Genomic DNA, 45755 nt, shown 5'->3' on the forward strand with positions numbered 1-45755 from the left:
GCGTACGGAGGTCGGGGTCGCGGTCGCGCTCAAGACGGTGGTCCAGCCCTTGGTCGCCTTCCTCGTCGCCGGTCCGCTCCTGGGCCTGCCGGACCACCAGGTGCTGGCCGTGGTGCTCTGCTCCGCGCTGCCGACAGCCCAGAACGCCTACCTCTACGCCCGTGAGTACGGCCTGGACACCGGGCTCGCCCGCCATTGCGTGGTGGCCTCCACCGTGGTGTCGATGGGAACGCTGTCCTTCGGCACATGGGTGCTGGGCCCGTCCCGCTGACCCGTTGGAGTGGCGGGGCGCGCCGGGCGGGCGGATGCTGGGTGGGCGACGATCCACATGCCGAAGGGGTGCCGGGCGGCTTTGCCGTCCGGCACCCCTTCGGCCACGCCCCGTCGTCAGGCGCTCTCGGTGACCCGCCCTCGCCCGACGGGTTTCGACAACGTCGTCGTCCTGGTCCCGCCCCCCGGTTCCTGGGCGGCCCCGGACTCCGGCTCCTCGTCCCCCGGTTCCCGCAGCCTGCGCGGCCCGGAGAGCGCGTACGTGAGGCCGAAGCCGAGGGCCACCACCGCCGCCCCGCCGACCGCGTCGAGCACCCAGTGGTTGCCGGTCGCGACGATCGTCGAGACCGTGAACAGCGGGTGCAGCACACCCAGCGCCTTCATCCAGATCTTCGGGGCGAGCATCACGATCACCACACCGCACCACAGCGACCAGCCGAAGTGCAGCGAGGGCATCGCCGCGTACTGGTTGGTCACCCCGGTCAGCGTGCCGTAGTCGGGCTTCGCGAAGTCCTGGACGCCGTGGACGGTGTCGATGAAGCCGAGCCCCGGCATCAGCCGCGGCGGGGCCAGCGGGTAGAGCCAGAAGCCGACCAGGGCGAGCAGCGTGGCGAAGCCGATGGAGCTGCGGACCCAGCGGTAGTCCGCGGGCCGGCGCACGTAGAGCACGCCCAGGATGGCCAGCGGCACGATGAAGTGGAACGTCGAGTAGTAGTAGTCGAAGAAGTCCCGCAGCCAGCCGACCTTGACGACCGAGTGGTTGACCCAGTGCTCGATGTCGATGTGCAGCCACTGTTCGATCGAGTGGATCTGGCGGCCGTGGTGCTCCGCGGTGGCGCGGCCGGCCGTCGCGGCCAGCCTGACCTGCTGGTAAGCGGAGTAAACGACCCTGATCAGCAGGAGTTCGAGCAGCAGGTTCGGCCGGCTGAGCACCCGTCGCCAGAACGGCGCCAGCGGCACCCTGCTCCAGCGGGAGGCGACCGGGGCCGCGTAGGCGGTGGGGACCGGGTGCTGCCAGTACGGCGAGGTGCGCGGCAGGAACGGGGCGACGCACGCGGCGGCGAGCGCGGCGATCAGCAGCACGTTGTCGCGGACCGGGAAGACCGCCTCGATGTTCGGCAGCAGCATCTTGCCCGGCAGCGTGACGACGAGGATCACGACGGCCGGCCACACCAGCCGGTCGGAGGCCCGCTTGCCGACCCGGCCGACCACGGCGAGCAGCACCCACAGCAGCTGGTGCTGCCAGGCGGTGGGCGCCACGGCGACGCAGACGCAGCCGGTCACGGCCACGGCGAGCAGCAGCTGGCCGTCGCGCGCGTACTGGGCGGCGCGGCGCAGGCCGATGAAGCAGACGGCCGCGGCCAGCACGACGAAGAGGGCGATCTCCAGCGGCCCCTCCAGGCCCAGCCGGAGCAGCGCACCGTGCAGCGACTGGTTGGCCAGGCTGTCGGCCTGGTCGCCGAGCCCGGCGCCCGCGACGTGGTGCACCCAGTACGTCCACGAGTCGTGCGGCATCGCGGCCCAGGCCAGCGCCGTGCAGGCGGCGAAGGCGGCGCCACCGGTCAGTGCGGCTCTGCGTCTGCCGGTCAGCCAGAGCAGGGCGGCGAAGAGCAGCACGGTCGGCTGGAGCGCTGCCGCGATCCCGATCAGTACGCCGGAGGTCCGTTCGCCGCGGACCGTGAAGAGGCCGACGAGCACGAGGAGGACCGGCAGGATGCTGGTCTGGCCCAGATGGAGGGCGTTGCGCACCGGCAGCGAGACCATCAGCAGGCTGATGGCGACGGGAGCGGCCAGCAGGGCCGTGCGGCGGCTGACGGGTGCGGGCAGGGCGCGCGCCGCGATGATGCCGAGGGCTGCGACGAGCAGCAGCGAACCGAAGGTCCAGGCGACGCCGAGGCTCTGTTCGGCCGTGCGGGTCAGCGGCTTGAGTACCAGGCCGGCGAAGGGGGTGCCGGTGAACCGGTCGGTGTCGTACAGCGAACCCGTCACATGAAGCACACCGTTCTCACCGATCCAGGTCTCCAGATCGGTGAGGCGTTCGCCGGGTGGCTGGCGCACCACCACCGCCATCTGCCGCACGGCCAATGCGGCGACCACCAGCCAGAGCACGGCGCGGGCAGCCCCGGTCCTCGCTCCCGTAGCCGCGTCTGTGCGCACACTGTGCTCCGCGTTCGCCACGTTGCGCCGACCCTCCCAACGTTTGGTGCCGGTTCTCCGACCGGCATGCTGTGAAACCTTCGCATTGCCCTATCAGGTAGACACAATCACCCCCTCTTCACCTGACTGTCATCCCGCTTTTGTCCGAAAGAATGCCCGGGCGAGCGGTGTGGACCGGCCGGAACGGCCGGAACCGGCGGGGCCACCCGCACGTCTGAGCCCCTGATCGGTGACCACGGGGAGGACCACGGAACATGCGGTGTGCGGGGAGAGATCAAGAGGTGCGGGATCGGCCGCGCGGGTGGGCGCTGCGTGCGCTGTCCCTGGTCCTGATGGTGTTCGCGGCTCAACTGGGGTCGCTGATCGCGCCCGCGTACGCGTGCGGCTGCGGGGCGATGGTCGTGGACCGCACGGCCCGTGTGTCGGTGGACCGGGAGACCTCGGTCGTCGACTGGGACGGCAGCACCGAGCAGATCGTGATGCGGCTGACCGTGCGCGGGAACGCCCCCGAGGCCGCCTGGATCATGCCCGTGCCGCACCGTGCCACGGTCGAGCTCGGTGACGCCTCGCTCTTCTCCGAGCTCCACACCCTCACGGCCCCGGTGAGCGCCACCAGGCACTACTTCTGGCCACGTGCGAAGGACTGGCCGTTCGGCGGTACGGGCGGCAGGTCCGGTGACAGCGCCGCCGCCCCCTCGGCCGCCAAACCGGTCGAGGTCGTCGGCCGGGAGCGGCTCGGGCCGTTCGACGTGGCCCGGCTGGCCGCGACCGACCCCGCCGCGCTGGAGGGCTGGCTGAAGGAGAACGGCTTCGAGCTGCCGGAGCGGCTCGCGACGGCACTGCGCCCCTACGTCGAGCAGAAGTGGGAGTACGTGGCCGTGCGCCTGGCTCCCCGGGAGTCCGGAAGCCCGCTGAGCGGCACGCTCGACCCGCTGCGGCTGCGTTTCGCCAGCGACCGGCCGGTCTACCCGATGCGCCTGTCCCGGCTCGCCGCGACACCGCAGTCGCTCGGCCTGTACGTGCTCGCGGCGCACCGCATGGAGCCGCGCGGCACGATCGGCGGGCGCCGGCCCGAGGTGACGTACGCGGGGCGGGTCGACGCCGGGCAGGTGCGGGAGGAGTACCCGGCGCTCGGGGCGCTGACGGGTGGCAGGCCGGTGTTCGTCACGGCGATCGACCAGTCGTTCCCACGGCCGGAGCTGATCGACGGCGACCATGAACTGCGGGCGGCCGGCGCGGACACCGCGTACCGGACCACCTACTACCGGGACGAGCTGCTGACCGTGGGTGGCGCTCCGGCCTGGGTGCTGTCGCTGCTCGGCGGAGCGGCGGTGGTGGTCATGGCCCTGCTGCTGGCACTGCGGGCCCGGCGGCGGCGTCCGGTGACCCCGCCGCCGCCGGTCACCGTGCCACCGCCGCTGGCGTGAGAACCGGGCCGGGCCCGGGCCGGTGAAGTGGGGACATCTGTACGCGGGGTGAATCGCGGGACAGCGGTCCTCACCTCGCCTCCGCGCACCAAAATCGTTTCCCTCTACAACCGGGTGCGCGACAGACTGGTCCGATGACGTGGACCATGACGCCCGAACGCTTCGACTCCCCCGATGCCGCCCTGCTGCGCCGGGACTACTACGACGAGGTGGCGAGCCGCTACTGGGGTCGCCCCGCGACGGCGGAGGAGATCGACGAGGGGCTCACGGACGACGGCGCCGAGAAGCTCGTGCCGCCGACCGGCGCGTTCGTCGTCGGCCGCGTCGGGGGCGGTGCGGCGGCCTGTGCCGGGCTGATCGTGACGGACCTGGGCATCGCGGATCTGACCCGGGTCTACGTACGCCCCGAGGCGCGCGGCACGGGCGGCGGCGGGCTGCTGCTCGCGTCCATCGAGGGCCTGGCACGGGACCTGGGCGTACGGCAGATCCGGCTCGACACCCGTAACGACCTCGTCGAGGCGCGCGGACTGTACGCCAAGCACGGCTACCGCGAGGTTCCGGCCTTCCACCGCAGGCAGTACGCCGAGCACTGGTTCGCCAAGGAGCTGTAGGAGCCGCTCCCGCCGTAGGAACTGCGGGAGCCATGGGAGCTGCGGGAGCTCCGGGAGGCGTAGGAGCTCCGGGAGGCGCAGGAGCCCCCGGGCGCTAGGGAGCGGGGCGCTCGTGCGGGTGGCCGGCCGCGTGGTCCCGCTTGGGCGCCGGACTGTGCGGGCGCTCCTTGCTCGACCCGCTCGTCTCCTCCGTCAGTTCCGACACCAGGGCGACCAGGTCGGTGGGCCGGTCCGGCCCCCACCAGTCGCCCAGCAGCTCGGCGAGGGACTCCTCCCGGGCCTGCGCGAGCTTCACCACGGCCTCGGCGCCCGTGTCGGTGAGCACCATCTCCACCCCGATCCGGCGGGCCAGGCCGCGTTCCTCCAGCTGCCGGGCCGCGTCGCTGATCACGCGCAGCGGTACGGGGGCGATATCCGCGAGCAGGGCGGGTTCGACGGTGCCGTGCCGTTTGATGCGCAGCAGCATCCAGCTGGCGGCCGGCAGCAGGTCGTAGCCGGCCTTCTCGGTGATCTTCACGTAGACCTCGCGGCGGCCCTCCCTGGTGGCGAGGACCGAGAGGGCGCGTGCGCATTCGTCGTACGAGGACCGCTCGACCGGGTTCGACGCCAGGGTCTCGGTGGTGTCGGGGGCGGTCACCGAACCGCGCAGCTTGTCCTCCTTGAGCAGCCAGGCGAAGAGGAAGGCGATCAGGACGACGGGGGCCGCGTACAGGAACACATCGGTGATCGATGTCGAGTACGCGTTGAGCACGGGCTGCTGGAGCGCCGGCGGCAGCTGGCCGATGGCGCGCGGGTCGGCGGCCAGTCCCTCGGCGCTGACCCCGGGCGGCAGCGGACGGTCGGCAAGCGCGGAGCCGAGCTTGTCGGTGAGCCGGTTGGTGAAGATGGTGCCGAAGATCGCGACACCGAACGAGGCACCGATGGAGCGGAAGAACGTCGCGCCCGAGGTGGCCACGCCGAGGTCCTGGTACGAGACGGCGTTCTGCACGACGAGGACCAGCACCTGCATCACCAGGCCGAGTCCCGCACCGAAGACGAAGAAGTAGATGCTCATCTCCCAGGTGCTGCTGGACTCCGTCAGCCGGTGCAGGAGCAGCAGGCCGATCGCGGTGATGCCGGTGCCGAGGACCGGGAAGACCTTCCAGCGGCCCGTACGGCTGACGATCTGACCGGACACGGTCGACGTGATGAGCAGGCCGAACACCATGGGGAGCATGTGGACGCCGGACATCGTCGGCGTGATGCCGTGCACCACCTGGAGGAACGTCGGCAGATAGGTCATCGCGCCGAACATCGCGAAGCCGATGACGAAGCTGATCACCGCGACGAGGCTGAAGGTCCTGATCCGGAACAGTTTCAGCGGCAGGACCGGTTCGGCCGCGCGCCGCTCCACGAACACGAAGGCGACCAGGAGCACCACGCTGAGGACGGCGAGGCCGATGATCTTCGAGGAACCCCAGGCCCAGGTGGTACCGCCGAGGGAGGCGACGAGGACCAGGCAGGTGGCGACCGAGGCGATGAGGAAGGTGCCCAGGTAGTCGATGGTGTGCTTCGTCCGGCGGACCGGGATGTGCAGCACGGCGGCGATCACCACGAGGGCGACGACGCCGATGGGCAGGTTGATGTAGAAGACCCAGCGCCAGCTGAGGTGCTCGGTGAAGAAGCCGCCGAGGAGCGGTCCGAGGACACTCGTCGCACCGAAGACCGCACCGAAGAGGCCCTGGTACTTGCCGCGTTCGCGCGGGGGGACGAGGTCGCCGACGATCGCCATCGACAGCACCATCAGACCGCCGCCGCCGAGCCCCTGGAGGGCACGGAAACCGATCAGCTGCGGCATGTTCTGGGCGATGCCGCACAGCGCCGAGCCGATCAGGAAGATGATGATGGCGATCTGGAAGAGCCTTTTGCGTCCGTACTGGTCGCCGAGCTTGCCCCAGAGCGGGGTCGCGGCGGTCGAGGCCAGCAGATAGGCCGTGACCACCCACGACAGGTGTTCCAGTCCGCCGAGATCGCTGACGATCGTCGGCAGTGCGGTGGAGACGATCGTCTGGTCGAGTGCGGCGAGGAGCATGCCGAGAAGCAGTGCGCCGATCGCCACCAGAACCGACCGTGTGGAGCGTTCGGCGCCGGGGCCCGGGGCCGGGGTGCTCAACTGCTGGGCCATAGAACATCTCCTCGGGTCCGCTACACCCCCATCCTGTCCGTTCTGCACCGTTATGGCCTGCCGAGGAGCTCCATGATTGGGCTTCCCGGCGGCGGGCTGCATAATCGCAGGCAGTTCAAGGGGAGGGGACCCACAATGACCGGACATATATGCCCGGAGTGCGGTACGGACAACAGACCCGGCACGGGCCCGGGCTGCGCCTGCGCGGCGCGCCCGGCCCACGGCGGCGCCGCCTTCACGCAGCAGGCGGCCGGAGCGCACCACCTCAGCGACGAGGAGCGGGCCGCCGAACAGCAGCGCATCACGGAACAGCACCACGCCGAGCGGTCGGCCGACATGGCGGCGGCGGAGGATTTCGACCCGCTGCGCATCCGGCCGTACGTGACGCTGGGCGGCGAGGACACGGCGACGGCCGGCCCGTCACAGGGGCAGGGGCAGGGACACGTACCCGGCGGGCAGCAGGGGGACGCCGCCACGACGATGCCGCTGTTCCTGGATCCGGCGGGGCCGGGACCGCTGCCGGACCCGGCCGCCCCGGGCGGCACGGCGGGCTTCGCCGATGACACCGCACTCCTCATGACCGGCCCGGACCCCGTACAGCCGCGCCGCCGCCGGCCCTTCGCGGCGCTGGTCGCGGGGGCGGCCGTCGTCACGGTGGTCGGCACGGCGGCCTTCGTCGGCGGACTGTTCAACGGGGACAGGGACCATGAGGCGGACCTGGACCAGGCGCTGCCCTCCACGGTGACCAGCCTCCCCGACGAGAGCGTCGAGCCGTCGGCCTCCGAGTCGGCGTCCACCTCCCCGTCGCCCTCGCGCACGACGTCCGGCTCGCCGTCCGCATCGGCCTCGGCGACCCTTTCCGCGTCGCCGTCCACGTCCGCATCAGGGTCCGCCTCCGCCTCCGCGTCCGCGTCGGCCTCGGCGACCGGGTCACCCGCCGCCTCGTCCCCGGCTGCCACGACGGGGAGCAGCGCCCCCGCGGCGGTGGCGCCACCCGCACAGCCACAGGGCGGCCAGACGCTGCAGATCGGGGACCGCGGTCCTGAGGTGATCGAGTTGCAGCGCAGGCTCCAGGAGGTCTGGGCGCTGACGGACGACTCCCTCAGCAACGACTACACGAAGCGGGTCGAGAAGGCCGTACACGACTTCCAGATCTGGTGGAACGTCGAGGGCGACCCGGCCGGGGTCTACGGTCCGCACACCCGGCAACGACTGGAAGCCGCCACGACGGGCAAGGGGCGCCACTGAGGACGCAGGGACGCCGGCGGGCGCACGGAAGACCACCGGCCCACAGATCACGGACCGCGCGGGGGCACCGCCGACCTCACCGAGGTGCCCCGGGCCGGGATTCGCTTTCCCGGCCCCGTTTTTGTATCGTGGTGGAACAAAGTGGCCTCCGCGCGCACACCCTGACCGGCGAGCGGGGGCCACTTGTCTCTCTTTCCCGCGCCGCACATCTCCCCGCGGCGTTCGCTTCCCCCCGCTCTGGAGCCCGCCCATGCCGGCCACCGCCCTCACCGCCCACGCACTCCTTCTCGACATGGACGGCACGCTGGTGAACTCCGACGCCGTCGTGGAGCGCTGCTGGCGGCGGTGGGCACTGCGCCAGGGCCTGGACCCCGAGGCGGCCCTCAAGGTGGTGCACGGCCGGCAGGGGTACGCCACCATGGCGGTACTCCTCCCGGACCGCCCGATGGAGGAGAACTACGCGGACAACCGGCTGATGCTCGCCGAGGAGACCGCCGACACCGACGGCGTCGTCCCGGTCGGCGGCGCCCCCGCCTTCATGGGCGCGATCGCCCAGCTCCCGCACGCCCTGGTCACCTCGGCCGACCTCGCGCTGGCCCGGGCCCGGATGACCGCGGCCGGACTGCGGATGCCGGAACTCCGCGTCACCGCCGAGAGCGTCGGCGCCAGCAAGCCGGACCCGGAGGGCTTCCTCAAGGGCGCGGCCGGACTCGGCTTCGCACCGGCGGACTGCATCGTCTTCGAGGACTCCGAGGCGGGCATCGCGGCCGGCCGGGCGGCGGGCATGCGCGTCGTGGGCGTCGGCCCGCGCGCGGCAGCACTCTCGCCCGACGCCCATGTCGACGACCTGACGCGGATCCGGGTGGAAGCGGCGACGGACGGCACGATCGTGCTCCACATCAGCTAGGGCAGCCAGGGCCTCCGGTTCGGATCAGGCCGGGCCCGCGAGGTCCGGCCTGATCCGAACGAAAGGCCGCAGGACCTCAGCGCGCCGCGGCGGGCTCCTCCGCCGGGGCGCGGTGCAGCCGCCCCCGCGCCACCAGTTCCAGCACGGTCGCGACGGCCGCGGCCTGTACGGCCATCAGGGCCACCAGCACGAACAGCTGTACGGCGCCCGCCTGTACCGGTGAGGCGCCGCCCAGCAGCATGCCCACGAAGGCCCCGGGCAGCGTGACCAGCCCCACCGTGCGCGTCTGGTCGAGCCCCGGCAGCAGCGCGTCCGACGCCGCGGGCCGGGCGATCTCCAGCCGCGCGTCGCGGTCCGGGAACCCGAGGGCCATCGCCGCCTCCACCTCTCCCCGCCGCGTGGACAGTTCGTCGAGCGCCCGCCGGCCGCCGAGCACCGTCGCGGTCAGCGCTCCCCCGATGAGGATGCCCGTCACCGGGATCAGCGCGATGCCCCGGACCGGCACGAGACCGGTGAGCAGCAGCACGAGGACCACCGGCGCGACCCCCGCCCCGATCGGCACGGCCACCCACCACCACGTGCGGTTTCCCGTGACCCGGCGGCCCGCCGTCCACACGGCCACCGCGTACATCAGCGCGATGAACGCGAACATCGGCGCCAGGGCGTGGACCACCCACCCGATGAGCGAGGAGACCGCGGCGAGCTGGACCGCGGCCCGCAGCCCGGCCACGACGATCTCGCGCGAGCGGCCGAGGGACGCAACCGCGGCGACGGCCGCGGCCGCCGCGAGCAGCAGGGCCAGGACGACGCCGAGCGTGATGGTGACCGGAAGCAGCACGCCGCCACCATATGACCGGCCGGCGCCCGGGTAACGGACCCCCGCCACACGCCCCGCCCCGCCCGACGGACCTGCCGCACCCTCACTTCCGTACGCCCGCACCCGTGGTCACGTACGCCCGCGCACTCACTCCGGTACGCCCCCTCGACCCGAAGCTCTTCGTCAGACCCCTTGATGTGACGTGCCCATGTCGCCACTCTGTTACCTGGCGCCCACCCCACGGAAACCCTGCGCCGCCACGATGGCCGGGCCGGTCCGAACGGTCACGTCCAATCACCCCCCACATCAAGGGAGTTCGCATGTCAGGTGTCTACGCGCGTCGCATAGCCGTCCTCGCCGCATCAGCCGCCCTCGCCGCAACCACCGGACTGCTCACGGCCCCAAGTGCCCAGGCAGCCATGCCCACTCCGGTCTCGGCATCCACCGCCCGTACGTATCTGAGCGAGCTGACCGTGAAGGCGGAGGGCTCGTCCACCGGATACAGCAGGGACAAGTTCCCGCACTGGATCACCCAGTCGGGCGCCTGCAACACCCGTGAGGTCGTCCTGAAGCGCGACGGCACGAACGTCTCGCAGGACTCCAGCTGCGCCGCTGTCAGCGGCAGTTGGTACTCGGAGTACGACGGCGCCACCTGGACCGCCGCGTCCGACCTGGACATCGATCACATGGTCCCGCTCGCCGAGGCCTGGCGCTCGGGGGCGTCCAGCTGGACCACCGCCCAACGACAGGCGCTGGCCAACGACCTGACGCGCCCCCAGCTCATCGCCGTCACGGACAACGTCAACCAGTCCAAGAGCGACCAGGACCCCGCGACCTGGCTCCCCTCGCGCACCGCGTACAAGTGCACGTACGTGCGGGCCTGGGTGCATGTGAAGCACTACTACGACCTGAGCGTCGACTCGGCAGAGAAGAGCGCCCTGCAGTCCGCGCTCAGCGGCTGCTGAGACCAGGCCGCCCCCCGACCGGGAAAGCATCCGCCCCGGAACCGCCCCGCACTCCTCCGTCGTTCCGTACGGTACGAACCCGCCGTACGCATCCGCCGTACGGCACCGTCCACCGGGAACGTCAGGACCGTCCCGTACGGAACGACGCGAGGAGCTTCATATGGCCGGGCTGCGCCTGGGACCACTGCTGCGGTACGTCGACTGGGAGGCCGCCTCCACCGCGACCGTCTGGGTCGAGGCGGACCGGCCCTGCACGGCCGAAGTCCGGTGCGCGGACGGGGCGTCGGGCTCGTCCCGCACCTTCGCGGTCGCCGGGCACCACTACGCTCTGGTGGTGGTGAGCGGACTGACGCCCGGCTCCACGACCGCGTACGAGGTACTGCTCGACGACCGCGTGGTGTGGCCGCCCGAGCAGTACGGGTTTCCGCCGAGCACGATCACCACGCCGTCCATATCCGGCGCGGCGAAGGCCGCACCCCAGACGGTCCGGGTCGCCTTCGGCTCCTGCCGCTGGGCGGCACCGCCCGGTGGCGGCCACCTGCCGGGCCGGCGCGACCCCGTCGGCCCGGACGCCCTGGACACCCTCGCCGCCCGTCTCGCCGCCGACCCCGACGCCGAACGCCCCGACGTGCTGCTGCTCCTGGGCGACCAGGTGTACGCGGACGAGACCTCGAAGGAGACCCGGCGCAGGCTGGCGGGCCGGCGCGATCTGGACGAGCCGCCGGGGGCGGAGGTGGCCGACTACGACGAGTACACCTGCCTGTACGACGAGTCGTGGCGCGACCCCGAGGTGCGGTGGCTGCTCTCGACGGTCCCCAGCTGCATGATCTTCGACGATCACGACGTCATCGACGACTGGAACACCAGCGCCGCCTGGCTGGCCGGCATCCGCGCCACCTCCTGGTGGCACGAGCGGATCGTCAGCGGGCTCATGTCGTACTGGGTGTACCAGCACCTGGGCAACCTCTCCCCCGCCGAACTCGCCGCGGACCCGCTCCACGCGGCCGTCCACGCCACCCCGGACGGCACGGAGGCGGTGCGTCAATTCGCCGCCGAGGCCGCCGCCGACCCCACCCGCACCCGCTGGAGCTACCGACGCATTTTCGGCCGAGTACGGCTGCTCATGGTGGACAGCCGAGCGGCCCGGGTGCTCGACGAGCAGCAGCGGGCGATGCTCCACCCGCAGGAGGCGCGGTGGCTGCGGGAGGAGGCCCTGGCCGCCCCCGGTTCCTGCGACCACCTCCTGATCGGCACCTCGCTGCCGTGGCTGCTGCCGCCCCTGGTCCATGACGCCGAGCAGTGGAGCGCCGCCCTGTGCCGCGGCGAGCGGGGCGGGCCGGACGGCCGCTGGGCACGGATCGGCGAGTCCCTGCGACAGCGCTCCGACCTGGAACATTGGGCGGCCTTCCCCGAATCGTTCGGGCAGCTGACGGAGCTGATCCGGGAGGTGGCCGAGGGACCGGAGGCTCCGGCGACGGTATGCGTGCTGTCGGGCGATGTGCACCACGCGTACATCGCGGAGCCCTCCCAGTCCGCTCCTTCCCCCGGCGGCACACCGACCGCGCGCGTCCTACAGCTGACCTGCTCTCCCGTGCACAACTCCATTCCCGCGCCGCTCAGGGCCGGATTCCGTTTCGCCTGGAGCGGGGCGGGACGGCTGCTCGGCCGGCTGCTGGCGCGGCACGGGCGCACCGGACCGCCGTCGATCCGGTGGCACAGGACGGACGGACCGTGGTTCGGCAACCAGCTGATGACGCTCACCTTGAGTGGCCGGAAAGCCGCGCTGTCATTGGTTCAGGCCAAATCAAGGAGGACAGGGACCGTACTGGAGCTGGCCTTCGACCGCCTGCTGACCGATGACGCCCCGCCGAGTTTCAGCCAGTCGACAAAACGTTGAACTTGCAAGTATTGGTGAGGCCTACCTAATCTGTGGCGCCCAGTCGGTTCACGTCCCCACCAGACCGAAGGAGCCTCCCCACATGTACACACGCCTGAACCAGGCACAGCCCTACGCTCTCGCCCTCTTCCGCATCGTCGTAGGCCTGCTCTTCGCCTGCCACGGTGCCGCGTCGCTCTTCGGCGTACTCGGCGGCGCCATGGGCGGCGGTTCCATACCCGCCGGCACCTGGCCCGGCTGGTACGCCGCGGTCATCCAGCTCGTCGGCGGCAGCCTCGTGGTGCTGGGCCTCGGCACCCGTATCGCCGCGCTCGTCGCGTCCGGCTCCATGGCGTACGCGTACTTCAAGGTCCACCAGCCCGAGGCGCTCTTCCCGCTGGAGAACGGCGGCGAGCCCTCGGCCGTCTACTGCTGGGCCTTCCTGCTGCTCGTCTTCACCGGCCCCGGCGCCCTGGCCCTGGACCGGCTGTTCACCTCCCGCACCACCGCCAGGGGCGAGCAGGACCGCGCACCGGAGCCGAGCACCCCGGTCGCCGCCTGACCGATCCCCAGGCCCACCCCACCGGCCCGCGCCGACCGGGCCGATCACCGCACTTCGGGCCCGCCGGGAACCGCTCCCCGGCGGGCCCGAAGCACGCCGCCACGGCCAACTGGTGCGCACGGGGCGCCTGTGACGCACGTGAGATGCCCAACATCACGCATATATAGGGATCTCCAGGTGAACGGCAGGCGTACGCTGTACAGCTGGCCCTGCCGCTCCTGCCGCTCCCCTGCGACGTCGCGGCGTTGTTACTGATCCGGGGAGTAGAAGGTGCTCGAGAGTGTGGGTGCGCTGACCGGCAGCCCATGGATCTACGCCGTGGTCGCCCTCTCCGTGCTGCTGGACGTTTTCCTCCCCGTACTGCCGAGCGGGGTCCTCGTGATCACGGCCGCCACGGCAGCCGCCGCCGGCACCACCACCGTGGCCGCCGACGCCGCGGGCGCCGCCCGTCACGTGACGGAGGTCCCCTCGGTCCTCGCCCTGATCCTCTGCGCGGCCACCGCATCGGTCCTGGGCGACCTCGTCGCGTACCGGCTGGCCCGGCGCGGCGGCGAGCGTCTGGAACGTGCCATCGCCCGCTCACGCCGTCTCACCTCGGCGCAGGAACGTCTTGGCGCCGCCCTCAGCCGCGGCGGCGGGGTCCTCGTCGTCATCGCACGCTTCGCACCGGCCGGCCGCTCGGTCGTCTCACTGGGCGCGGGCGCCTCGCACCGCGACGTGAAGGAATTCCTGCCGTGGTCCGCCGTGGCGGGCGTGGCCTGGGCGGGCTACAGCGTGGGCCTCGGCTACTTCGGCGCCCACTGGCTCGGCGCGAGCTGGCTGGGCACGGCACTCTCGGTCCTGGCCCTGTTCGTCGCGGGCGCCTTCGCCGCACTCCTGATGAAGCGCCCCGCGGCGGCCGCTGCCGCCGCTGCCTCGGCCCCGGTCCCGGTTCCTACGGCATCCTGACACCACCCCGTTCCTACGGCGTCCTGACACCACCCCGCACTTCCAGGCCGTCCAGCAGCCGGGCCGTCGCTTCGGCGATCTCGTCGACGGCCCGGTCGAAGACGTCCCTATTGTGCGCGGCGGGGGCACGGAAGCCGGACACCTTGCGGACGAACTGCAGGGCGGCGGCGCGGATGTCCTCCTCGGTGGCCTCTTCGGGGAGGGCCGGAGGGCGAAGGGTCTTGATGCTTCGGCACATGTCTCCAGTGTGGACCGCCCCACTGACAACGTCCCGACGCCGCCTCCCTGACCACGTCCCGACGCCGCCTCCCGGACCACGTCACGCCCGGCCGGCGCCCCCGGTCCGTCGGACGACGGGGATCTCGTACTCTCCCTCCAGCACGGCCCGTCCCGGCATGTAGAGCCTGAGCATGGGCCGGAACTCCCCCTCCGGCGCCGGCAGCCAGTTCGCCGCGGCGGCAGGATCGCCGGGCCGCTCCCTGCTGATGTGGATGGTCAGCGATCCGTCGTCGGCGTACACGACCCCCGGGGTCCGGTCGCCGATCGAGTACCGCCCCGCAGGGTTGGCGACTAGGTAGTAGTCCGGGGTGTCGTACATGGTCACGGACCAGAACGCCTCGACCGGCGGCGGCTCCTCGAATCGGAGCTCGTAACGGTGGGCCCCGTCGAGCCGCGCGCCGTCCGCGTCGTGGAAGGTATGCGCGTACACCGCCTCGTACCCGTGGTTCCCCCACAGCCCGACCCGCGCCGCCAGGGCCCTGGTCAGGTAGGAGGCCCCCCGGTCCGCGATCTTCCATTCCGGCGAGTCGATGGTTCCGACTCCGAACCGGTCGAGGTTGTAGTCGAAGAGGTGGGGATCCATCGACCACCCCTGGACGCCCCCGGCCCTCGATCCGCCGGCCGCTTCCACGCGCTCCTTGCCCAGCGCCAGCCCCTGGGTCAGGGCGCGCACGAGGTCGGGCCCGGCGGCGGCGAAGGGCGAAGGCCCCTCCTCCAGGAGTCCCAGCGGCTGGAAGCGGTCCTGGTAGGCCCGGTCGCCCGCGGACGGCGGGAAGTCGGCCATCCATACCCTGAGCTGCTCGAAGAAGCGGAGCTCCGCGGGCACACCGGCGTCGGGCGCGGGCAGGCCGGTGGGGTGCTCACCCGGTTCGAGGTGGGTGAGGGTGAACTGCTCCTGGAGCGGACCGACCCGCCGCTTCAGATCCTCGGGGCCGTCGCAGGCGTTGCGGCCGACGATGGTGACGACGGCCGTCGGGGCGTCGATCACCCCGCGCACGTCATCGGGCACGGTGCCCGCCCATCCGGGCGGCACGACGAGCCAGTCGCCCGCTTCCGTTCCCGTGGCCCGGCGGCCCACGTAGGCGAAGTTGTTGGTCCAGACGTCGACGAACTGGAGGACGTAGTACGCCCCGTCGGTGTCGGGGACGTGCAACCGGACCGGCCCGCCGGAGAGGTCGAGCTGGGCGATGGAGTAGACGGTGTCGTTGTTGACGGACACGAAGTGCGCATCGGCGTCGGCCAGCCGGTCGGAGTGGGCGAACTCGTTGAAAGGCGCGGCCGCCAGCGCGCCGAAGCCCTTGTGCAGACATGTCTCGACCATCGACAGGTCGAAGACGAGCGGATACCCGTAGACGTACGCCTCGGCTGCCAGCTCCACGAGCTCGTTCGTTCCTTCGTCGGACATGGAGAATCTCCCCTTCAGCGGTCTGAGCAGTGAGCGTCGGCATGGGCCGGTTCTTCCGTACGCGGTGGGGAAACGGTCCGGCCCGACGGCGGCAGGGGCTGCCACCGCCGGGCCGGACCCGGCCGGTACCCGTCAGATGACCGCCTTGGAGCGGTCCGTGCACAGGGCCCAGATCACGAAGGTGTCGATGGCGAGCGAGACGACGGCCCAGATCGGCTGGTAGGGGAGCCACATGAAGTTGGCGATCATGTTGAGCGCCGCAAGCCCCACACCGACCCCGCGCGCCCAGCCCGCACCCTTGAGGATGTACCAGCCGACGACGGCGATGATGACGCCGAGGACGAGGTGGATCCATCCCCAGGTCGTCACGTTGAACTCGAAGACGTAGTTGTTGATCCGTGCGTAGACGTCGTCGGACGCGATCCCGGCGATGCCCTTGATCGCCCCCAGCACCCCGTCGACCATGAGCAGAACACCGGCGAACATGATCCCGCCGGCTGCCCAGGGGTTGATGCCCCCGGGATGGGACGGAGGCGGGGACGAGGGGCCCGGCGTGGGCGCGGTCTGTGCCATGAGTACTCCTTGGCCGGTGGGAATGCACGTCAGACCGACCCTGCTCGGCCCGTTCGGGCGCGGCTACTCGACGCGGCCGAACGGGTGACGCGGACGGGCGCGGCGAGGCACTCCCCGGGCCGTCCGTAAGCTGTGTGCGGCGCGGAAAAATCGCTGCCCCTCATGGATGCCGGCGGCTAACCTTCGAACCACATGTGATCCCTGAGGGCAGGAGTGGGAAATGCCCGGTCGTCCGGGCACGCGCTGACGTCGTAGGTCGTGATCGACCCGTCATCGCGTGCCGCCCCTGTTTCCGCGGCGCAGCGAGCCCTTCTCGCCCGAACCGCCGGCGCACTTCTTGGTGCCCCGGCCGGCGAGCCCTGTCCTCCGCAGCCCAAGGGGTCCCCGTGCAACCGGTGCCGCACACCCGAACCTTTCCCACGCCCACTCCCTCCCGGGCCGGCCATCAGGACCTGCCCGTACGGGGCACGCGATGAAGGCGGCCGGCGACAACCGGGCCGGGGCTCCGCCGGGTCTGTGGCGGGACGCGGACTTCCGCAGGCTGTGGGTGGGCCAGACCGCGTCCCAGTTCGGGGCGCAGGCCACGCAGGTGGTCCTGCCGCTCATCGCCGTGGTGTCGCTCGACGCGGGCGCCGGTCAGCTGGGCACCCTGCGGGCGGTGGAGCAGGCGCCGATCCTGCTGCTGTCGCTCTTCGCGGGCGCGTGGGTGGACCGCCGCCGGGCCCGCACGGTGATGGTGCTGGCGGACTGCGGCCGGGCACTCGCGCTGGGGGCGGTCCTCGCCGCGTATCTGCTCGGCGTTCTCGGTCTGCCCGTGCTGCTGGTCGTCGCGTTGCTCGTCGGCGTGCTGAGCGTGTTCTTCGACGTGGCGTACCAGGCCTCGCTCGTGAGGCTGGTGGAGCGGGAGCGGTTGCTGCAGGGCAACAGTGCGCTGGAGGGCAGCAGATCAGCGGCGCAGATCGGTGGCCCGGCGCTCGGAGGCACGCTGGTGTCGTTGTTCTCCGGCCCGGTCGCGGTCGTCACCGGCGCGTTCTTCTTCGCGCTGTCGTCCGTCTCGATCGGGCGGATCCGCAGGCGCGAGCGGCTCCCCGCACGGGGTGACGGCCCGGTCCGCGTCCGGCGGCAGATCCAGGAGGGCCTGCGGTTCGTGGCCGGCAACGCGTCCCTGCGGGCGGTGGGTGTGGCGTCGGCGCTCTTCCAGTTCTGGTTCGCGGCGCTGATGACCGTCTATCTGCTGCACCTCCCGCGCGGACTGCACCTGTCGGGCACGGCCATCGGCCTGGCGCTCGCCGCGATGGGCCCGGGCGCGGTCGTGGGATCACTGCTGGCGGCGAAGCTGCCGGGACGATTCGGGTACGGAAAGGTCCTGGTGTGCTCGGCGGTCGTCGCGGACGGCGTGATGCTCTGCGTACCGGCACTGCACGGCTCGTCGGCCGTCACCCTGCCCGTACTCATCGGCGTCAACTTCCTCTTCGGCGCCTTCGGCCAGCTGGTCAACGTCACGATGATGGCCGTGCGGCAGGCCATCACGCCCGTATGGATACAGGGCCGGGTCGTGGCGACGATCAACTTCGCCGGCATGGGCCTGACCCCGGTCGGTTCCCTGCTGGGCGGCTACCTGGCGGGCCACTGGGGACTGCGGACGAGCCTGCTGGTGACCGCCGTCGCCCTTTCCCTGTCCCCGCTGTTCATGGCGTTCTCCCCGCTGGCGCGCCTGGGCCGACAACTGCCGTACGAGCAGCATGCCGAACCACTGGATGCGTGCCGGAACGGCTGAAGGGCGCTGCGCCTCAGGGCAATTGAGGCGCTACTGACGGCCGCCGTCCCGGGGCGTGAGCAGGCCGCGCGGAAGACCGGCGGCTCCTCCCCGCACCGCCCGTTCCTTCGGCGCATCGGGCGAGGACGGAAGCCCGGCGGGGCGGGGCTCGGCGGCGGCCGCTGCTCCATCGACATGGACAGCACACGGCGTCGCGACTACAGCCCCCGAAGCGCCTCGTAGAGATCGGAGTCACCCGGGGACCATGACCCACCGCGCCCACCGCGTCCGCCGCATGGCGGCGCCGGCGAGCGACGCAGCTCCTCACACGGCGACCCGCGACCGGCCCGGGTCGAGGTAGTGCACGGCTGTCCGCTCCGCGTGCGGGGCCAGCAGTTCCCGCAGTTCGAGGGCCGCGGTCTTCAGGAGGTCGCCGTCGCGGACGGCGTGGAGGGTTTCGAGGAGGAAGGCGACGTGGGCGGAGTCCTCGGTGACGCGGGTGCGGTGGGCGTCGCGGTGGTTCCAGTGCCGGGTCAGGACGCCGCTGGTGTCCGCGTAGATGATCTCGCCGGGCTTGGGGTTCTCGACGGTGCCGGGCTCGCCGAGCGGGGTGAACTCCTCGGTCCCGTCCGCGTATCGGATGTCGATGTCGCCGGTGACCCGGTCGAGGTCGAAGGCACCGGCCGGCAGACCGTGACGGACCGAGACGGAGTTGTAGGAGTCGACGGCCGGGTTGATGCGCGGCAGGGCCCCCTTCTTGGCGAAGCGCCTGCCCAGCGCGTCGACGCTGGGGCGGATGCGCCGGGGATTGGTGCCGAAGGAGCGGTAGGCGGTGTGCCACGCCTCGATGCGGGGGTCGGTCTCGTCGGCGGGCTGCCAGGTGCCGTCGGCGAGTTGCCGCTCCAGCCCCGCCAGAGCGCCGGCCGTGGCAGGCCAGTCCTCGTGGCCGCGCAGACCGGTGGCGGTGACGACGGCGATGAGGGTGTCAGGGAAGGCGTCGGCGACGGCGGGGGCAAGGCGGATATCGGTCATGAGCGAGGGCTCCGTTTCTTCGTACGTACAACGGTGGCGCCGGGATCGGGCACGATCAGGCCTTCCACGGCCCGATGCGGTCCAGGCGGCGGCGCTGCTGGTCCGCGGTGGGGGCGTCGAGCCCGTTCCCCCGCCGGGTGAGGCGGTCGGCCACGGCCGTGCGGTGCTCGACGGGCTTGTGGTCGTCGTACTTGAACTTGGCCACCACCTCCGTGACTTCCAGGCGCAGCCCGCGGATGCCGGGCAGCATCCGTCCGTACGGGGGCCGGTCGACGGCGACGGGGGCGTGGTCGCCGTCGGGCTGGAAGTGGGCGAGCTGGCGACGCAGCAGCTCGGCCTTGGCCTCGGGGTCGTCGACGACGGTGGCGCGGCAGGCGAACTGCACGGCCGCGTAATAGCTGGTCGGTACGCCGTCTGCGGGCGGGGTGTCGGGCTTGGCGCGCCAGGGGCCGGGGATGAAGGCGTAGTCGCCGATGACGGTGAAGGTCACGTGCGGGGCGTGCTCGATCGACGCCCAGACCGGGTTGGGCCGGGCGAGGTGGATCAGCAGGTCGCTGCCGTCGGTGGTGAAGTGGGTGGGGACGACGGCGGGTGGGCGGCCGGGCAGGCCGTTGACGCTGAGCGTTCCGAAGTCGTGGCCGCCGGCGATCCAGGTCTGCCATTCGGTCGCGTCCAGGGCGGCGTCCCAGGGCTGGATGAACATGCTGCTCCTTGTACGTGCACGTGCTTACGTGACAGAGGCTGCGGGCGGGAGGATCAGGTGAGGGCGAGCAGGCCGACGGCAGCGGCGGCGGTGCCGAGCCCGACGAGCTGACCGCGGTGGATGCGCTCGGCCAGCACACCGCGGGCGAGCAGCACGGTGCCGGCGGGGTAGAGCGCGGTGATGACGGCGACGACGGCGAGGTCTCCGCTGCGGGCGGCGAGCAGGAAGAGCAGGTTCGCCACCGAGTCCAGGACGCCGGCCGCGGCGGACATCGCGTAGGCGGGCCGCTCGGACCCCAGCCTGCGGAACATCAGCGCGGCGGCGCCCAGGGTGACGGCCGAGGACACCGCCCTGCCGATGATCAGCGGGGCGACACCGCTGTCGGACGGCGCCTGGTGCAGGAAGACCAGCTGGAGGGCGATGGCGGCGCCCGCGCCGAGTGCCGACAGCATTGCGGTACGAGAGGGCCGCACGGCCCCCGGCCCGTGTCCGGCACTGACGAGCACCACCGCGGCCAGGGCGAGCGGCAGCCCCACCAGTCCGGCGGCGCCCAGGCGCTCGCCCTGCAGCAGTCCGACACCCACGGGCAGCATGGCGGACACGAGGGCGGTCACGGGCGACAGCACGTTCATCGGGCCGATGGCCAGGGTCCGGTAGAGCAGGGCGAACGCGGCGGCCGACGCGACACCGGAGGCGGCACCCCAGCCCAGGGCCCCGGCACCGAAGGAGGCGCCGAGGAACGGCCACAGCAGCAGCTCGACCACGAGGGAGGCCGGGGCCGCGATCATCACGGTGCGCAGCACATGGGCCTTGCGGGCACCGAGACCGCCGAGGAAGTCGGCGCACCCGTAGGCGAGCGAGCTGCCCAGGGCCAGCAGCAGAGCAATCACGGGCACATCCCTTACCATTCAGTGGAACGACCCAACGGTACAACAAACCGACCGTCGAATGTCAACCGAACGACCGCACGGTGCATTCCAGTGGTCCTCGCAAGGATGGTGATCGGATGCCCGAGACGGACACGGCACTGCGCACGCTCGCCCACAACGTCAGAGCGGCCCGCACCCGCGCCGGCCTGTCCCTGGACGAGCTCGGCCGGCGCGCACAGGTCAGCAAGGGCGCGCTGGTGGGCCTGGAGAAGGCCCAGGGCAACCCCAACTTCGCCACCCTGGTCCGGCTGGCCGACACGCTGGGCGTCTCGGTTTCCGCCTTGATGGAAGGGCCGGCCGAAGGCCGCGTCCGCGTGGTGACGGCCGACGCCGTGACCCCCCTGTGGACCGGCGCGCGGGGCAGCGAGGCCCGGCTGATGCTGACGACGTCGGGCGCGGCCCCGGTCGAGGTCTGGCGCTGGCGGCTGGAACCGGACGAGGAGTACCCCAGCCACCCGCACCGGGCCGGGGTCGTGGAGACGGTCAGCGTCACCTCCGGCCGCATGACGCTGACCGTCGACGGCGCCGAGCACCATGTCGAGGCCGGCCAAACGGCCACCTTCGACGCCGACGCCCCTCACACCTACCGCGGCACCGGGCCCGAAGCGTGCCACCTGATCATGACGGTCCACCTGCCGGCCGGTCCGGCTTCCACCGCCTGACCACGGCGCACGTCGGCGCCCGGGTGAATGCGGGCAGGGGTGTCCGGGGTGCGACCCGGCACACTCAGCCCTGCGCCTCCACCGGTCCCGGCGCGTCCACGGCATAGCCGGGCACCGACGGCCATCGAACGGTCAGCACCACCGATTCGTCCTCCGCGACCCACGAGTGGTCGACCCCGCGCCCCCACACAACGTAATCACCCTGCTCCTCCAGCAGCACGCTGCGGCCGGGGAGTTCCACGCGGAAGCGACCGCTGATCAGGACCAGGAGAGCGGTGCGATGCTCGCCCTTCACCCACTCCAGGCGCTCGTCGCCCGGCGGGTGAACACCCCATTTGATCTCTACGTCCTCGCTGTGGCGCGGGTCGCCCGCGTCCTTGAAATGCCCGAGGAGCCACCCCCGGTCCAGTGCCGCGTCCTTGCCCGCCTTGCCCACATACACGCTGTCGTTCACGAAGCCGGAGATTAACAGCCGGCCCGAACGCCCCAGGGCAACAGGCCCCTTCATCACGACGCACAACAGAACGACCGCCGACCGGGCGACGGACACACCCGCGGCCGCCAACCCCCGGGCCTCGACCCACAAGTCACACCGCCTGGCGTCGCCCTCAACGAGCACCAAGAGCAATAGCGGCACCACGATCAGCAGATTCCAGCGCGGATGGCCCCAACGGCCGGCCTTGTTCATCATCTCGCCGCCTTGGGCGGCACCCTGGCGCAATACCGACGCCCGACGCCGTCCGCCCGCCAGGGTCTGCACTGGTCTGCATCGCGGATCCGCGTTGTCGCTCACGACGTCAGCCGGAGGACGTGACCGGGGACCACTGACCGAGCCACTGCTCGGCGTCCCAGGCTCGGAACCGCTCCACCTCCGTGAATCCCAGTTTTGCCGCAAGGCGCATCGAGCCGACGTTGGCGGTCTGGGTGGTGAGCACCACCGGTTCGCCGGGAAGGACACCCTCGAACCAGTCGAGCGCTGCCGCGCACGCCTCGGAGGCATACCCGAATCCCCACGCTCGCGGCAGAAACAGATAGCCGAGATCCACCTTCCCCTCGGCAGCCGAACGACGGTGCTCCGGCGCTCTCCTGAGCAGAATCTGCCCGATCAGCGCCCCGCCGAGATCAACGACGAAGCTCCCGGGCCACCGCTCGGGGACCTCGGGCATCTCGCGCTCGAGCTCTTCACGAGGGCGGGGACCGCCAAGGTAGGTGTGCACCTCCGGCGACGCCAACAACTCGATGAACGCCGCACGGTCCCGAGCCTGCGACTCACGGAGCACAAGCCTCTCGGTCCTGATCGGGGCAGGCGGCCAGGCGACGGGTCCGAACTCAGTCATGCCGGCCACCTAATCAGCAGGCTCGAAAGCGATCAAGACCTGCCCGATCCGGCTGGCCGCTGCGCCGGTTGCCGCTCCTGAGTGAGCGCGTTCGTACTGGCCATGCCACACAGTGATGGTGAAGAGCAGTGCGATGGCTGCCAGGATCAGCTGGACCGCACCTGCGAACGGATGCGCCGAGTACAGAAAGAGCACGGCGATCACCAGCACGCCCATCGTGAACCCGCCGAACCAGAAGATAGGAACCCAGTCCATCGCTGGTGTCGCAGTTTGCTCGTCCGCACCAACCCACCCACGGATGACCGACGTCAGCCCCAGCAGAAGGGCGACCGGGACTTCGGTGAGCAGCACGATCAGGCTTACGCAGCCACCCGCGAACCCGTCGCCTCGCACATTCGAGGGCGTCCCGGGGCCGATATCGTTCTCCGGCAAGTGCGGGAGACGCGAACTGGGTTCGAAGGGCATGGTCACACACTGGAGCGTGACATCGTGCACCGCATCACGGTTCACCAGGCCGAGACCGACTCGTGGCCAAGCCGAGCACCGCGTAGGGCCCTGCCTTCGAACTGCGAAGTGAACGCACTCGCTCGTCCGAGGAGTCCGAGGACATGAACACGGCCTCCGTCTGATCCTGTACTCCGACCAAAGAGCAGACACAGTCGCCTCCCAAGCGTGTGCGAGCGCGACGGAGCGCAATGCTGTCCTCGGGCTCAACGCCTATGGGCCGTTCGCATGTCAGAAGTCGGGGCAGAGGTGCTTGTGCACGACATCGAGGATCTTGCCGCCGGTGGCCTCGTTGCTGATGTCGGGCAGGCGAGTGTCGATGGTGAACCGCTCCAGGGTCAGCTTGATGAGCCTGCCCCGGTCCGTCGTGGTCTTGATGGACCCGCACTGAGTCAGGCCTCGGGACACTGTCTGGTCGTCCTTGCCAGGCTTCGAAATGCGCGGGTCGATCGCGTAGCGGGCAGTGGCGCTGGGCTCGGGCGGAAGGCCGGCGGCTTTGCGCGCTGCGTCGCGGGCTTCCTCGCGGTCGGCCTGGCTGACGGCGTCACTGGTCGAAGTGGCGGGCTTGTCGTCACTGCCGCTGCCACACGCGGCGAGCGTGACGGCAAGCAGGCCGGCCGCGAGGGCAGAGATGGTGAGTCTGGCGTTCATGGTCCCCCCTGGAACGTGGTGTGGGGGGAGCGTTTCATGGCGTGAATGCTGACCGGGCATCGCGCAGACCTGCTGTGGGGGCGATCGGCAGCCGTCGCCGCCGATGGAGAACAACGCCGGGAAGATCGTGGCAGCCCCAGCAGGCAACCGCAGCTGTTTCCGCCCGCGCCGTCAGCGCATCGAACGCAACTGGTCCAGCTCGCTGCCGATCGTTTCTCGCAGCACGTCATGCTGCGGGCCGAGCCTGAACTGCTCGTCACTCCACCGATCACGCGGATAGAGCCACACCGGAGCGCTCACCGCATCGGCCGGCTCCCACTCGAACCGCGGCCACACATGCGCATGCAGGAAGGGGTCCGTGTTCCCCAGGATCTCCAGGTTGACCCGTCGGAAAGCCGGGTCCAGCCGTCGACAGGCTCGCTCGACCGCCTCACCGAGTTGGTCCATGTCAGACAGGAACGACAGGCGCTTTGCCTTCGGCAGATCCGACAGCCGCTGCACCTCCTGTTCATCCACGAGAAGCACCGAGTATCCCGGCAGGAACTGGACATCCCCGATCACCGCGAATCCCGACGTCAACCGCCGCAACACGGTCGGGTTCTCACCGCTCAGAGCAGTCCCGATCCGATCCATCCGCCAGTCACCAGCCATGGCCAAAACCTACATGCAGGTCATCAAGGAACGCTCTTCGCTTCCCATCCTCCTCACACAGTTCAAAGACGAAGCAAGTGAGGCAAGTGAGGCAAGTAGCATCGCCCACTTTCAAAGCGGCCAAATGGCCCGCGCCCTACCAAGCACCGGCTTGAACTGGGTACAGCCCGCCCGTCGCAGAGAGGCAGAGACACATCATCCGCAGGCAGGTTCTAGGAATCCATGTCCACCACGACATACAGGCCCGCCACGACCGCGACGACAACGAACGAGACCAGGACGATCAGTGCGCAGCCCAGCGCTCCTGCCGTCCCGGCGGTCACTGCCCAGCCGAACTTCTTTGCACGTGCGGCCCGTTGCACCGCCTCGTGATACTCACTGTCGTCGTGCCAGTCGCCATCGGTCATCGTCACCCCGGTCGAACCCTATAAGTCCGGCCGCCCGCCCATACTTTCGAGATCTCGGATTCCGTGGGACAGGGGTGGCGTGATCGACCGGGCAGTTCCTCACCGATCGTCGCGCTGTCACCCTCCGCACTGCCCCCGACTGCCGCCCTTGTCGGTCGGGCTGCCGCCTCTCCCGACCGCCGAGCCTCGCTCTGGCTCCGCATGCCGGACTGCAGCCATGGAGGAGAACTACCATCTCCGGTTGGCGGCCATACCGAACCCCATACCTGAGAAGGAGGCTCGGATCTATTGGAACTGCAAGGACGATCCGACCCCGGCTCTGGACGAAGGCTTGCGTCGAGCCTCCTACCTCAACATCGGTTCGTACGGTGACGAGCACGAACCGGAGAACCTGCATGCAGGCCGAGGGCATTGCCCTGCCAACCGGCTGCACAGCTGGCTTTTCTACATCGGGACGACAGACCGTTATCAGGCGCCGTACCTCGACGATGAGTTGATGGCCCAGCTGGTCGAGCTCCACCGTCCCCGTTCCAGTGATCTACCGGCCCGTGCGATCGAGCTTCCTCAGCTGGAGAGCTTCCTCCGCGAGCACTTGGGGCTTTGCCTCCTCACCGAAGAACCTGGCTCCGAGACGTTCGCGTAGCTGCTGCGGTTGAAGTGGAAGGACTCCCACCGGCATCTCGAATCCAGCTTCGACTCAGCCCAAGCGGTCTCCGTCAGGCGGGGTCGGCGATCTCGAAGATGTAGACGGCCGACTGCCGCCGATGCCGGTTCGTCACCACTCCACCCCCGAAGCCGACACCTCAAACCGGGTGTCCGGCGTCTTCCGCATTCCCGAAGGTCGAAGGCTTCCGTCCTGGAGCAACTCGCGCAGGGTCAGCGCTGCCGGCAGCGGTGTGGCGGGCAGGGCGATGTGCAGGGTCCGGCGTAGGGCCGGGTCGGTGAGGCGAGCCAGCACGAGTCCCTCCGGGACCGCCCATGCGGCCAGCGACGGGACCAGCGCGACGCCGAGACCCGCGGCCACGTAGCCGAACTTTCCCGTCCACTCCGCGATCCGGACGATCTTCCTGGGGGCGAAGCCCGCCCGGGCGCAGGCGTCGGCGAGCATAGTGGGGCGGTCCCCGTACGCATCCTGCAGCCAGGCCTCGTCGCGCAGTTCGAGCAGATCAATCACGTCGGCTCCGGCCAAGCGGTGCTCTCGGGGCAGGGCGACGAGCAGTTCGTCCTCGCACAGCGGCGTCGTGGCGACTCCGTCGGCAGAGCACAGCCCGGAGGGGTAGTCGCTGACCACGGCCAGGTCCAGCGCCCCGTCCGCGATCCGAGCCGTCAGCGTGCCGCTGCGGCCTTCGACGGCGACGACCTCGACATCAGGTCGGGCCTGCCGGAACGCCCGCAGGGCAGCGGGCATCAACGCGATGTTGGCGGTGGGGAACGCCCCTACGTGCAGCAACCCGCCGTGCCCCCTGTGCAGTACGGCCAGCTCCTGCTCCGCACGGGCCAGGCGGTCAAGGACGTCCACGGCGTGCCGGTGCAGGGCGCGGCCCGCCGGGTTCAGCCGTACGCCCCTCGGAAGCCTCTCGAAGAGCGGGCCGCCCGCCTCCTGCTCCAGCGACGCGATGCGCCGGGAGACCGCCGACTGCGTGTAGTTGAGGCTGACCGCTGCCTTGGTGAAAGATCCCGCCCCGGCCACGTTCACCAGCAGCCGCAGCGCGTCAATGTCGAACACGAGCCACCCTCCGTCCCTCGTCAGCCATTCCTATGCCGCATGACTCCCATGCGATCCAGTCGCTGGTGGAATGTATCGCCTCGCCCTAGCGTCGAGAGGGGCGATCGCACACCGGCCGCTCCGATGACCGCGGGGGCCTGATTCCCCATGCCGGACGAGGGGAAGTGCCGTGCCACGAAGAACCCAGCAGCTCAGGCGGACGACGAGTGCGTGGGGGCTCGAGACCGACTCCCCAAGTCCGGCTGATCACCGCCCTGCCGCGGTGGACCGACCGGGGCGCACCCGCGCACTGCTGCTGCCGCTGCTGACGGTCGTCACGGCGGCTGTGCTGCTCAGCGCCTGCGCGGGAGCCGACTCCGACTCGGCCAACGGCGGCGCCACGCCTGCCACACAACCGACCACCCCGACGGCGACCTCGTCTCCGTCTCCGACCCCACCCCCGTCTCCGACTGCGACGCCCACACCGACTACCGCCGCCGAGATCGCCGAGGCCGTCAGCAGTTGGTACACGTACGGAGGCGAGACGGCGATGGTCAGCCTGATCAAGGAAGCGGTGAAGGCTCAATCAGGCCGCCCCGGTGCCGACATGGAGCTGGTGACACTGGACTTCGGCGGTCTCATGGATGCGCTCAGCACGGCCCGGCTGTTCAATTCCCTCCCCGACCCCAAGACCCGAACGGCCTGGTCGGCCGCCATCGACCAGCTCGATGCGGGCGCGCTCGAGGTCCTCGATTCGGCGCCGGAGACCGGACTGATCCAGTCGCCCCAAGAGGCCGGACAGGCGTTGCGTGGGTGGCACACGTTCGACGAAGGAATCAAGAGCCTCAAGGCTGCCCAGGCACGACTCCACCGCGCCTTCGGCCTGAAGCCGTCTCCGGACCCGTGGGAAGCGAGGCAGTTCTGAGCCCTGCCCGGCGGATCACAGCCGGGCCGCTGCGGTCATCTGCTCGCTGAGTCGCCGGCTGTGGCAGCACTGCGAGCCTACGGAACGTCCGCACTGGCGGTGGGTTCCAGGCCCTCGTGCACTTGTTGCACACGCTGGGTCTGGAGCTCGGCGGCCATCTCGGCCCGCTCGCTCGTGACGGCCTTCTCCGACCCCATGGCGTAGGTCCACAGAACGGGGCTTCCTACTCGCACCTTGTCGTGGATGTAGGCGACGGGGTACTTGCCTGCCAGGAGATCACTGGATACTGCGCTCTCGTCGCCGAGTTGCGGACCCTCTGCCCCATCGGAGCGTGGGTCATCGGCGGTCAGTGCTTTGTACAGGCGTTGCGCGGCGCCTTCGGTACGGCAGGAGTAGACCGTGAAACTGAACCTCAGCCACTTGTCCGTCTTCTGCGCGCCGCGGGTGAAGTTCACCGAGCCTGTAGCGATCACGCTCTCGCAGGCCTCGCCGGCTACGACCTCGCACATATCCCCCGTCGTATCCACGCTGCGTGGGCCTGCCTGCCGCCACCCGGAGAGCGAAGCCTTGTCCGGCAGAGCGGCCTTCACGTGACGGGCCTTCAGCACGCTCACCGGTTTCCCTGCCGGCTTGCTGTCGGCAAGGGCGCGACTACCTCAGAGGCAAGCACGCGACGGGCACGCTCTTTCCCCCTGCCGCCAGTAGCGCAACCTGGCTTCGCCCTCGATGCTGAGGATGTGATCGGTTGGGGGCCACCGCTGGGCGGGCTCGGAGAGACGCCGCGCGGGGGCAGTATGTGACTGCTGTGCCGCAAGGCCCAGAAGAAGAGGGGTGGCTATGGAACGGCACGTGCTGGAATCGCTGTTGGCCGGGGATGACGAGCCGTCCGTGATAGCTCTGGCCACCCTCCGCAGCGGCGCCACCTACTGGGTGGCAGAGCGGGCACAACCCGCAGGCCGGCATGCCGGGGTCTACAAGCACCGACTTCAGCGCATGCGGATGCACGGGCTCGAACCTCTTGGGCTGGAACGAGCAGTGCAGCTCATCCGCGAACAGGGCCGGCCCGTGCGCACAGGGCTGATCGACGCTGCCGATCGGACATGGACCACCCTGCTCTTCCTCAACGAGGACGGCAGCGCACTAGTGGCCTGCGCAGGCTGGCCGCTGCCGCTGCTTGCCAGGAATCCACCGCCCTAGCAGTTCGGCCGAACGCCCCGGCCCGCCTGCACACCTCAGGTCCAGGGGAGCGTGCGCCACGGGCTGGCAGGGTCCCCGGTCAGGGCACGGTGGGTCGCGAGGGCAGTCTCGTACCACTCGCCGAACTCCTCCTCGTCGAAGTGGAGGCAGCGGCCAAGAATGTACGCGGCCGAGAAGTTCTCCCACGAACGGTAGTTGACCTGGACGAGACGGCCGGCGCTGACCACGGCCGCCTCCGTCTCCTGGAGGGAGCACAAGCGGGCGGCGAGGCCCCAGCGGGCCATGCCGGAAGCCCGGCCGTAGTCCCAGGCCTCGACGCTCTGGACGAAGCCCCCTTCGGGTAGCAGGCCATCGGCACGGAACCGTGCCTCGTAGCGGGCGATGCGGCCGATCAGCCGCTGTACGCCGGTCACCTGCCCCTCCAGCTCTGCGGCGGTGACGGTACGTCCCTGGGTGACGCCGTCCGCGGACAGGCTGGGTTCGGCTGCGGCCTCGGTACGCCGGCGCACCACATTGGCCGCGGCCTGGCGCCAGTGGTCGACGTCGACGGGGCCCGCGAAGTCCAGGGCCATGGAGCGGCGCAGTCGCAGGACGAACTCCCAGACGCTGCTGACCATCCCGGCGCTCAGCAGCAGCGCCTGCATGTCCTGCCAGTCCTCACGGGTGCTGACGCCCCACCAGCGTTCCAGCGTGCGCTTCTCGCTGCGGTAGCCGCTGCCGTGGTAGGCCAACGCGTTCCAGTAGTGGCCGTTGCGCACGTTGATGTGTGCGCCGGCCGCGAGGCCGAAGGCGACGGGACCGCTGCGCGGACCGCCCATCTCCAGGGTGTGGACGGCGTCCCGGACCAGCCCCGGCCGTTCGACCGGTGCGGAATGGCGCTGCCACAGGGCGCGGCCCTCCGGCCCTGCCGGCAGGATGCCCTCGCAGGGGCTGCCGGGGTTGACGACGAGGTAGGGCGGGTCGTTCTGGTGCCAGGCATCCGCGAACCAGCCCAAGTCGTAGCAGTTGTAGACCGGGTCGGCGACGGGCGGTGGCAGCATGCCGCCGGTGTAAACGGCCAGGCACATGGTCTGGGTCTGCGGGCTCCAGTAGGGGTGGAAGCGGCTGTTGCCCGGGTTCGCGTCGACGTACGCCCTCGACTGCATCATGTACAGGTCGGCCCGGGCGACGAGGTCGTAGTACGCGGGCCAGTCGCCACGCACCTTCGCCTCGTACAGCCCCCGCTCCACCGCGCTCGGCGCCTGCCACCCCTGCGCCGGGGCTGTCGGACCGGGCAGGGCCCCTCCGTCGTGACCTGCTGTCAAACCCATGGGCAAACCCTAAGGGGTGGTCCGGCACGGTCGGCGTGGCGGACAGGTCTGCGAATCCGCGCCCCGGTGCCCGGATGCCTCGGCGCTGGGGCACGCAGATCGACGTCCAGCCCATCGGGGCGTTGGTGCGAGCCGACGTGCGCCGCCTGCTCGCACCCGTGAGGACACAGGCGTCGACTGCGACAGCCAAGGAGTCGCACCGTGTCCTACGCAGCGCCCTCACAGCCGCATACCGCGAGGAGCGATCAGCAGGAACGTGCTCAAGCTCGTTCCTGCCCCTCGGGTTCAGTCGCGGGAGCTGAAGCCGTGGGACCTGGAGGAGACGACGGCCTTCCTGGGGGCTGCGAGAAAAGATTCCCTGTACCCGGCCATCGTGCTCGCCGTGGCCTTGGGGCGGCGGCGAGGGGAGGTCCTTGCCCTCCGCTGGTCAGGCATCGACCTGGAGCGCCGCACGCTTACCGTGCGGAATCAGATCCAGCGGGCACAGAAGGAGCTGTACGCGGACTCCACAAAGAACCGCCGCACGCGCGCCATCCCCGTACCGCTCATGTACGTGGCGCCGCTGCGCTGGCAGCGTCTCCGTCAAGCCGCGCCGCGCAACGACGCGGGGCACGCCTGGCATGACAGCGACTACGTGTTCACGACCAGGACCGGGCGAACCATCGAGCCGAGGAATCTCAGCCAGGCGTTCGAGCGCATCACGGAGGACTCTGGGCTGCGGCCCATCCGCCTGCACGACGCCCGCCACGGATGCGCCACGCTCCTGTTCGCTGTCGACGTGCCGGCGCGCGTGGTGATGGAGATCCTGGGTCACGGTCACTCGCAGATCGCCGTCACGATGAACATCTACACCCACGTGTCCGACGACAACCGGCGGGAGGCGATGGGTCACATGGACCGGCTACTGCGACGGCGCCGACCGGAGTGAGGGACCGCCGTCAAGTACTACCGTCAACGCCCCCGCAGCGGACCGCTGCGGGGGCGTTTTGACTGGTGGGCGCGGACGGTTTCGAACCGCCGACATCTGCTTTGTAAGCCTGGCGCCGGCCTCCAGGTAATCACCACAGCTCAGTTGGTCTGTGCGCTGCGATGGCTGCCACCAGCTGCGGACGCCGTGACGTTCCCCAAATGACCGTGACTGACCGCTCGATCTGGCACGCATCTGGCACGCATACCTAGAGCTCACCACAATCACTCACAACGTCGTCACCGGGCTCGCCATAGCGCAGCTCGCGTGTGCCGGACCATCGGGAACCCGCCTTGTCGACGGTCACGGAATTAGGCTCTGTCGGGGATCTTGTGATGCTCTTCAAAAGGCAGGGGCGGCGGGTCACTTCGCAGCCCGTTCTGCGGACGCTGACTCAAGGCGGAGAAGTTCTTCGGCGGAACAGCCGGAATCAGGGTCTTCTACCAGGCAGAGATTGAGTCCGTGCTCGTCCCGCCGGATCAGAGCCGACAAGAGACAGGAGTCTTTCGGAGAGTCGATACTCAGGGAGACGGTGTCGCCGCTGGTGAGCGCGTCGTCAGCGAAGGAGGAACCCGCCTCGTCGGGCGCGCTGAAGAAGCTCCAGTGTCCGGGCACGATGTGCTTCCCAGCATCGCGTTGTTCAGGCTTCCCCCCGTCATACCGTGGTCCGCCCGCAAGCGAAGAAGAGCGCCACCCGGGCTACTCCACTCGCCCGCAAGCGCCGACTGATCAACGCGAGCTGCGTCTCCACCTGCATCAGCGCAGCCAACGCAAGCCGACGCCAACGCGGGGACCAGAGGCGACCACCGTCTCACTGAAGTGCACATCCGCATCCCCCCACCACCGACTGAACGCGTTCAGAATAGACGGCAGGCTCGGGCGTGCTCACAGCGGTAGGTCCCTGGCGCAGGGTTATGGTCCCAGGAGTACGCGTTGGCGTAGGAGGTCGAGGTTGGCTCGACCGTAGGCCATGCGTTTGAGGAGTTTGACGCGGGTGACGTGGCCTTCGACCTGCCCGGAGCTCCATGGGGTGGAGAGGCCGGCGGTAACTGCGTCGAAGCCTCGTCGCAGGCCTCTGACCAGGGAGTGCAGGGCTGGAAGGTCGTCGGCAAGGACGTGTTCCATCCAGTCCGGGAGCTGGTCTCCTCGGAGGTTGTGGAGCATTTCGGCGAAGTCGTGGACGTGCCGTGTTACGGCGTCAAGGTGAGGGCAGGCCGTACGGACCTCCTTCAGTTCCGCGGCATCGGCGGTGGCGAGGTGTTGGGAGTTCGTCATGATCCAGCGGACGATGCGGCGGGGCTTCGGGGCCGGCCTGGGCTGCGGCCGGGACACCGGCTGCTACTTCCGTCCTGGTTGGCGGGGAGGTCTGAAGGCGCGGAAGTAGCGGCGGAGGCACTGGACGCTCCCGGTGAATCCGCGCTCGCGCAGTTCGCGGTGGAGCTGGGGTATGTCGTGACAGCCCTCCAACCAGCGGGCATGAAGATAGGACTTGTGCTCGTCCAGTACGGACAGCCGGCTGGTGGCTTTGACCAGGAGTTCGTCGAGGCTGCTGGCTCGAACGAAGCGGCGGACGGTGGAGTGGTCCAGCCGCAGCGTCCGGCCGATCGTCGCCAGCGACTTCCCCTCGGCCAGCAGTGCCTGGACTGCCTCGTATCTCTGGGTCGTGCGGGCCACCAGACGCCGGGGCTGGCCGCTGACGTCGAGGGTGCCGTCCGGCGGGACGAACGGTACAGCCACGACCTCAGACGGCTCCGGCGTGACCAGGTCCCTTGCGGTCGCCTCCGTCATGACCGGGGTCGCCGCGAACGCGGCCCGGATGCACCCGTGGTGGGAACCGACCGTCTTCTCCACCGCCTCGGCGACGTTCCGCCACAGATGCCATGCGTCGGCGACCTGTATCGCCTGCGGGGCACCGTTTCGGGCTCCCTCCGCGTAGGCGTCCGCGCGGTCCCGGCAGATCACTTCCACCTCCGGGTGCTGGCGCAGCCATGCGGCCAGCGGTTCGGCGTCCCGGCCGGGCAGGACATCGACCGGGCGGCGTGCTTCCAGGTCAACCAGGATCGTTGCGTAGGAGTCGCCCTTGCGTAGAGAGAAGTCGTCCACTCCCAGAAATCTGACGGCGCCGACCGGTGGCTGCGGAATCGCGCGGAGCAGGTCCAGCATGGCGTCCTTGGCGATGCGGATCCCGACGGCGGCGGCCAGGCGGGCGCCGGGACGGCCCGCCAGGCACAGAGCGATCGAGGCGAGCATCGACCGCAGCACCTGCGTCTGCCGGGCATGCGGCCTGGTCAGCCCCTCGATCTGCTCGGCGAACGTCACCGCCGGACACCGGCTACTCAGACACTTGAACCGTCGCACGGTCAGCTCGATAACTACCGGGCTGCCAGCCACAGGCGCGTCGCCGAGCCGGCGGACGTACCGGCCATGCACCCGCCACGACGGCATACCGCATGCCGGGCATCTCACCGGAGACATTTGGCACACCGCACGCAGCGTGATCACCCCGGCCGTCCGCTTGATCGACTCGATGACAACATCGGACAGATGCGGCAACAACCGCCTCAACACCCCTGAAGCGCACACCTGGAGACTGCCCACCTCAGCCCTGCGGCATCACAAGATCCCCCACAGAGCCGAATTGAGTGACCGTCGACACTCCTTCTTGCCCTGGGTCTTGCGGGGAATCTCGCCGACCAGGGTTTCGCTGGTGGGGGCGTTGATCGGTTGCGGTTGAGCAGGTGTCATTGGTCGTCATCGGGTGCCGTTGAGCAACCTCGGACGGCCCAGAGACGGCCCAACCTGAGGCGCCCAAGCACTGCTTCAGGGGCTCGCTTACGCTCGCCGCGGTTCCACGTGTAGACACCTTTCCTGCCGGGCATAGCCCCCGGGGACGTCGACGCCAACGGAGTCCCAGAACGGTTCGGCCTCGCGGAAGTGCCCACCGCCTGTGTGCCACTCGAAGCCCGGGTAGGCCCGACGTAGAGACCGGAGAGCAGCTGAGGCGAGGCCGCAGCGCTTGTAGCCCTCATAGGAGAGAGGTGACTCAACCCAGCCGATCTCGCACAAATCGCAGACCACGTACTCGACCTCGAAAGCCAGCTTGGATCGCACGTATGCCGCTCGGATGCGCCAACCCGTCCGCTCGTAGGCCCCGGCTGGACGATCAACCCACGGTCTTGGTGGGGTGGCGGACCGATCGAATCGGTAGAACTCGGGGTAGGCCCACCGGTGGAGCCGGTCGCGCCAGGTCGGCATCTCGGGCCACGCTCGCACCCAATGCACGTGGTCAGCGAACTGCGCCACGGTACGAATGGCCGCTTCCTTCTCTGCCACGGGCTCTTCATCCGTTTCTATGGGAGTGACGCCAGCCGCAAGGGCTCTTGCGGAGCAGGGTGCGCGACTGTGTTACGGAGCCCCAACATGCTTTCCAGCTCCGCCCATCTCGAACATCCTGGGTCACGGTCGTTCGCTGCCGTCCGGGCTTGCACCGGGTGGGCATGGAAAAGGGCAGGGCGCGGTTCCATCAGTTGAGTCCCGAGCCAACTGCCGGGGCCCCAGCTGCCACCTCTCATGACCGCGGAGTCCTGTACGGACTACCTGACTGGTCCAACCGCTCAGACCGCAGCGGACGCCACCGACGAGGAGATCCGAACGGGCACGGCTGCCTTTTGATCCGTAGCTCTAGCCGGATCGGTCAGCGACGGCCATACCGGCTGCTGCGAGGCGCCGAAGAGGCGGTAGCGGACGGAGGCGGTTGCTGTGGTTGCGGTACTTCGCTGCTGTGCACCAGCCCCAGCCACAGGCGGCTCCTCAAATACCCGGCTGCACTCCGCCCACTGCGGATAGGCCCCGAGGTCATGAGTCGCGTCGACGAACGGGGCCCAGCAGTCAAGGACATGCCTCCGGCGGGGCATCGGCCGGCACCGGAATGGAGGGGGCGCCGTCCCCGGCTGCGGGCCCATCGTAGTGAGTGTGGTGGGCTCACATCGCGTCCACCATCGGCCCCGGCAGAGCCGAGCAGACGCGGCCCATTTCGTCCGGTCCACAGACGTGTGGGTCGACGACCGACGGGATGGGAGCTGGGGCGAGTCGTGAGCGGACGCCCAACCTACGCATTTCTTGGATTCTCGCCCTGCAAGTCCCAAACGAACCGTAACCTGGCTAGGCATCAAGGGAGGAAGGCGACCAACACGCAACTGCCAGGAGGACAAAGAAGTGGCTGACCCTACCGAGCTAATGCTGTCCGACCTTTCGAATTCATATGCGGACACGAAAGTTTCAAATACCTTCCTTCGGCTATACGTGGGCGATTCCCGCTTCGACCGCGCCTTCGCCAGCCTTCACGAGCGGCTGAACGAGCATTTCGAATCCATCAACGACAGGGCGGAGACGACCCGCCACTACTGGGCCGAACAGAGCAGGGAAATGATCGCACTCGCCAAGGAAGTCACCAACTTCCTTGGTTCCTTAAAGCATGCCGGCATGCAGGTACACCTAGTGGAATCCTATGCCAGCGCAATAGAGGGCTGCCAGTCATGGCTGGTACGCAGCGGGGGCAGCACCATCCCGGATGAGTTCGAGCAAATTGCAATCACCAGGTATGAGCCAGTTTTTTCTCGCCCAGACACCGAGATCAAACTTAAGAAGTCCAGCCAACGCCCTCAGCTCCAACTGATAGGCGAAGGTTCGTACGCCAAGGTCTTCTCTTTCATCGACCCTGACTACGGAATCAAATTCGCAGTCAAGCGCGCCAATAACGACTTGAGCGAACGGGATCTCCACCGGTTCCAGCAAGAGTTTGAGATCCTCAAGCGCCTAAGGTTTCCGTACATAGTTGAGGTATTCAAGTACAACGCGGGTCGCAATGAATACCTAATGGAGTTTTGCGAGTCCACACTCCGCAAGTACATCAAGAAACGTAACAACACACTGTCATTCTCATCGCGAAAAAGAATTGCGCTTCAATTCTTGTACGGAGTCAATTACATCCACAGCGAGGGCTTCCTTCACCGCGACGTCAGCCTCCAGAACGTTCTAGTAAAGACCTTCGACGGTGGGGCCGTGCTTGTGAAGCTGTCGGACTTCGGCCTCGCCAAGGATAATAATTCTGAGTACACGCGAACAAAAACTGAGATGCGTGGAACCTATCGGGATCCCCTCTTGGAGAGCTTCAAGGACTACGGCGTACGCAATGAAATCTACTCGATCGGTTGGGTGCTTTCCTATATTTTCAGAGGCAGGGAAGCCCTGCTGTCCCAAGATGATGCGCAGAGCCAGATCGTGCGGAAATGTACGGCGCACGATGTTGCCCATCGGTACGGAAGCGTGCGCGAACTCATCGGTGACGTTGAGGGAATGGAAGCAACCCCACCCCCCACGGACGCTCCAGCTTGACCATGCCTCTGACATCCCCTGCCGGCATTAACGGTGTTGGACGGACGTGCACACCAACGTCCCCTCCTGGCCGCCACACCAACCATCGACAGCACGGTGGCGACGGAAGACTGAACCCCTAAAGCGGGCGTCATACGGCCGATCCCCTTCCACCGGGTCGGACCTTCGCGGATGCGGACGGGCTTGAAAACCGTCGTGGCAGCGATGTCACCTTGCTTCAAATCCCACACCCACCGCAGGTAAGAGGCCCCTGACCAGTACGTATGGTCGGGGGCCTCTGCCATGCCCGTTCCCTGCCGGGCACCGCTGTTCCCCTTGGTTTCCCGCTCTGTCGGGCACGGGGGCACGGCTGGGCACAGCTTTGGAGCTGCTGCGGTCTGCTCGTTAGTGGCTGATCGGAATCTCGTAGACGATCTCGCAGTGCGCTGCGGGCACCACGATGTCCGCTGTCTCTACGGGCCGGCCCTGGTCGCTGTAGTACGTCCGTCGGATGTGCGTTACGAGCGCGGCTTTCTGGATGCCGAGCAGCGACGCCTCCTCGGCGGACGCCTGTCGCGGCTCGGGCTGCTCCACCGCGTGGCTGACGGTGACTCCGATCGCGGCCATGCGGACCACGACCCCCGCCCCGGCGTACGGCCCTCCCTCAGGGAAAACGACGAGTGTGCCACCAGTGACGTCGTACGGTTCCCAACTCGTCGACAGCTGCACCGGCCTACCGTCCGCCAGTAACTCGTAAGTCGTCCGCACGCACAGCTCGCCCTCGGCGATCCCGAGCCGCGCCGCGATCTCCGCCGGGGCCGACACCTTGGCGTCGGTTCGGCTCTCGTCGGTCGGGGGCGGGGCAGGCTGCTTCTCCGCGCCCCAGGGTCAGGCCTCGGGCTCCGCCCCGTGGGCTGCTGCGATCTGGTCGATGCGTGTGGCCAAATCGAAGTCGGCGTCGGTCAGTTTGTAGCCCGCGTCGTGTGTGGTGATGCCGAACCGGATCCGGTCCCACCGCAGGTCGATGTCTGCGTGGTGCCCGATGAGCCGCTCGACATCGGCCACGTGCACGATCATGGCGACGCCGCCGTGATATCGGATGCCGAAGGACCGCGTGATCTCATCCCCCACTCGCGACCAGCCACGGAGCTCCAAGAGCCGCCCCTCGATCGCACTGTCCGTCAGCGGTACCGGTCCCTTGGACACACTCAGTTCCCCTCGGTCACAGGCCCCAGAATCTCTGCGAGATCCCGGCCGACCGGGGCATCCTGCCACGGCCGCATCGCACGCTCCAGAGTGACCAACTCCCGGCGCATCCTGGCCGAGCGGGTCTCCGACGCGATCGGCACCACCATGCGCGCGAGCTCCACCGCCTGATCCGGCTCCCGCGCTGCTGCGGCCGCCGTCGCCTGCCTGGCCATGTACACCCCGCGGTCGCGACGGGCCGTCTCCGGTACGCCGGAGAGCACCTGTGTCCACAGCACGCCTGCCTCCACACCGAGCCCGAGACGGCCGTAGCAGGTAGCGCGCTGCACTTCGAGATATCCGGGTGTCCGCCGGCAAGCGTTACCCCACGGCAGGTCATCGTCCACCCGACGGAGCAGCCGGTCGGCCTGGTCGATGAGCAGGTCGACGAGGCCCCGTTCACCGATGAGGCTGGCACCGTGGGCATGCTGCTGCATGGCCATGATCCGCACCTTCGGAACGAGTCGATCGACATCATCAAGCGCGGCTTCGCACAGGTCGACGACCGCGTGCCCGTCACCAAGGTCGGTCCGGACCTGCGCCTGGTTCACCAGGGAGTAGCCGATGAGGTGGGGATCCCGGGACCGCATGGCGATCTCCTGTGTAATGCCCCGCCAGAACGCGGCCCCGTCCATGTCGCCGGCGTCCTGGTAGAGCCAGCCGACGAGCGCGGCGTAGGCAGCTCCGACCCGGAGAAGACCCTGGCGGGTCTCGCCCTTCGCGCAGCGCACCAGCTTGTCGATGAGTTGGTACTGCGCTGACACCGTACCGATCAGGTCGTGCGGGCCAAGAAACATGTCCGCCCGGTAATGCCCTTCCAACTGCTGCTGAAAGTAGTCGATCAGGGCAGGGTCGACATGTTGGGGCTGGACCGGTCCGGCAACGAGCGCTGGGGCGGTGACGGAGACGAACGCCTGTCGGCCCGCAGGTCCCTCTTCTTCATGGTGATCGGGTCGGATCCAGCCCGGTGGTGTGGTGAATCCCAAGTCTTCCGGCCACCGGCCGAGCGCATCATGCAGGACGATCGCGGTCTCCTCCGCCGGCCACCCCGGGCGATCACCCTCCCAACGGCGCCACGTCCGTGCGGACACAGTGAACTGACGGTCGTCGAGGAGCTGTTGGCCATGCGCGGTGAGGGCGATGGCCGCAGTTTCGATGGTCCGCCACCCAGCTCGAAGTCTCGTGGCCCTCAGCGCGTCGTTGCGGCTCATGTGCCTAGTCTGAGGGGTCATCGTCCGCGCTCCTGGCCATGGCCGCAATGTGGCCACGCATGGCCACACAACGACCTATCACCTTCTCGATGTGCCCACACATCATCAGGGTGTGACCGCAGGTGCGCTCGGCGAACTGGCCGGATGCCCCTCAAATAGCGACGACCGGGGGCCAATTCATGATGACGATCAAGGTGTACGAGGTGAACAGAAGTGGCATGGTCCGCGTCTTGCGCGCGGAAGCCCCCGTGGCGCCGGCCACGACGGTGGATCCATCGGCCGCGTTCCCGGACTGCCAGTGCCCGAAGTGCAGCGCCGAGGATCAGGCCGACACTGCGTACCGCGTTCTTCTGAGCCACACCACGTACTGCCCCGCCTGCCTGGCCGGGGCGCCCTGCGTGACGAAGGATGCCCTGGGCCGGACGTGGCGTCGGGGGCGGTCATGAGGTGCGACCGCTGCGACGGGCCGATGCGACCTGAGGAATCCCGCCCTTACGACATCCCGGGGGCGACCGGAACAGGGATCACGATCCGCGTCCACAAAGTTGTGTGCGACATCCCGCCAACGCGACCCCGGTCGTACCCGAGTCGATGAGCCCTCTCCCCCGCGGCGTCGCCGATCCGCCACCGCCGGCGAGCTATTCAGGGGCCGCCCTGGATCGCCCGATGTCCCTGCTCGATGGGCGGACGTGGACCAGTTCGTGTCGGCGTGGCCGGGGACCCAGTGCTGAGCAAACAGCGGGATCGTCGAACGATGTGGCATTTATGTGGCATCGATCATGAAAAAGGCCTCCCAGTCCGTGTGGACCAGGAGGCCAATCCAGGCTCTCACCTGCGGTTTCCTACTGGTGGGCGCGGACGGTTTCGAACCGCCGACATCTGCTTTGTAAGTTCGGCCGACGGTGCCCAAGCGCCCTGGCGAACCCGGTCATGACCGCCGTTCAGGGCTCTCCAAGGATGCCGTTGCCCACCGACGTTGATGTCAGGAGTGGATGTCAGCTCACGGGTTCGGCATCTGCTCGTCAGCCGCCCTGCGCGGTCGCGACAAAGCCGCCGCGGCGCGCCTGTCGTTCGCGTGCTTCTTCTCGATCGAGGCTCGCAGCTCCTCAGGGGTCGGCCACGGTGCGCGCCGGTGGATCATGCGGTGACAGTTGGCGCAGATGAGGGCAAGATCGCTGAGCTTGGTCTGCCCCTCCCCCGCCACATGGAGCGGGACGACGTGGTGGCACTCGATGTATCCGGCACCGCGGTCCCCGTAGAGCTTCTCAAAGTCGAAGCCGCAAGCCTCGCAAGCGAGCTGTCCGCCACGCTGAAGAACCGAAGCGATCTTCTTCTTGCGCAGGCCCTTGTTCCGTTCGCGCGCCCTGTGCCGGCGCATGAGCAGCCGCCCCTCCGGCGCGCTGAACTCGTCGCCGAACTCCTCGTCCTCAGTCGGCGCGAAGGATTGCAAGTCGCCGGTCGCGATGCCCTGCCGGATCAGCCTCGCGGCCTCGGTCATCTCCTGCGGCCGGGCAAGGAACTCGTGCAGCACCGCGACGTCCAGCGCGCCGCCGTTGGTGGGCTTCCCCTTGTACTCCGGGTGGCGAGTGGCGATGTCGAAAGTCTTGCGAGCGACGCCGTTGGAGTTGCGGAACTTCTCGTTTCGGTCCGGCTCCGCGTGGATGGGAAGCAACTGAAGGAGGTCAGACAGCTCCACCACCCTGCTATCCCCGGCGTCCAGCCCTTTCCAACCGTTCTTCATTACCAGGTGGCAGGCAAGGATGATCTCGTCGCGAGCCCAGTCTGGGTTCTTGATGGCCTTGACCTGGAAGCCCACTCGCTTGAGCCATGCCGCGGCGTGGTCTTTACCCCCGCTGAACTCGTCCGATGTGAGTGCTCGCCCCTGATCCCACTTGTGGGCTACCCCGGCGACGGCCTTGGAGTCGTACTCCTGGCCTCCGTGGACCAGGACGTAGGACCGCGCCTCCCCGAAGCCGTGCTTCGACAGGAAGGCTTCACGCCCCAACTCGTCATGCTCCGCAAGGACCTTGAGCACGGACCCTCGCGTGATCGCTCCTCTTCGCATAGGAGGATCGTATGTCCGACCACTGACAACAACCTCGGCGTCCAACAGACGCACCGTAGTGGCGCACGAGCTCTACGCCCCAAGCAACTCAGACGAGTGCTTGGCCTGGGATCAAAGTGCCTCTGATCTGCTGCGATGGCCCGTCAGTGTGCGTGGAGGTCCGCCGCTGTCTTCCTCTCTTGTCACGCGCTTAGACACTCAGGGGGCCATCACGGCACCTCGTCGTCCCGCTCCAAGACCAGACTGATCTGCTGGCCAGGCCGTGCGAGGTGTCGAGCCTTCATCGAAACGCATGCACGGGCTCTTCAGCTTGCGCTACTGTTCAAGGTGATTTAATTGATGCGAGGCGTGAGGGTTGGGAATGTCCGAGACAGTTCCGAGCAATGATCTAATTCCAATTGAAAGCAAAACGAAGACCATACAGACTTGTTTCCAGCAGTGCCTGTATGAGGTGCCCAACTTTCAGCGCCCCTACAGCTGGTCACGGGATCAGCTCATGGATTTTTGGGACGACGTCATCCTGGCGAAGGGCGATTTCTTCTTCGGGTCCACGGTGACGTGGGTTAGCGAGAAGAGGGATCTATTTAGCGACACGTACTCAATCATCGACGGCCAGCAGAGGCTGACCACGAGCGCAATTCTTCTGTCTGTTGTGCGTGACGCACTTACAGAAGTAGCTGTCGGTTACGCTGGCACCGATGGTTTTGATGCGAATGTAGCTAATAGCCAGGCCCTTAGCACCCAAAAGTATCTGGTGGTCAAAGACGATGATGGCAAGAGTCATCCCGTTTTGCGCCGACCTGAGAAAATGTTCTACGAAGTGATCCAGAACCCGAATGCCATTCCATCTGGAGCCAAGTGGAATAGGAGCGCGGAGCGAATCGGAGAGGCGCGCTCATTCTTTGAGGAGAAGATTCTCACTGCGATCAAGGATCTGACGCCGAATGGGCAGGTTGAGCACCTTAAATTGATCCGATCAAACGCCCTGAAGGCGCGCGTAATTCAGGTTGAATTGGCGTCGGAGGAAGACGGCTTTCTGGTCTTCGAGACATTGAATACGCGCGGGTCAGACTTGCGACTTTCAGATCTTGTTAAGAACCTTTTGATTCGTGGTGGTTCCACGGAACCGGAAGATCGAAGCGCGGTCGCACATCGTTGGGAACGAGTAGTAGACCGTGTTCAACTCGGTCGCGTTAGCGCAGATGTCGTCGACAGATTCATTTGGCAGTCCTGGAACTCGCGACGCGAGGCGGTTAAAGAGCCTGAGCTATTCAAGGCCATCAGTCGCATTGTGAGCGCCAGTCCAGCCGCACACCTTTCCTATCTTAAAGAACTCGAACGCGATGCGGAAACATATCAATGGCTAGAAGCTGAGCACGTACAGGTCCAGCCGAAATCTCGTGGTGTGCGTAATGCTTTCGCGGTTCCGGAATTTGTGGACAGCGTTCGCGCACTTGCGCTCTTTAATGTCTCTGTAGCAAACTCGATGATCCTCGCCGTAGCTCGCAAATTTCGAGAAACAGGATTGATTAAGCAGGCGCAGGTAATCGAAGCTTTGAGGCTAGTTGAAGCATTTCATTTCCAATATACCGCGCTAACGAATAGTGGATCGACTGGCGGTACTCGCAGTAGGTACAACCGCTTCGCTGTTCGCTTGGAGGGTGCTAAGTCTTCCGCCGACGTGGCGTTGGCCATCAAGGACCTGAAGGAAAAACTTCGTACAAGTCTGCCGGATCACTCGAGGTCTTTCCAAGCATTTTGCTCGCTGTTCTATGCCCCATCACTTCAGTTGAATCAGGCGCAAAAACTGCGATCTCGCAAAATCTTCATCGCTTACGTGCTGATGTCATTCGCGAAACTGGAAGGCTTGTTGCCGGCGGGCCAGAATCTCGCAACGTGGTCAATTGAGCACATCAAGCCTCAATCGTTGGCCTCAACGAATCATCGCGATTCGGTCTATTCGATTGGCAATCTGACGCTACTCACCACTCGTCTAAATAGTTCCCTTGGAGATGCCCCTTTGGCGTCCAAGGCGGGGGCACTCAGGAAGGGACGAGCCTTTTTCGACGCGGAGCTCGATACGTGGGAAGCGAGCCCCGAAGCTTTTCCATCTGATACTCAAATTGAGGCAAGGTCGCGTTTCCTGGCGGCCGACGCGTTGGCTCGCGTTTGGAAACTATAGAGACAGGACTTCCTCCGGGTGAGGCCCATGCCGCTGATCAGGCGGGCCTGATGGCCAGTCCGGTCTCGGCCAGGGGAAGGGACTTGAGGCGGCCTCGCGCGTAGTTCACCTTCTAGGGCCTCAGATGAGTGACCGCCGAAACGGGATCAATAAGCTTCGTCTGACCATGCCTCAGCTTGCGGTCAAGGACACGGCACTCGGGTTGGCCCTGATGCGGACGCCCCCTTCCGAATCCGGGCGATGCACACCCCGCTTCAACCCACCACCTGCCCGAGCTTCCATCCCGTCCGCCTTCGACCCACACTCCGTGGAGCGGGCGTGGTTCAGGGCGTCAAGGTGGAGCGCGCCACTGTACGAACGACCTTGACGCCCTGAACCACGCCCGCTCGGCTCTGCCTGGGTCGAAGGCGGACGGGATGGGAGCCACCACGATGCTCACCACGAACCCGCCGGCACCCGCGAACGGCGCCCCGACCATCCCGGAGTCTGAGCGCCCCCGCCGGAGGCATGTCTTTGGTCCGCGGATCGGTCTCGGCTCATGCCCTTCGGCCTATCCAATGCGGGCGCGCGTCGGCGGCGGCAGCGACGAGCGGGCCGAAGGCAGGAGCGCGGGAGCGGCCAGAGCCGGGAAGCGCGCCCGGCGGAGCGGAGCGCAGCCGGGTGCCTTGATGAGGTAGAGAAACCTGTAACAGCTCGCTGGAACATGAGCATGAGGCGGCCTTGTGAGGTGAGTTCGCTCCTGGTCCCATGGTGGTACGGGGTGCAGGGGAACGCTGGGGGGCGGGCATGACTGAGCTACGAGTGTCGAAGTGGAAGCGCCATGGACTGGACCGGCTCTACGTGAACACGTCTGGTGGCGTGACCGTGGCATGGTTCGATCGGAACACTGGACATCTCGAAGTCAAGGACGAGAAGTTACGCCAGTCGATCTTGCATGTCCTAGCCCCGCACATTCCCCCTCCAACGACTTCACCCGTTGTGGTCGGGACGACGCGACTCCCCCCTCCCGCCGAACATGACTTGGCTCTACGGCGCCCTGGTGACGCGCTGAGAGACAAGATCGAAGAAGTCTCACCGGGCCTGCTGAAGCGCTACCTCGCATGGATGCTGCGTCGTCCCACTGAGGCCGATTCCTGGAAAGCCGGACTCCGCGGCGAACGTATCGTCAGCCGTGAACTGGCACGCCTGTCACGGCACAACTGGCGCTCTCTGCACTCTGTACCGCTTTCCCCGACCTGGGATGTCGACCACCTGCTCATAGGGCTCGGCGGTGTCTTCTCGATCAACACGAAGAACCATCGAAACAAGTCCGTTTGGGTCGGTGACCATGCCGTCCGGATCAACCATGGAGAAGGGCGCCCATACCTCCGGAACAGCCGGCGCGAGGCTGCGATCGTGAAGGGCGTGCTCGAACGAGGATGCGGCTTCCCCGTTGAAGTGAACCCAGTGCTCGTCTTCGTCCGCCCGGCCGGCCTTACTGTGGTGCCTTCGCTACACGACGTGCGGGCACTTGACGATCGAGGCTTGGCCGCCTTGGCACCCTTGGTCGGGGCCCTGCGGCCTGAGCAAGTGGAAGCGGTCTATGCCGTGGCGCGGGACCAGCGTTCCTGGGCAAGTGCGTTCTGAGTGGGACCCTCATCAGTGGCTAGCGAGCTTCCGGCCATCGTGTGCTCGCACGTGAGGAGCATCGTTCAGCAGGGCATCAGTTACTCGGACTGCATAGACCTCGGCCATGCGGCTGGTCACCTCGTCCGGAGTCAACCACTCGACCGCTGTGGACTCCTCCGATAGCTGCTCCTGGCCGCCCTCGGCGCGACACCTGAAGACCAGGGCAACGATGCCCCGGGCTGTGTTCTTGTAGACCCCGGTCAGCCGGTCCACCTGCACCTTGATGCCGGTCTCTTCGTAGACCTCGCGGCGCACGCCGTCTTCCGGTGCCTCGGACAGTTCGAGCACACCCCCCGGCGGCTCCCACGTCCCATTGTCTGCTCGCTTGATCGTGAGCACCCGCCCGTCCTCGCGGACCACCACCCCCGCTACGGAACCCGCTCTACGCGGCCTTCGTCCTCGCCATCGCGCTCGGCTTCCGTCGCGGTGAGATCGTCGGTCTGCGGCGGGAGAACGTGGACCTCGACAAGCGGGAGATCCGGGTCCGTACCCAGCGACAGCGTGTCCGCGGTGAGGCGTACGAGGACGATCCCAAGGGCCGCCGTAGGAAGCAGACGCTTCCCCTGCCCGCTCTCTGCGTCGCTCCGCTGCGCTGGGAACGGCTGCGGCAAGCTGCTCTACGGGAAGCCGCTGGCGATAAGTGGGAGGACACCGGCTACGTGTTCACCACCCGCACCGGCCGGCCGATCGAACCGCGCAACCTGTACCGCTCGTTCACGCGGGTCGCCGGAACTGCCGGGCTTCGCGTGATCCGGCTGCACGATGCTCGGCACGGCTGCGCGACTTTGCTGACCGCGGCCGGCGTCCCGCCCCGCGTCGTGATGGAGATCCTCGGGCACAGTCAGATCGCGGTCACGATGAACATCTACGCCCACGTCGTCCAGGACACGCAGCGCGAGGCCGTGAGTCACCTGGACCGCATGCTGAAGCGGCAGCGTCCCGACCGTGCATGACTGCACCCGTTGATGTCAGAAGTAGATGTCAAAGGCCCCCAACCATGATCGGTTGGGGGCCTTCGTGCTGGTGGGCGCGGACGGTTTCGAACCGCCGACATCTGCTTTGTAAG

Annotated in this window: 41 protein-coding genes and 3 pseudogenes; 19 read left to right on the forward strand and 25 right to left on the reverse strand. The window is 68.3% G+C overall.

Annotation, left to right across the window (positions count from 1 at the left end; all coding sequences use genetic code 11):
* The coding region (locus tag JGS39_RS19170) for an AEC family transporter (protein WP_219570401.1) at positions 1-271 on the forward strand (271 nt) is incomplete at its 5' end.
* Positions 272-387: 116 nt separating this feature from the next.
* Here the strand turns inward: JGS39_RS19170 and JGS39_RS19175 are convergent.
* The gene (locus JGS39_RS19175) at positions 388-2427 is read right to left on the reverse strand and encodes a bifunctional glycosyltransferase 87/phosphatase PAP2 family protein (RefSeq protein WP_308120526.1); all 2040 of its coding nucleotides are present in this window, start codon (positions 2425-2427) and stop codon (positions 388-390) included.
* 332 nt (positions 2428-2759) lie between these two features.
* Here JGS39_RS19175 and JGS39_RS19180 point away from each other — a divergent pair, with 332 nt between their 5' ends.
* Both JGS39_RS19180 and JGS39_RS19185 read left to right on the forward strand, forming a co-directional pair.
* Complete coding sequence (locus tag JGS39_RS19180; RefSeq protein WP_219570446.1) at positions 2760-3854, forward strand: DUF2330 domain-containing protein; 1095 nt, start codon at positions 2760-2762, stop codon at positions 3852-3854.
* Positions 3855-3988: 134 nt separating this feature from the next.
* Positions 3989-4465: a GNAT family N-acetyltransferase gene (locus JGS39_RS19185; RefSeq protein WP_219570405.1), complete on the forward strand. Its 477-nt coding sequence runs from the start codon at positions 3989-3991 to the stop codon at positions 4463-4465.
* A gap of 94 nt (positions 4466-4559) precedes the next feature.
* Here JGS39_RS19185 and JGS39_RS19190 read toward each other — a convergent pair whose 3' ends face one another.
* Entirely contained in the window at positions 4560-6629 is a 2070-nt protein-coding gene (locus tag JGS39_RS19190; RefSeq protein WP_219570407.1) for an MDR family MFS transporter, read from the reverse strand.
* Between the two features lie 135 nt (positions 6630-6764).
* Here JGS39_RS19190 and JGS39_RS19195 point away from each other — a divergent pair, with 135 nt between their 5' ends.
* Together JGS39_RS19195 and JGS39_RS19200 are read left to right on the forward strand one after the other, a co-directional pair.
* The gene (locus JGS39_RS19195; protein ID WP_219570409.1) at positions 6765-7877 is read left to right on the forward strand and encodes a peptidoglycan-binding domain-containing protein; all 1113 of its coding nucleotides are present in this window, start codon (positions 6765-6767) and stop codon (positions 7875-7877) included.
* 250 nt (positions 7878-8127) lie between these two features.
* Entirely contained in the window at positions 8128-8784 is a 657-nt protein-coding gene (locus JGS39_RS19200) for an HAD-IA family hydrolase (protein WP_219570411.1), read from the forward strand.
* A gap of 76 nt (positions 8785-8860) precedes the next feature.
* On the opposite strand, the gene JGS39_RS19205 is transcribed toward JGS39_RS19200, so the two are convergent.
* Positions 8861-9622 (reverse strand): ABC transporter permease, encoded by a 762-nt coding sequence (locus JGS39_RS19205; RefSeq protein ID WP_219570413.1) that lies wholly within the window; start codon positions 9620-9622, stop codon positions 8861-8863.
* Between the two features lie 299 nt (positions 9623-9921).
* Between JGS39_RS19205 and JGS39_RS19210 the strand changes: the two genes are divergently transcribed.
* The 4 genes from JGS39_RS19210 to JGS39_RS19225 all read left to right on the forward strand — a co-directional run bounded on the left by JGS39_RS19210 (position 9922) and on the right by JGS39_RS19225 (position 13952).
* Complete coding sequence (locus JGS39_RS19210; protein ID WP_219570416.1) at positions 9922-10566, forward strand: HNH endonuclease family protein; 645 nt, start codon at positions 9922-9924, stop codon at positions 10564-10566.
* Between the two features lie 160 nt (positions 10567-10726).
* The gene (locus tag JGS39_RS19215) at positions 10727-12463 is read left to right on the forward strand and encodes an alkaline phosphatase D family protein (protein ID WP_219570418.1); all 1737 of its coding nucleotides are present in this window, start codon (positions 10727-10729) and stop codon (positions 12461-12463) included.
* Positions 12464-12545: 82 nt separating this feature from the next.
* Positions 12546-13004 carry a DoxX family protein gene (locus tag JGS39_RS19220; protein ID WP_219570420.1) on the forward strand — a complete coding sequence of 153 codons (459 nt, stop codon included), beginning with the start codon at positions 12546-12548 and terminating at the stop codon, positions 13002-13004.
* A 270-nt stretch (positions 13005-13274) separates the two neighbouring features.
* On the forward strand, positions 13275-13952 hold the full coding sequence (locus tag JGS39_RS19225; protein WP_219570422.1) for a DedA family protein: 678 nt from the start codon (positions 13275-13277) through the stop codon (positions 13950-13952).
* Between the two features lie 13 nt (positions 13953-13965).
* On the opposite strand, the gene JGS39_RS19230 is transcribed toward JGS39_RS19225, so the two are convergent.
* The 3 genes from JGS39_RS19230 to JGS39_RS19240 form a co-directional block, all read right to left on the reverse strand.
* Positions 13966-14190, reverse strand: a complete 225-nt coding sequence (locus JGS39_RS19230; protein WP_219570424.1) for a DUF2277 domain-containing protein — start codon at positions 14188-14190, stop codon at positions 13966-13968.
* 81 nt (positions 14191-14271) lie between these two features.
* Positions 14272-15636, reverse strand: coding sequence for a DUF1254 domain-containing protein (locus tag JGS39_RS19235; RefSeq protein WP_219570425.1), 1365 nt, complete (start codon positions 15634-15636; stop codon positions 14272-14274).
* Positions 15637-15768: 132 nt separating this feature from the next.
* Positions 15769-16209 carry a DUF7144 family membrane protein gene (locus tag JGS39_RS19240; protein WP_219570426.1) on the reverse strand — a complete coding sequence of 147 codons (441 nt, stop codon included), beginning with the start codon at positions 16207-16209 and terminating at the stop codon, positions 15769-15771.
* Between the two features lie 472 nt (positions 16210-16681).
* Between JGS39_RS19240 and JGS39_RS19245 the strand changes: the two genes are divergently transcribed.
* Complete coding sequence (locus JGS39_RS19245; protein WP_219570427.1) at positions 16682-17986, forward strand: MFS transporter; 1305 nt, start codon at positions 16682-16684, stop codon at positions 17984-17986.
* A 303-nt stretch (positions 17987-18289) separates the two neighbouring features.
* Here the strand turns inward: JGS39_RS19245 and JGS39_RS19250 are convergent, their stop codons facing one another.
* From JGS39_RS19250 to JGS39_RS19260, 3 genes are read right to left on the reverse strand one after another with little or no spacing between them, the layout of a single operon-like run.
* The gene (locus tag JGS39_RS19250; RefSeq protein ID WP_219570428.1) at positions 18290-18997 is read right to left on the reverse strand and encodes a B3/B4 domain-containing protein; all 708 of its coding nucleotides are present in this window, start codon (positions 18995-18997) and stop codon (positions 18290-18292) included.
* A gap of 55 nt (positions 18998-19052) precedes the next feature.
* Entirely contained in the window at positions 19053-19700 is a 648-nt protein-coding gene (locus tag JGS39_RS19255) for an FMN-binding negative transcriptional regulator (protein WP_219570429.1), read from the reverse strand.
* A 53-nt stretch (positions 19701-19753) separates the two neighbouring features.
* Positions 19754-20590, reverse strand: coding sequence for an EamA family transporter (locus tag JGS39_RS19260; protein WP_219570430.1), 837 nt, complete (start codon positions 20588-20590; stop codon positions 19754-19756).
* Positions 20591-20706: 116 nt separating this feature from the next.
* On the opposite strand from JGS39_RS19260, the gene JGS39_RS19265 reads away from it, so the two are divergent.
* Positions 20707-21291, forward strand: coding sequence for a helix-turn-helix domain-containing protein (locus JGS39_RS19265; protein ID WP_219570431.1), 585 nt, complete (start codon positions 20707-20709; stop codon positions 21289-21291).
* Positions 21292-21355: 64 nt separating this feature from the next.
* Here the strand turns inward: JGS39_RS19265 and JGS39_RS19270 are convergent, their stop codons facing one another.
* The 6 genes from JGS39_RS19270 to JGS39_RS19295 form a co-directional block, all read right to left on the reverse strand.
* Positions 21356-21799: a cupin domain-containing protein gene (locus tag JGS39_RS19270; RefSeq protein ID WP_219570447.1), complete on the reverse strand. Its 444-nt coding sequence runs from the start codon at positions 21797-21799 to the stop codon at positions 21356-21358.
* A 289-nt stretch (positions 21800-22088) separates the two neighbouring features.
* Complete coding sequence (locus JGS39_RS19275) at positions 22089-22628, reverse strand: GNAT family N-acetyltransferase (RefSeq protein WP_219570448.1); 540 nt, start codon at positions 22626-22628, stop codon at positions 22089-22091.
* Between the two features lie 9 nt (positions 22629-22637).
* The gene (locus JGS39_RS19280; RefSeq protein WP_219570432.1) at positions 22638-23099 is read right to left on the reverse strand and encodes a DUF6234 family protein; all 462 of its coding nucleotides are present in this window, start codon (positions 23097-23099) and stop codon (positions 22638-22640) included.
* Positions 23100-23363: 264 nt separating this feature from the next.
* Positions 23364-23783 carry a hypothetical protein gene (locus JGS39_RS19285; protein WP_219570433.1) on the reverse strand — a complete coding sequence of 140 codons (420 nt, stop codon included), beginning with the start codon at positions 23781-23783 and terminating at the stop codon, positions 23364-23366.
* Between the two features lie 171 nt (positions 23784-23954).
* Entirely contained in the window at positions 23955-24434 is a 480-nt protein-coding gene (locus JGS39_RS19290; protein ID WP_219570434.1) for an HIT family protein, read from the reverse strand.
* A 212-nt stretch (positions 24435-24646) separates the two neighbouring features.
* Entirely contained in the window at positions 24647-24841 is a 195-nt protein-coding gene (locus JGS39_RS19295) for a hypothetical protein (protein WP_219570449.1), read from the reverse strand.
* A 217-nt stretch (positions 24842-25058) separates the two neighbouring features.
* On the opposite strand from JGS39_RS19295, the gene JGS39_RS19300 reads away from it, so the two are divergent.
* Complete coding sequence (locus tag JGS39_RS19300) at positions 25059-25484, forward strand: hypothetical protein (RefSeq protein WP_219570435.1); 426 nt, start codon at positions 25059-25061, stop codon at positions 25482-25484.
* A gap of 132 nt (positions 25485-25616) precedes the next feature.
* On the opposite strand, the gene JGS39_RS19305 is transcribed toward JGS39_RS19300, so the two are convergent.
* A complete protein-coding gene (locus tag JGS39_RS19305) occupies positions 25617-26567 on the reverse strand; it encodes a LysR family transcriptional regulator (RefSeq protein ID WP_308120528.1) in 951 nt (316 codons plus the stop codon).
* A gap of 262 nt (positions 26568-26829) precedes the next feature.
* On the opposite strand from JGS39_RS19305, the gene JGS39_RS19310 reads away from it, so the two are divergent.
* Positions 26830-27471, forward strand: coding sequence for a hypothetical protein (locus tag JGS39_RS19310; RefSeq protein WP_308120529.1), 642 nt, complete (start codon positions 26830-26832; stop codon positions 27469-27471).
* A 77-nt stretch (positions 27472-27548) separates the two neighbouring features.
* Here the strand turns inward: JGS39_RS19310 and JGS39_RS19315 are convergent, their stop codons facing one another.
* A complete protein-coding gene (locus JGS39_RS19315; protein WP_219570436.1) occupies positions 27549-28085 on the reverse strand; it encodes a hypothetical protein in 537 nt (178 codons plus the stop codon).
* 223 nt (positions 28086-28308) lie between these two features.
* Here JGS39_RS19315 and JGS39_RS19320 point away from each other — a divergent pair, with 223 nt between their 5' ends.
* A complete protein-coding gene (locus JGS39_RS19320; RefSeq protein ID WP_219570437.1) occupies positions 28309-28668 on the forward strand; it encodes a hypothetical protein in 360 nt (119 codons plus the stop codon).
* A 35-nt stretch (positions 28669-28703) separates the two neighbouring features.
* Here JGS39_RS19320 and JGS39_RS19325 read toward each other — a convergent pair whose 3' ends face one another.
* Positions 28704-29978 (reverse strand): DUF1266 domain-containing protein, encoded by a 1275-nt coding sequence (locus JGS39_RS19325; RefSeq protein ID WP_219570438.1) that lies wholly within the window; start codon positions 29976-29978, stop codon positions 28704-28706.
* 131 nt (positions 29979-30109) lie between these two features.
* Here JGS39_RS19325 and JGS39_RS19330 point away from each other — a divergent pair.
* Positions 30110-30906 (forward strand): annotated as a pseudogene (locus tag JGS39_RS19330) (tyrosine-type recombinase/integrase); the annotation flags it as partial.
* A 951-nt stretch (positions 30907-31857) separates the two neighbouring features.
* Here JGS39_RS19330 and JGS39_RS19335 read toward each other — a convergent pair.
* Both JGS39_RS19335 and JGS39_RS19340 read right to left on the reverse strand, forming a co-directional pair.
* Positions 31858-32220, reverse strand: coding sequence for a transposase (locus JGS39_RS19335; RefSeq protein ID WP_219570439.1), 363 nt, complete (start codon positions 32218-32220; stop codon positions 31858-31860).
* Between the two features lie 63 nt (positions 32221-32283).
* Positions 32284-33420, reverse strand: coding sequence for an ISL3 family transposase (locus JGS39_RS19340; protein WP_264302741.1), 1137 nt, complete (start codon positions 33418-33420; stop codon positions 32284-32286).
* 1740 nt (positions 33421-35160) lie between these two features.
* Here JGS39_RS19340 and JGS39_RS19345 point away from each other — a divergent pair.
* Positions 35161-36339: a protein kinase family protein gene (locus JGS39_RS19345; RefSeq protein ID WP_308120531.1), complete on the forward strand. Its 1179-nt coding sequence runs from the start codon at positions 35161-35163 to the stop codon at positions 36337-36339.
* Between the two features lie 384 nt (positions 36340-36723).
* Here the strand turns inward: JGS39_RS19345 and JGS39_RS19350 are convergent.
* The 4 genes and pseudogenes from JGS39_RS19350 to JGS39_RS19365 all read right to left on the reverse strand — a co-directional run.
* Positions 36724-37164: pseudogene (locus JGS39_RS19350) on the reverse strand (UTRA domain-containing protein); the annotation flags it as partial.
* Between the two features lie 42 nt (positions 37165-37206).
* Complete coding sequence (locus tag JGS39_RS19355) at positions 37207-37524, reverse strand: 4a-hydroxytetrahydrobiopterin dehydratase (RefSeq protein ID WP_219570441.1); 318 nt, start codon at positions 37522-37524, stop codon at positions 37207-37209.
* A gap of 2 nt (positions 37525-37526) precedes the next feature.
* A complete protein-coding gene (locus JGS39_RS19360) occupies positions 37527-38774 on the reverse strand; it encodes an NsdA family TPR-like regulatory protein (RefSeq protein WP_219570442.1) in 1248 nt (415 codons plus the stop codon).
* 1000 nt (positions 38775-39774) lie between these two features.
* The gene (locus JGS39_RS19365) at positions 39775-40839 is read right to left on the reverse strand and encodes an HNH endonuclease (protein WP_219570452.1); all 1065 of its coding nucleotides are present in this window, start codon (positions 40837-40839) and stop codon (positions 39775-39777) included.
* A gap of 361 nt (positions 40840-41200) precedes the next feature.
* Between JGS39_RS19365 and JGS39_RS19370 the strand changes: the two genes are divergently transcribed.
* Both JGS39_RS19370 and JGS39_RS19375 read left to right on the forward strand, forming a co-directional pair.
* Complete coding sequence (locus JGS39_RS19370; protein WP_219570443.1) at positions 41201-43021, forward strand: DUF262 domain-containing protein; 1821 nt, start codon at positions 41201-41203, stop codon at positions 43019-43021.
* 786 nt (positions 43022-43807) lie between these two features.
* Complete coding sequence (locus tag JGS39_RS19375) at positions 43808-44647, forward strand: nuclease-related domain-containing protein (RefSeq protein WP_219570444.1); 840 nt, start codon at positions 43808-43810, stop codon at positions 44645-44647.
* Positions 44648-44659: 12 nt separating this feature from the next.
* On the opposite strand, the gene JGS39_RS19380 is transcribed toward JGS39_RS19375, so the two are convergent.
* A complete protein-coding gene (locus JGS39_RS19380) occupies positions 44660-45028 on the reverse strand; it encodes an NUDIX domain-containing protein (RefSeq protein WP_308120532.1) in 369 nt (122 codons plus the stop codon).
* A 32-nt stretch (positions 45029-45060) separates the two neighbouring features.
* Between JGS39_RS19380 and JGS39_RS19385 the strand changes: the two are divergent.
* Positions 45061-45642 (forward strand): annotated as a pseudogene (locus tag JGS39_RS19385) (tyrosine-type recombinase/integrase); the annotation flags it as partial.
* Positions 45643-45755: the final 113 nt, after the last annotated feature.

The sequence above is a fragment of the Streptomyces poriferorum genome (genome assembly GCF_019399235.1).
GTDB classification, from domain to species: domain Bacteria; phylum Actinomycetota; class Actinomycetes; order Streptomycetales; family Streptomycetaceae; genus Streptomyces; species Streptomyces poriferorum.

What these genes read in the sequence shown, in the direction of transcription:
- JGS39_RS19180 (WP_219570446.1), top strand. Translation starts at nt 2,760, where the DNA reads ATGGTGTTCGCGGCTCAACTGGGGTCGCTGATCGCGCCCGCGTACGCG.
- JGS39_RS19185 (WP_219570405.1), top strand. Translation starts at nt 3,989, where the DNA reads ATGACGTGGACCATGACGCCCGAACGCTTCGACTCCCCCGATGCCGCC.
- JGS39_RS19190 (WP_219570407.1), bottom strand. Translation starts at nt 6,629, where the DNA reads ATGGCCCAGCAGTTGAGCACCCCGGCCCCGGGCCCCGGCGCCGAACGC.
- JGS39_RS19195 (WP_219570409.1), top strand. Translation starts at nt 6,765, where the DNA reads ATGACCGGACATATATGCCCGGAGTGCGGTACGGACAACAGACCCGGC.
- JGS39_RS19200 (WP_219570411.1), top strand. Translation starts at nt 8,128, where the DNA reads ATGCCGGCCACCGCCCTCACCGCCCACGCACTCCTTCTCGACATGGAC.
- JGS39_RS19210 (WP_219570416.1), top strand. Translation starts at nt 9,922, where the DNA reads ATGTCAGGTGTCTACGCGCGTCGCATAGCCGTCCTCGCCGCATCAGCC.
- JGS39_RS19215 (WP_219570418.1), top strand. Translation starts at nt 10,727, where the DNA reads ATGGCCGGGCTGCGCCTGGGACCACTGCTGCGGTACGTCGACTGGGAG.
- JGS39_RS19220 (WP_219570420.1), top strand. Translation starts at nt 12,546, where the DNA reads ATGTACACACGCCTGAACCAGGCACAGCCCTACGCTCTCGCCCTCTTC.
- JGS39_RS19230 (WP_219570424.1), bottom strand. Translation starts at nt 14,190, where the DNA reads ATGTGCCGAAGCATCAAGACCCTTCGCCCTCCGGCCCTCCCCGAAGAG.
- JGS39_RS19235 (WP_219570425.1), bottom strand. Translation starts at nt 15,636, where the DNA reads ATGTCCGACGAAGGAACGAACGAGCTCGTGGAGCTGGCAGCCGAGGCG.
- JGS39_RS19240 (WP_219570426.1), bottom strand. Translation starts at nt 16,209, where the DNA reads ATGGCACAGACCGCGCCCACGCCGGGCCCCTCGTCCCCGCCTCCGTCC.
- JGS39_RS19245 (WP_219570427.1), top strand. Translation starts at nt 16,682, where the DNA reads ATGAAGGCGGCCGGCGACAACCGGGCCGGGGCTCCGCCGGGTCTGTGG.
- JGS39_RS19250 (WP_219570428.1), bottom strand. Translation starts at nt 18,997, where the DNA reads ATGACCGATATCCGCCTTGCCCCCGCCGTCGCCGACGCCTTCCCTGAC.
- JGS39_RS19255 (WP_219570429.1), bottom strand. Translation starts at nt 19,700, where the DNA reads ATGTTCATCCAGCCCTGGGACGCCGCCCTGGACGCGACCGAATGGCAG.
- JGS39_RS19265 (WP_219570431.1), top strand. Translation starts at nt 20,707, where the DNA reads ATGCCCGAGACGGACACGGCACTGCGCACGCTCGCCCACAACGTCAGA.
- JGS39_RS19270 (WP_219570447.1), bottom strand. Translation starts at nt 21,799, where the DNA reads ATGAAGGGGCCTGTTGCCCTGGGGCGTTCGGGCCGGCTGTTAATCTCC.
- JGS39_RS19275 (WP_219570448.1), bottom strand. Translation starts at nt 22,628, where the DNA reads ATGACTGAGTTCGGACCCGTCGCCTGGCCGCCTGCCCCGATCAGGACC.
- JGS39_RS19285 (WP_219570433.1), bottom strand. Translation starts at nt 23,783, where the DNA reads ATGAACGCCAGACTCACCATCTCTGCCCTCGCGGCCGGCCTGCTTGCC.
- JGS39_RS19290 (WP_219570434.1), bottom strand. Translation starts at nt 24,434, where the DNA reads ATGGCTGGTGACTGGCGGATGGATCGGATCGGGACTGCTCTGAGCGGT.
- JGS39_RS19295 (WP_219570449.1), bottom strand. Translation starts at nt 24,841, where the DNA reads ATGACCGATGGCGACTGGCACGACGACAGTGAGTATCACGAGGCGGTG.
- JGS39_RS19300 (WP_219570435.1), top strand. Translation starts at nt 25,059, where the DNA reads ATGGAGGAGAACTACCATCTCCGGTTGGCGGCCATACCGAACCCCATA.
- JGS39_RS19320 (WP_219570437.1), top strand. Translation starts at nt 28,309, where the DNA reads ATGGAACGGCACGTGCTGGAATCGCTGTTGGCCGGGGATGACGAGCCG.
- JGS39_RS19325 (WP_219570438.1), bottom strand. Translation starts at nt 29,978, where the DNA reads ATGGGTTTGACAGCAGGTCACGACGGAGGGGCCCTGCCCGGTCCGACA.
- JGS39_RS19335 (WP_219570439.1), bottom strand. Translation starts at nt 32,220, where the DNA reads ATGACGAACTCCCAACACCTCGCCACCGCCGATGCCGCGGAACTGAAG.
- JGS39_RS19340 (WP_264302741.1), bottom strand. Translation starts at nt 33,420, where the DNA reads ATGTCTCCGGTGAGATGCCCGGCATGCGGTATGCCGTCGTGGCGGGTG.
- JGS39_RS19360 (WP_219570442.1), bottom strand. Translation starts at nt 38,774, where the DNA reads ATGAGCCGCAACGACGCGCTGAGGGCCACGAGACTTCGAGCTGGGTGG.
- JGS39_RS19365 (WP_219570452.1), bottom strand. Translation starts at nt 40,839, where the DNA reads ATGCGAAGAGGAGCGATCACGCGAGGGTCCGTGCTCAAGGTCCTTGCG.
- JGS39_RS19370 (WP_219570443.1), top strand. Translation starts at nt 41,201, where the DNA reads ATGTCCGAGACAGTTCCGAGCAATGATCTAATTCCAATTGAAAGCAAA.
- JGS39_RS19375 (WP_219570444.1), top strand. Translation starts at nt 43,808, where the DNA reads ATGACTGAGCTACGAGTGTCGAAGTGGAAGCGCCATGGACTGGACCGG.